We start from the raw sequence: 57,671 nt of genomic DNA, 5'->3' as shown, positions 1-57,671 counted from the left end.
GCATATGCTCCCTTCGGGAAGCAAACGCAACATACAAGAGACGTTAGGGCACATTGAAATAATGAAATCAACACAAGAAATATTATCCGAAATAGAATCTTTTAAACCAGTTGATGGGAATTGGCTGAGATTGGACGAACTTGTGAACAAACTCTGGGAAAGTGGAAAAGCAGAACTCGGAATCAATACGCTTTTTAGAGTTTTTGAACGATACCCAAATGATGATGGAGCTGGTGTTTTCTGGACTATCTTATACGGACTCGAAACTCTAAATTATGAAGAATCTTTATATAGCTCCTTAATGGACAAACCATCTCATATGGGAATTAATATGCTAAAACGAATTGAAAATACTAATTCTGAATTAGTAGCTGGAAAACCAATTAAGGAATTAAAAGAATTTATTAAAAATAACCCTAAAGTTGATTCAGAATTATTATCAGAATTGTAAATAAAAACGTGCTACAACAACATATATGTGATCATAGCAACTTAGTGATCAATCGAAAGGTAGTTGTATTTTTGGTAAGGCGCAATGCTTGCAGAAAGTAAAAATTAGCAATCAATGCGCAGAAAAATCAAAAAGCAAGGTAACATTTTGCTCTGCTACGACACATATATTAAACGTTGTGCATAATTATGAAAACAGTACTTAAAACAATCTTTCTGCTAACTATTAGCTTCTCGTGTTTTAGCCAAAACAACGGAAAGAAAAACTTGAACTTAACTTTCATAAATCAATGCACTAACGAAAAGATAAGTCCTGAATTCGAAATTTTAATGCCTGAATTATCATCTGAACTGAATTATGAATACATAACTGTTTATAGAGAAATTGACGATTGGATTGCCCAACACACTGCAGTAGTAAAAACAAAAATTGACACTATTTATATTCCAAAAATACTTTTTGCTGGAGGAAATGAATTGCATTCTCAAAGATGGACTTATCTGAATTGTGAAAAGGTTTGTAATGGAATAGAAACTGATTTTTACTCAAATGGGAATAAAAGACTTGAGGGAAAATTTGAGAATGGAAAACCAAAGTATATCAAATACTTCAGAAAAGATGGAATTATAGAAAATGAGGAACTTTATAAAACTGGAGAATTTGAACCTTACAGAGAAAATGACTTTGACGAAAATGGAAACTTATCAGAATACATAACAAGAGAAAAATTTAAGACAAAAATTGTAATCAAGACTTTTGACAAAAACGACAACCTGATTAATAAGGAAATACAACCATTTTAAAAACAACTATGCACAACAACGTGTATAATTAATTGCTTTGGCAAGTGCCTATTTGGAAAATTCCTGCGGAATTTTCTCGCGTCCGTTTTTGTTTACTAAATTAGTTGCTGAAACACGCAACTAACCATACACAAACACGTTACCAGTAATATGGAAAATCACGAAGAGCACGATAAAAAAGCGAAAGAAAGGATAGTGAGCGACATTAAGGAATACGATTGTCATTTAGCTTTACTAGAAAGTGATGGTTATTCACCTGCATTTGTTTATACAATTGGTCTTTATGAAAAATTCCAACATCCTGAAATAATAATTTTCGGTCTTAAAACTGATGTTATGGGACATCTTTTAAATGGATTAAGAGACGAAATAAGAAAAGGAAAAAAATATAAACCTAATAAGACATACTCTGGATTATTAGAAGGTTATGAAATTCAATTCTTACAAGTTAAAGAGGAGAATTATTCTGACTATCTAGGTTATGCTGGATGGTACTATGAAAAGACGTTTGATTTTCCTGTTTTACAAATGATTTGGCCTGATAAAGAAAATAAGTGGCCTTGGGAAAGTGGGTTTAATGAAAATTGGAAATTCAAACAGCCTTTACTTGATAGGAATACTGATTTTAAATATCAAGAAGAGAAAAATTTAGGAGTTTATACAACTCATCAGACTTTTGAAGGTAAACCCATTTTGTATGTTCATCATAATGAAGATGGTGATTGGCAATTCCATACAGAATATGAACCTAAAATCGAAGATTCTAAATTGGTTTGTTTAGAAGAAATTATAAAACTTGACCCGACTCTTAATGATGTTTATTATCTGAATTACGGACAAACGGCTTATCGAAATGGGATTGGAGAGGATTGGACTATTGAAGAATATGAATCTGAACAAGAAAATGAAGAAAAACTACTGGTAACAAAGGCTATAGTTAATACGGGGTTTTGGCATAAAATCAAAAGTCTATTTAAATAACCAAGTCCGCCAAATCTTTTGATTTGGCTTTAAACAAAAAAGATAAAACAAAATAAAAAGTTTTGGCTAAGTGCTTAACTGGAAATTAAACGCCAATTTAATCCCGCACTAACCATAGCCGAGACGTTAGCGCCAATTTGAACAAAAATGAGTAGATTTTTAGCAACATTGATTTTATTGACCTTTTATGGAATTGGTAATGCTCAAGAATTTGAGCCTTTAGAGCTTGTTCAAAAAGTTTTTAAAGACAAAAAATTTGCTAGAAAGACAAATAGATATTCTACTAGAGAATATAAAGGACATCCAAACGCAAATGACTTACCAACTAATACAAAATTAAAATTCCAACTTCTTGACAAATCTGAAAATACTGCTGTTATAAACATTACGATATTGGACACTTTAGGAAAAGGTATTGACACATATGCTCATCTAGAAAAAGGTAAAAAATGGAAAATAAATGCCCTCAGAGCATTGGCTATGACCGGATTTATGGAACAAGCAATGCTGGAAATGGAAAAAATGACAGAAGAGCAAATCGACACTCTAATTCAGAAAGATGACGGAACTTTTAAATCAAAGGAAGACTTTTATAGGAAATTAGAGAATATCAAATTGACTTTAGCATTGGATCATACAATTATTGAACACTTTGAAAAAAGGAGAGAAAAATTTGAAGAGTTAAGGAATGAGCTTCAAAACACTGAATTTAACAAAGAAGAACAGTCGTACCGCAAAATTAACTTAGGAGACCAAATCAAAACCGATTATAAAAGACTATTAATTAATTCTATTTCAACAAGTATTAGTTGTGAAAATTGTTTTGAATTTATAATCGGAGGAATGATTGATAATACTGTTGGCTTTTTCTACATTCCGAATAAACAAGATGTACCAAAAATGAACCCCAGTAGAATAATTATGATAAAAGAAATTGGGAATGGATGGTATTTATTTAAAACAACATAAAAAAGGCGCTAACATTTTGTATAGTTCATTTGCTCCCTTCGGGAAGCAAACGCAACATACAAGAGACGTTGCCAGTAATTTAAGAAACATTGAGAAACTTAATAATCATTCTTACTATATTTTGCTTTCTGTCTTGTAATAGAAAGGGGGAAATCCCAAAAGAATTGAATTACGCTTTTGAGTATTTAAATGAGATCTTGACTGCGGAGGATATCGAAACCTTTAAGAATATAAAGGAAAATGATACAACACCGAATAATTTACATTTTGGAATCGGATTACACTTGAGAAATAATTTATTAAGACATCACTCTAAATCGGACTCTATTGTGGCATATTTTAATTCGTTAGGAATAACTCACTATGATTATATGTCTGGATTAATATTATATTCTTATCATCAACATTTGAATGGTGAAAAAGTTTACATTCAAGATAAAGTCAACGAAATAATTGAAAGTGAAAAGCCTTATGTTGAGTGTGCGAAAGAACAGAAAATTATAGGTTATGAAAAATATAAAAAGTATCAAATAAATGACACTATAAATATTAAGATGCCAGTTAGTGAATATAATAGTGTTTTTGACCGTAACTGTCCAAATTTAGATTGGGACTTTCGTAAATCTTTTGATTTATCTGTTAACGGAATTGTAACTAATAAGTATTATTCGAATGATTCTCTTTTTGCAAATTTAAAAGTAAAAATTCTGACTAAAAATCATCCAAAGACGGAAATTATGATGCAAGAAGTTAACGTTGGAGATGAATTCGAAGTTCCATTAATTGATAGTGCGTGGAAAATAAAAACTACTAGCAACAATGGCTATAATTAATGCGGGGTTTAGGCTTTGAGCTTAAGGTCTGTGTATATCTAGAGAGTCCGCCAAATCATTTTGATTTGGCTTTAAAATGAAAAAATAAAACAAAATAAAAAGTTTTGGCTAAGTGCTTAATCTAAAGGACAGTTCCTTATAATCCCGCACTAACCATAGCCGAGACGTTGTAGAGCATTTAAGAAAATGAAGAACATAACCAGAATCATACTTCTGACTTTAACTTTGAGTTGCTTTTCTCAAGCGAAACAATCTGAATTAGTTCTTTTAGCAGAAGCTTATCATAATTACCATCATACGAACAGTATAGACAATTCGATTTTCGAAAAAATTTATAAAATTAGTTCACCTGAACTTGAAAAAGAAAAAGAATTCATTGCGGAATCAATTAAACCAAATAATGATATTCTGAATATCAAATTCTTAACTAAACCTGACATAAGCACTTTAGAAAACATATTTATGATTAGAGCTTTGAACTACAATATGTTCAAAGACAATCCAATAAAAAACAAGGAAGTAATTAAGCAAGTGAAATCTGACCAAATCAGTTATCAAGAAATGTTAACTGCTTATTACAATATGATTTTCGGAATTTTAGTAAATAAACATGAGGATTTGAATTTAAAGCAAATGAGTTTTGACTTAAATAATCTGAATTTATCAACGAAACAAGAAAAGGGAATTTTCTTCTTAACAAGTATGGAACGATTTGGTTCTGACATTTGGGGATATATGAACATTCAACCTACCGACTACGATAGCGCATTAGAAGTTATTAATCGATATCCAAAATACAATGGAGAAGAATATTACAAATACAATGATTTTGATTTTAGTGACTTCCTTATAACTGTGGATATTCGAAAACCAAAAGTTAATTACAAAGACTATTATTTGAAAAAATATTTTAACACATTAGGTTATCATATGGAAATTTTAGAATTTAATAAACAGAAACAACCTATTGAAAAGCAATAAAAAACGCTCTACAACACGGTGTATAAAACATAGCTAATTAAGTGTTCAATCGAAAGGTTTGTGTTTGTTTGCAAAGACCGCCAAATTTTTAATTTGGCTTTAAGAATAGAAAAATTAAATCAAAATATAAAAAATTGGCTCTGTGTTAATCTGAAAAGCTAGTGTCTTTTAATGCACTACGTTTCATACACAAGACCGTTATACACAAGCAAAACATACTTTTAGAATTGGGAATATTTGATTGGATAAAAAATAAAGAAACAAAAACTGAGTTTGAAAAAACATTTGCTGATTTAAGTCGGATGAGTTCTATTGTTCCAAGTGCTGGAAAAACATTTGACCTACTAAAAAACCTGAATTCTGAAACGACCGAATCCCAAACTGACTATCTAATTTCTGAATTCAATAAAATACAGTACGCTTCAAAAACGAACAGCACCTTTTATTTTTATTTTCCTATAGTAACTCATATCCTCTATTTCAAGCCTGAATATGAAAAAGATATTTTAAGATATTTAATCGGACCTAATTTTGCAAATGGAACAACGAATACTGAAGAAATGATTTCGCTTATTCAAGGAGCAATGAAATATAAGCTTTCTGAAAAAAAAGAATATCTGACAAAAGAAAGTCAAAATTGGATAATGAATATATTACCTAAACTGGAAAATGAAGTTGAGCATGAAATACAGAAATGCTGGAAAGAACTGAATGAATAAAAACCAGTGTGTATAACATCATATATGAAATCAGTGCAAAATTTAGTGTTAGATCGAAAGGTAATTTCCTTTTTGCAATGGCGTTAGATTTTTATAAATTAAACAAGAAATAAAAATGCGCAGATAAATCGAATGGTTCAGGCTTTCTTGCCTTGCTCCGATTCATATATTTAGCGTTACCAAACATACGAATGACCATCTTCGGATTTAAGAAAAAACAGGAATATTCAGCAAAGGAAATACTAAAGCAACTTGACAAGTGTGCTGAAGATTTCACGTTTCCAATGTTGGACAATGGATACGTTTATCCTATTCACTCAAAAATGAGTGCTTACCGTGATGAAAAACGTTGGGCTTTAATTATCGAAGTAATCGGATTTAATTATCGTGGCGGAGGACACGATGAAATTTCCAATTGTCTGCACATTTTTGGCAACTGCATAGATACAAAGCCTGGAACTGACAACGAAAACTTTTTATACATAACGGATAATAATACTGAAAACTCAACTTTTGACGAAGAATATTTGGAAAGTCTAAACCCACAGGCAAAAACGATGCTTTTGCGTGGAAAAGAATTGATTATTAATCACAATAGAGAATTTTACCTGAATAAAGGGATTGAACTCGAGGAGAAAGACAAAATTTTCGTTTGGGAATTTATGAGAGGTTTAGAGCCTGAATACAACAATGAATTAGAAGCAACCGAACAAGAAATAAGTGAACGAATTCCATCGGATTTACCAAAAATTATGGAACTGACTGAATGGAAAACGGAGTATTAAGTTCCTTGCACCAACAGATTATAGACTGATCTATAAATCCATAGTTTTGGGTAGCTCCGAAAAAGTTGGGAGTTTTTTTGCCTACCAAAATAGAACAACTGAGATTTTTATTTTTTAATTTTACATTACATTAATCAAAAAAGAAAAGCACATAACACTCCTTAAACTCCATTGATCAAATAGTTTATCTTCGTTATCGCTGCGTAAACGATTTAATCAACGACGCCAAAACAAAGTTTTGACGTTTAACAAAAAGAAAATTAAAAGCAAAAACGTTTGTTTTGGCTTAGTGGTAAACCGAAAGTGAATTTCTTCGAATCTACCCTACTGTCCATACACAAACCGTTGTAGCACATTTAAGATAACCAATGAATAAAACCTTAACCTTACTTCTAATATTAATCTTTACCATTCCATTATTTGGACAAACTGACACGACTAAAATTGCTTTTATTGCATATTGGTCGAAAGGTGATAATTACGACTTCAAAGTAACTAAAATAAAAAGGCGATGGACAAACGATAAATTGACGAAAAATGATTCTACACAATACATTGCGAATTTTAAAGTAATAGACTCAACTGAAAAATCATATACTTTACAATGGTCATTCAAAAATTTTCTTGCTAATAGCTATAGAGAAAATTTAAACAAACTTTATGAAAATAAACAGGCTGTGAATGAAATTGTAAAAAAATACGATGTTACTAAAGTAATATACAAAACAGATGAGTATGGTGAATTTTTGGAAATAATAAACTGGAAAGATATAAGCACCTTAATGAGTAATATGCTTGTCGAATTAGAAAAAAGCATAAAGCTTCGTAAGCCAGACAAAATTGACGAAGTCAATCAAGCAATGGCACCCCTTGCAGAAATTTACAGCTCGAAAGAAGGAATTGAACAGTTGATTGTTTACGAATTACAATATTTTCATTTTCCTTTCGGGACTGAATACGACACCAATGAGCCTTTTGAATATGAACAAGAATTACCAAATATGGTTGGTGTAGAACCTATTAAGGTAGATGCAAAACTTTCAATCATAGAAACTGATTTTGAAAACTTTTACTGTGTTCTTAAAGAAGAAGCTACAATAAATCCAGACGACACCAAACGACAAGTCACTTTGTTGTTTAAAAAAATGGGCATAGAAGGTAAAAAAGCAGAAGAAATGATGAAAACTGCTGTTTTTGACATCTCTGACCTGAATTATTACCAATACTATTTTGCCCCAGGTGTTCCGCATAGAATATATGGGAGCCGAAAGACTCTTTTGAATATGGATAAAACCAAAGTTAAAAATATTGAGGAATTGGAAATTGAACTAATTTATGAGGAATAAAAAACGTGCTACAACACCGTGTATAGCTCATTACGGCTGAAAATCATAGCTGATTTTCCGCAACGAGCCATACACCAAACCGTTGTAGCCAATTTAGACGCAACCTATTGAAGAAAAAAGCATCTATAAATAAAAAGTATGAAAAATGAAAAACAAAACCTTTTTAATTGTTCTAATATTAATCGGAAGTTTATTCAATTCTTGTGATTCAGATGATTTGGAATACCAAGACAAGTTTGAAACCAGTCAAAAAACTTGGTTGGATTTTAAAGAAACTTCCAACGACTCATACAAATACACTGTAATATTTGGTTCGTGGGCAGGATTCGGTTGGGAAACTACTATAATAGTTGAAAATGGAATTGTAATTCAAAGAGATTTTGAATACACTTTTACAGAAGGTATATCAACTGACATTAATCAAGATGAACTTCAATGGACGGAAACAGGTTCTGAAATAGGTTCTCATGAAAACGGAGCCGAACCAATTACGTTAAACGAAATTTATGATAAAGCACAAAATGATTGGCTAATTGATAGAAATAATACAACAACTTACTTTGAGACCGAAAATTATGGAATGATTTCGACTTGTGGTTATGTTGAAAATGGTTGTGCGGATGATTGTTTTATTGGAATTCATATAAACAGTATTGAAGAACTTTATTAAAAAAACTGGTTACAACACCGTATAAACTTTATTACTGTTTTTAGCTCACTTGGGAAATTCCTTTGGAATTTCGCCGCTCGTGATTAATCTAGTAAATTAGTTACTTAACTCACGCAACAAAGCTTATACAACAACGTTACCTGCAAGCAAAAAATGACATTACTTTGATTAACACAATATCTTCTATAACAATATTTGTCTCATTATTTATAGCGTTCTACTTATTAACGGTTCGAACGAAAACTAAAGTTAGCAATTATCTTTTTTCAATATTTTTAATTCTGATTGCCATAGATACCAGTGGAATTATCTTTGAAAAGATAAATTCAAAATCATACAACCTTATAATTTTTAGAAGTACATTTTCTTTTCTACAAATACCTGTTTTATACTTATATATAAAATCTGTTAGCTATTCTGACTTTAAATTAAAACCAAAACACCTAATACATTTCGCTCCTTTTGTATTGGGAAACTTATTGTTTTTTCCAAGGTTTTACCTTGTTGATACTGTAGATAAAATAAACTTCTTACAACAATATAAACACATGTTTGAAATACAACTCAATCATGTAATTTTTCATTTACAGTTTATATACTATATTATTATTTTCTTAACCCTAAGAAAAGTCAAAAAAATCTATTTAGAAAATTACTCTGGAGTTAGTATTAAAACATACGATTGGTTGTTTAAATTTACCGCAACCCTATCTTTTATATATATAATAGCACTATTAAAAAACATTATTAAATTCTCTCAATTTGATATTGTTTCTACTTACTTTAAAATAGGAATACATTTATTAATATTTCTTCTAATTTGTTGGTATTTATACAAGGCTTTAAATAACCCAGAACTTTTTAAACAAATAGACTCTACTTTAAAACTTATAAAAAATAGTATTCCTCAACAACAACCAAACAAAGAAGTACTAATACATGAACAAGAAAATATTGAAAAACTAAGAAATTATATGAAAGAGCAACAATCTTTTCTTAATCCTTCTTTAACAATTCAAAATGTTTCCGATGAAATTGAAATTCCGGTTAAAGAACTTTCGCTATTAATCAACCATAAACTAAATCAACATTTTTATGATTTTGTAAATTCTTATAGAATAAATTATGCTAAGAATTTATTAAGTGACTCAACTCAAAATAAGAGAACAGTTCTGGAAATTTTGTATGATTCTGGTTTTAATTCTAAATCTTCTTTCAATACTGCTTTCAAAAAAGAAACTGGAACAACGCCAACCTCGTATCGTAAAAATCTTATAATCAACACCTAGTAAATATTCGGTCTTTTATTACAAAAGATTCGAACGATTATAACAAAAAAAATGCGTTCGAATAGTTTTAATCGGTCGCATAGGTTTAAATACTTCATCAAATTTGTCTCATAATTTAAAAATCAAGAGACATGAAAAAACATTTGATCATTTTATTAGCTGCATTAGTAATTAGTAATTTTTCTTTTGGACAAAACTTAGTAACAAAGATAGATTCAATCGTAAAAGATAATTACAAAAAACACCCAGAAGTAAGCATTAGTGTAGGTTATATTCATAATAACAAAGAACAGTATATTAATTACGGAAAAATTAGCAAAGAAAGTTCAATGAACGTTAATGAATATACCGTTTTTGAAATTGCATCAATAACTAAAGCCATAACCGGTAATTTAATAGCTCAGGCAGTAAATGAAGGTAAAATTAAATTAAACGGTTATATAGAAAACTATTTACCAAAAGATTTTATTATACAAAAACAACTTAGACGCAAGATAACAATATCTGATTTAGCTTCTCATCAATCAGGGTTAGCTGATCTTGATTGGAAAAAGCTTATCTCTAAAAACCCTCAAGACCCATTAAAAAATGTTAATCGTAAAACTTTTATTGATATTATTAATAATTGTAGTGAGTTACCTGATTACGGTACTTATAGATACCATACCACTGGTTTTATGCTTTTAGGGGAAATATTAGAAGAGGCCTACGGAAAAAGTTATGATGAAATTGTACGAGAGAAATTAATTAATCCAATAAAAATGAAAAACACTTTAACAAAAGAGTTTAACATCAAAAATATTGCAACGGGTTATAATCGTAATGGAATTAAGCAAAATCTTATGCTTTGGAATTCTGGTGCGCCTTCAGGTTTAATTAAGTCCTCTTCTAAGGATATGATTAAGTATTTAAAAGAAATATTGAATGACAGTTCTGAAATTTCTAAAGCAGGTATAATGACAGAAAAAATATTTTACAAAGCAAAAAAAGGACCTAGAAAAATAGGTTTAGGAATTAATATTTATAATAATGAGACTAACACCTTCTTCCAGAAGACAGGAGATACTATGGGGCAATCTTCTATTCTCTGTTATAATAGAAAGGATAATTGGGGTATAATTATTTTAATCAATCAACAAAACCCAAAAATGAGAAAAGAATTGTGGAATAAAATTTATGAGACTACCTTAAAATAACTTATGGATAAAACCAGCAGGTAACAATGTATAAAAAACATAGGGCGGTTTAGGTTAAATTTAAAAATATCTTTTTATGTACCAAAATCGCCAAATATAAAATTTAGCATTTTCAACATAAAAGATAAAAGATAAAAGATAAAAGATAAAAGCAAAATATTATATTTGGCTTAGTACCAAACCGAAACGTATCGCTTATCACCTGCCCAACGTTTCTTATACTGAACGTTGTGCTTAATTAAACAAACCATTACATAAGATGATTGAAAAGCTCCAGAATAGTGAAAGAGAAGTATCTAAAAAAATACGTTCTGTTTTTCAATTATCATATAAGATAGAAGCAGAATTATTAAATGCAACTGATTTTCCTCCTTTGAAAAGACCCCTTAAAAAATATGTTAACAGTAACACAGAGTTTTTCGGATACATAAAAGATAAAGAACTTGCTGGAGTAATTGAAATCCAGCATAACAGTAGATTTACAGACATTCATAGTTTAGTTGTTAATCCATCCTTTTTTAGACAAGGAATTGCGAGAAAGTTAATGGAATTCGTTTTTGATACATTTGATTCAAATCTTTTTGTTGTCGAAACTGGACTGGAAAATGGGCCTTCAACTGAATTGTTTAAAAAATTTGATTTCAAAGAAGTTAAACAATGGAATACAGACAACGGGATTAGAAAAATAAAATTTGAGCGTAGAATAAATAACGATGACTAACACTATATAAGCGCAATGCTTTTTTAGTGTTTTGAGCAAAGGTTATTTTGTACTTGTAGTATTGGCACCACAAATTTTATTATTTTTAAACTGACACAATTTAAAACACTAAAAAGTGTAACGCCTTGTGCTAATATAAAGGTCTATAACCTTCTGCATTACACAGTCATTTACATTTAACGCTAGTGAAAATAGAAGATATAATATGGAGTACGAATTCGAAACAGTTAATTGTAATTTATGTAATGCTGATAATTATCAGAAAATTTCGAATAAAGGTAAATTTGGGCTACCAACGAATGTAGTTATATGTAAGGTATGTGGGTTAAGCTACTTAAACCCAAGATGGGACAAGAATTCGTACTTACAATTCTATCAAAATGAATATGACAAATATTACAGACCTAAAATTCAACTAGATTCTTCTTTAAATAAAGAAGCGGTTAATCCTATAGAGGTTAGACTTAAAAGATTAGATCTATTTCCAAAAAATGTAGAGCGAATACTCGATATTGGAAGTGGTGAAGGAAATAATTTGATTCACTTTAAATCAATATTTCAAGAAAGCAAATTGTATGCTATTGAACCTTCTTTGGCATCTCAAATTATCTTGAAAAACAATGATGTAACTATTCTTGGAAGTGATGTTGATGCCGAATGGAACGATAACATAAATTATAAATTTGATCTGATTATTATGAGGCACGTATTGGAACATTTTACAGACCCCATAAAAATAATGAAGAAAGTTAGAAGCGTATTAAAACCGAATGGTATAGTTTATATTGCAGTTCCTAATAACTTAAAACCTACTCAAAACCTTAACAAATCTTGGTTTAGAAATGTACATACATATTATTTCAATAAATATACTCTAGATAATTTAAACAAACTTGTCGGACTAGAAATTTTAAAAATGCAAGAAGGGGATGAATTTAATATGGGTGAAGTTTATTTAATTGCTCGAAAAAATGATTCTCAATTATCACCTGTATTTTCTGAAAAACATTACCAAGAACAGTTAACAATATTAAACCAAAAATTGAAACTTGAAAATAGTATTCCATATAAATTAACTTATCTAAGCAAAAGGGTTATAAGAAAGGTACTTTCTCTAACAAAAAATAAATCACATTAAAACGAGGGGTTATTTAAACGTTGACAACAGTTAAAAAAACTAATAAATCATGTTCGGAATAATAAACTTTGAGGCTTTTTTAATAGCTGGATTGATTATGAATTTAACACCAGGTGCTGATACAATGTATATTCTTGGAAGAAGTATTGCGCAAGGAAAAAAAGCTGGTATTTTATCTGTATTAGGAATATCGACGGGCGCAATTTTTCATATTATTTTTGCAACGTTAGGGTTATCAATCATACTTGCCAAATCTGCAGCAGCTTTTGAAATAATCAAATATTTAGGAGCAGCATACTTGATATTTTTAGGATTAAAAGCAATATTCAAAAAAACAGATGAAAAATTTGAATTAAGGAATCAAAATGAGATTGTGAATTACAAAAAGATTTATTTTTCCGGAGTTCTAACTAATATCCTAAATCCGAAAGTAGCTTTATTCTTTCTAGCTTTTTTACCGCAATTTATTGACCCGAATTATGTACAAAGCTCTCTTCCATTTTTAATTCTTGGAATTACCTTTTTACTAACGGGAACAATTTGGTGTTTAATCTTAGCACTATTTGCATCAAAACTTTCTGACCGGATTAGAAAAAATTACAAAATAAAAATATGGTTGGACAAAATAACTGGTGGAATTTTTGTCGCACTTGGAATAAAATTAGCATTAATGAAAAAATAACTGTTGCCAATACGGTGTATAAAACATAACTGTAAATAGTAAATTTAAAAACCTGTATACATTTTACTAAGGCCCTTCAATTTGGATTCTATAATAGAAAAATCGCTGATGACAAATGCTCAAGTTGTTTAAGTAAGGTTGAATTAATAGGTATTTAATTAGAAAATTGTGAGTTAACATTTGAATAAAAAACAATACAAGACTGAAATAATGACACTGATAAAAAAACTCTTGTTTCTAATCTTCATACTATCCTATTTAAACGGATATACTCAAAAAACCTTGATTGAATTTGAATCTAATGGTAGGACTCAAAAAGAAACAAAACGAAATCCATTTAAAAAATTTATTGGGGAATGGACGCTCAAAAATGATGATTGGACTCATAATTGGGGTGACGGAACTGAGACTATAAAAATCCCAAATCATCACACAATCTCAAAAGAAATCAACACTGACAATAGTTTATTATCAATTATCGATGGCCCTGAACCCAATGGACATATCTTTTGGTCTTATAACCCAAATACAAAAGAAATTTATCATCTATCTAGTTTTGGAACTACAAGAGCCGGAAATGGAAGAGGAATAATTAATGGAAATGGGGATATCAAATTAAAACTGTTTTTTGAAGGAGAACCAAAAGGAACTTATCGGATTTATAATTATAAATGGATAAATGAAGATGAATACCATATGAAATCTGTTCAATTCTCAGAAAAAGATATTGAAACTGGCTTATTTTATGAAGGAGTTTTTAGGCGAGTAAAAAAATAATACTCTGTAATATTATGTATGTAATCATAGAGATTAAGTAATCAATAGATTGGTATATATTTACTTGTTCTGATTCATATATTTAGCGTTAACTACAATTTTTACATATTTTTTAAAAAAAATATACTAATACATTCACCTTTATGAAACCAGAAAAAGATAGTATAGGCTTTCTCATTATTAAATATGGAATTTACATCATTTTAGGAGGCTTAATTTTAATGAAACTATGCGGCTATTCTTTTCAAGAAATAATTTATAACTACAAAGCTAAGAGAGAAATGGAAACAATTCATTACGGAGGATCCGTTTCTGAAGTAAATAAACATATAATAGCAAGAAATAAGAAGGTTGAAGAACTTACTAATTTAACCAATAACATTGCAAAAGAAATTAATACAATTCTTTATTATACCAATGACACAACTACAATAAGTTCCGCATTAATACAAGCAAATAGACAATATCGAAGTAACTATGTTAATCCCTATCAAATTGGCAGAAATTATATTGCAGAATCAGAAGAAACGATTAAATACATAAACGAATTTGAAGAAAAGGTAGATAGTTTAGGTTATAATATTTTTATTGATAGAGGAAAAGGAAATGAATTTCTTAGTAATATTTTTGAAAAAAATTTAAGAAGTGAAATATGCATTAAGAATGTCAATAAGGAAGATGACGAAAATAAATATATAATTATTCAGCTTCGTTATTATTCCGATAACACGAAACAACTTTTAACAAAAAAAATAGAAGACAGAAAACCAACATGGTTTGTAGCAGTTGGATCAACACCCGAAAAAGAAATAGCATTATTAAATGAAATACAATATTCCACCGCTATTTTTACGGAAAAAGAACTTCAAGCACAAAAACTAGATTTTAACGGACTTAAATCACTTTTCGCCCCAAGACTAGACGTATCTAAAAATAGTACATTCTACTTTAGTTGCTATAACAAAAAAATGGACAGCCTTACTTTTTTAAAGAAAATAGAACTTTTTAAAAATATGTTCTTAAAAAAACAACCAAATATAAAAGGTCGAATTAAATCTACTAAGGTTATATTAAATCAAAATGAAGACCAATAACAACTGTGATTAACAAATAGTAATACAAATTTAGGTCCTTAATCGAAAACTCATTACTCTTAATTCCTGTAAGAATCATAACCGAAATGTTAGTTTTAATGCGACAAAAAAATTGTAATATTTAAGAAACTTCCCTCCTATTAAATTTAAACTCAGTTAAAAAATAAGAAACCTAAAAACCAAGATAAAAAATCATCGGATTATTATTAAATCTCGTTTTCTTTAAACTATATCTCTCAGGCTTATAAGTTACCATCTATAAATAAAAGCTTATTCGAGTAACTACCAAAATAGATTTATTTATTGACTTAGGTCAAATAGTTTGACTTGAAACAACATTAGTTTTGTAACAAGAAAAACAAATAAAATAATTTAAAATGGTAATTGCAGAGTTAGATAAATTAAAACTATTTGGTAACGATAGTCAGGAACGGATAGAAAAAGCATTAACAAATCTTCAAAATGGAAATGGAATTATCTTAATTGATGATATAGACAGAGAAAATGAAGGTGATTTAATATTTTCTGCTCATAATATGACTATTGATCAAATGGCTTTAATGATTAGAAAATGTAGTGGTATTGTCTGTTTATGCTTGACGAATGAAAAAGCTGACCTACTTAATTTACCATATATGATAAAGGAAAACACTAGTAGTTTTCAAACACCTTTTACGATTACTATAGAAGCAAAAGAAGGTGTTACCACAGGAGTTTCTGCTACAGATAGGTTGAAAACTATCCAAGTTGCTTGCAATGAAAATACCAAAAGTAGTGATTTAGCTAAACCCGGGCACATCTTTCCTTTAAGAGCCAACGATGATGGAGTGTTAGAGAGAAAAGGTCACACCGAAGGAAGCATCGATTTAATGAAACTAGCCGGTTTAAAACCTGAAGCTGTTTTGTGTGAACTAATGAATGATGATGGAACAATGGCAAAAAATGATTCGATTATACAGTTTGCGAAAGAACATGATTTGATTGTCCTATCAATTCAAGATATTATTCAATATCGTAAATTTGTAAGAGACTATAAGTAAATGATAAAATATAATGAACTCACAAATTTCATAAAAAAGAACATCGATATTGATGATCATGATTTAAAAATTGTATTGTCTTATTTTAAAACAATAAAAAAAAGCAAAAATCAAACTTTACTTCCAAGTGGAAAAAATAGTCAAGTAAGTTATTTTGTAATAAAAGGTTGCTTAAGACTGTTCTATATCGATGAGGAAGGGAAAGATATTACGCGTTACATTGCTTTTGAAAATCAATTTGCAACAGAGCTAGTTAGTTTTATAACAAATCAACCTGCTCAAGAATCTATTCAAGCCATTGAAAATAGCGAACTTTTATACATCACTCACCAAGACTTTAGATATTTAATGGAAATTATTCCTAAATGGAAAGATTTTTACAATATCTATTTAGAAAAAGCATATGTAAATAACGCTAAAAGATTAATTTCATTTACTACTCTAAATGCATCGGAACGATATAAACAATTATTTAAAATTAATCCAAATATTGTAAAACGCCTTCCTAATAAGGTTGTAGCATCTTATATCAATATATCACAAGAAACTTTAAGTAGAATCAAGTCCAAATTCCTATTAAAAACGAAATAAGTTAGAAAAGAATATACGAGTTTATATTAAAGTCTATTGTAATATAAAAAATGACCAAATGCTTAATCAAAAATTAAATGTTCATATATTCGGGTACTAACCATAGCCGAGATGTTAAATTTTATTAATAATAAACTGAATAAATATCTCTGGATTTCTATTTCATTATTACTAACTTGATAATAAACCATTCTTAAATATTGAATATAGCTACAAAAAAGTTGAAAATGATAAATCATTTTTGTTGATTAAATCTACTATCACGGTCAAAAGCTTTTCTAATAAACATTAATAGATATAAAAAATGAGAGTTTATAAATCTGTTTAAGTGTAGCTATATAAAATAATGATTATTCAGCTATTATTTTGATACCATTCAGTAAGAATGAGCTGTATATCACTGTTTCTCTTGTATTATCGTTTTTACTTTGCTTCAAATTAAAAAATGATAATACAATGAATAAAAATTCTTTAATTACAAAATTAACTCCAATAATAGCTGTCATTCTTTGTTGTTTGTTATATGCATCAGGATATTTTCAAATGATTATAGCCGCTTTAATATTTATAATAGCAAGTGCTATAGAATATAAAAAAGAACTTTTTAGCTCTTTAGGTTTTCACGGCAAAAGGACAAGTGCAAAAGATTTATTAATTCAGGCTCCACTATTAGGTATCGTTATCTTCTTTTTTAATGGATATGTATTGCTACCAAGTGTTACGTACTTTACAGGGCAACCTATAGACTATTCTGAATTTGAACAATTTGTTGGAAATCTACCAGCTATATTGGGGCTATTTGTTTATATGATTTTATCGGCAGCATTCGCCGAGGAAATTGTTTTTAGAGGATACCTTATGAAACAGTTTACTAAGTTTTTTGGTTCAAGCAAAATTAGCCTTGTCATTAACATTCTACTCTTTGGGTTTATTTTTGGGTCTTCTCATGCATATCAAGGAATAACAGGACAGATTGTAACAGGTACTATAGGTATGATCCTAGCCATCATTTTCCATATCCGAAAGAACAATTTATGGTTCAACATCGCGGTTCATGGTTTTATTGATACCGTTGCTTTAATTTTTATGTATTACGGATGGCTGTAAGGATCTAATACGCAAAACCTATATATTTATTCAAGATATAAGAAAACAAATGGCTTATCAGCTGCCCTTAATTTCTTATATGATACGTTCTGCGTAATTAAAACAAACCAAAAAGTATACAATATCTGAAAATCTGTATAAGAAGTTAAGATCACTTCACATATACCTTTGCCTTATTAATTTGAACCAAAAGAATAAGCAAAAATGAAGACAAATCAATTTGGTAAAAAAGGATGGACACCTGAGAGAATTGGGTCTCTTAAAGGTAAAACATTCGTTATAACAGGTACTACAAGCGGAACAGGATTTGAAGCAGCAAGAATATTGTTATCCAAAGAAGCAAAAGTGGTAATGCTTAATCGTAATCCAAAAAAATCAGAAGATACCATCACGGCTTTGAAACAAGAACTAGGTAATGTAGATGTATCTAATATACGTATGGACTTGGCAGAACAAGCTTCTGTAAAAAATGCTGCAGAAGAAGTTCTTAAGAAAGTTCTTCAGATAGATGCCTTGATGTGCAACGCGGCCATTGCCCAGGTACCAAAACAAACGTTAACGGTTGATGGCTTCGAAAGTCAGCTTGGTGTAAATCACTATGGCAACTTTTTACTTCAAGCTCTGCTATATCCACGAATAGAAGAATCGAAAGGGCGTATTGTAACTGTAGGAAGTATGGGGTATAATTTAGGGATTAAAACCATACAGTTTGATGATATGAACTGGGATGAAAATTATAGCCCTAATGGTGTGTATAGCCAAAGTAAACTAGCACAAATCATGTCTGTATATGAATTACAAGATAGGTTAAAAAAAGCTGGTAAAACTAACTTAAAAGTTTATGCTTGTCACCCAGGTGCTTCTTCAACCTCTCTAATCAAAACCAATGGTAGTTTAATAACTAGGTTCATATGGCAATTAATGAAATTATCTCCTATGGTACAATCGGCTGAAAAAGGTTCATATCCAGAATTGATGTGTGCTACAGAACCAAATCTTGATCAAAGAGGTTTTTATGGTCCCACAGGAAGAAATTATTGGACTGGTCCCGTTGGCGAGTGTAAATTAGAGCCACACGCAAAGGATAAACCTGTAATGGAGAAACTTTGGGATGTATCAGAAAAAGCAATAAATTTTAAATGGAATTTTTAATTAGTGTAATGAAACATTTTAAAACATTATCATCTTATTTAGATTATCTTGAACTTCCTCTTCCTGAACATCCTATGCTGAGTATATTTACTCCAAAAGTAAATGGTTACCTTCCTTGTCCAAGAAAAAGTTCACCACCTATAACTAACGAATGTTATTCTATTAGTTTAAAGAAGTTTGTGAAAGGAAACTTAAACTACGGACGAACAAAATATGATTTTACTAATGGTGCTTTAATTTTCATTTCGCCAAGACAAGTTTTACAATGGGATGATAACGTAGTCTTTGAGCAAAAAGGCTTTTCAATAAACTTCCATGAAGATTTTCTAAAAGGAACAGAACTAGTACAACAAATAAAGAAATATGGATTCTTCTCCTACTCAGCAAATGAGGCACTACATCTTTCGCCAAAAGAAGAAAGGCAGATAGAATCAATTGCGGAAAATATTGAAATAGAATATCAAAATAACCAAGATGAATTTAGTAAAGATATTATCCTTTCTCATTTAAGTACGCTCTTAAAATATGCCAATCGATTTTATGAAAGACAGTTTCTAAATCGAAAAGAATTATCAAATGATTTGTTAGTGCAATTTAATCAACAATTAGAAGATTATTTTGAATCAGGACAATTACATGAAAAAGGTATTCCAAGTTTAGAAAAAATGGCAAATAAAATGTCAGTTTCGCAGCGCTACCTGAGTGACACACTTAAAAGTGAAACTGGTAAAACTACAACCGAACACTTACAATTATACTTGATTGATGTAGCAAAAAACATTTTGTTGAAACCGAATAAAAGTATTTCGGAAGTTGCATATGAATTGGGGTTTGAGTATCCGCAATATTTTTCAAGATTATTTAAGAAGAAAGAAGGTATAAGTCCTACTGAGTACAGAAAACTATATAAAATGAATTAAAATTATGGATATATTAAAAACAGCAACTGATTGGGCAAAAGCAGAACTTTTTTCAACCCCATTTTTCATTCTCTTCGGGCTTGTATTTATGGCAGCAAGTTTAGGATTTTGGCAGTTGGGAAAAACTGAAATTTCCAAAGCTTACATCATACCTACCGTGGTAGCAGGTGTTTTACTTTTGACTATAGGACTCGGGTTATTTTTTACTAATAAATCAAGAATTAAAGAATTTGAAACTGCCTACAACAAAGATAAATCAGCATTTTTAGAATCAGAAATTGTACGCGCTGAAAGCACTTTGAAGGAATACAGAACAATAGTTTTCAAGGCTATTCCGATAATAATCATTGTAGCCGCCTTACTAATTATTTTTATAGACAGTCCAACTTGGCGAGCAATTAGTATCACAACGATTGCTATGATGATCGTTATTTTATTAGTGGACGGAACTGCCCACGCAAGAATTGAAACTTACAAAAAGCAATTGGAATTAGTTAATAAACAAGAAAACTTGAACTTAAAAAAATAACAACACACAAGGATACTAATAATTAATACGAGTTTTGGTACATAACCCAAAGTTTACTATATTTTTATATTGTCGATCAAATCTTTTGATTTAGCTTTAGGAAAAAGATAAAACAAAATTAAAGGTTTTGGCTAATGTATATCTAATCCCGAACTAACACAACTGGAGCGTTAACAACTAGAAAAAATATTAAACGCAAAAAAATACTATCCTGATATTTTTGATACTAAAGAAAATATTACTGAATTCAGGTTACAATAAAGTAAGATATTTATATTTGACCTAATACCAATTAGAAACGCATTACTATCACCTGCCTTTAATTTCTTATACGAAGAACGTTAGAGTTTTCTTTGGATTGATATTTAAATTTGAGAATGGTAAGGTAAAAATTATAAAAATGAATCTATCAAATAAGAAGGCTGTTATTTTTGATATGGATGGAGTAATAGTTGATTCTGAAAAACTTTGGAAAAAAGCTGAATATGAAACATTTACTTCGTTAGGTGTCAAAGTAACTGAAGAACATTCTGAAATCACAAAATCTATGACCACATATGAGGTTACTAAATTTTGGTATAATAAATTCCCTTGGAAAGGTAAAGACCTTAATACTGTGGAACAAATGGTTATTTCAAAAGTCATTAGTTTGATTGAAACAGAAAATTGTGAAATCTTTGGAGTAAAATCATTCATTGAAAAACTAAAAATCAAAAACTATAAAATTGGATTAGCCACTAATTCCCCAAATAAAATTATTCCTATAGTTTTAAATAAAATAAATATTTTACATCTATTCGATGCTATTTCATCTGCTGAATTCGAAGAAAAAGGTAAACCTGACCCTGGAGTTTATTTTACTACAGCAAAAAAGTTACATATAAAACCAGAAAATTGTTTAGTAGTTGAAGATTCTCATTCTGGTATGTTAGCAGGAAAAAAAGCAGGTATGACAGTCATTGCCTTCACTAATGGAAATAACAAGCTCAACTTTGAGTTAGCTGATTATAAAATCAACTGTTTTGAAAAAGAAGGAATGAAATTACTTAACTAAAACCTACTACTAACAATGGTAATAATCAAAACGAAATTTAGTGCTTAATCAAAAGTTCTCTACTTTTAATTCTGGAACTGATAATAACCTAAACATTGTCTATAAGCTGAAAAAATGAAATTGAATGGATAAAATCTATACTAAAAATGTATCTTGTTAGCTCAACATTTACTAAGTAACAACAGATATATTAAACATTAACTTGCATTCCAAACATAATTAAATTAATACTACATGGCAAAGAATAAAACAATTCAAACTAAAGTCAATGTAATCGATTTTATTAATTCTTACGTGGACAATGAGCAAAAGAAAATCGACAGTAATAATTTAATTGAATTAATGGAAAAATGGTCTGGATTTGAGCCTAAAATGTGGGGACCGACTATTATTGGTTTTGGTAGTTATCATTACAAATATGCTAGTGGACATGAAGGGGATGCTCCTTTGCTCGGTTTCTCACCACGAAAAGCACAATTTTCGCTTTATATATATTCGAAAACTGATAAAAGTGATGAATTATTAAAAGATTTCGGGAAATTTAAAATGGGGAAAGCCTGTATTTATGTAAAAAAACTTGCCGATATTGACATTTCTATTTTAGAGAAACTCTGTACAGAAACAATAGAATATCTCAACGAACATCATGAATGTGCATGTAGAAATTAACTTACCTAACAAGAAACGTTTACTAACTGCCATAATCTTCATATAGTACACAATTAGTATCAATTGATATAAAATTAAAATCCAGTTAAAAATGAAAGTTACAGCTGAAAAAAATGAAAAAGTCGCAAAAATGATTTTTGCATCCATTTACCCTCTTTACTGGAATAGATTGGAAAAGCATGGCAGAACAAAAGAAGAGTTCCATCAAGTAATAGAATGGTTAACTGGTTTCAATGAAGATAGATTACAAAAGCTTATTGAAGAGAAAGTAACATTTAGAACTTTTTTCGAAAAAGCAAAAATTCATCCCAATGCGCACATGATTAAAGGAGTTGTTTGCGGTTATCGAATTGAAGAAATAGAAGATGAATTTGAAGTGTATAAACAATGTAGGCGTTTGGAGAAGTTGATTGATGAATTAGCAAGAGGTCGTAAAATGGAGAAAATTCTTCGGAAAGATAAATAAAACACCTGATCATTATAAAATACTAACACCTACATTATCTATGATGTCCATTCTCAATAAAATGAAATTTCCATCTATTATTTCAAAAACATCATATAACCAATGAAAATAAATTTATTGACTATAATTCTTTTTTGTACGATTTTATTCGCTTGCAATACTGAAGATGATGATCGGTATATTTTCTTTCTTCATAATCGATTTTTAGAGGAACATGATTTAGACGAATTACACCCTGAATTCGGAAGAACTGAATACAATGAAATTATTGATGAATTTAAAAAAAATGGTTTAAAAGTTATTAGCGAAAAAAGAAATGGAAATGTTAACGCTAGAGAATACTCAGTTGGTATTGTAAATCAAATCGATAGCTTAATAAAAATAGGAGTTGGACCTAAAAGAATAACTGTAATTGGAACATCAAAAGGTGGATATATTGCCCAATATGTTTCGACTTTGTCAAATAATCAAGATTTAAACTTTGTATTCATTGCTAGTTTTAGGAATAGTGATATTGAAAATATACCTGAAATTAATTATTGCGGAAATGTATTAACGATTTATGAAAAATCTGATTCATTTGGAGTTTCCGCTTTAGAACGAAAGAAAACTTCACGTTGCGAAATAAAACACTTTAAAGAAATTGAATTAAATACAGGAATGGGTCACGGATTTTTATTTAAGCCTTTAAAAGAATGGATTAATCCGTCAGTAAAATGGGCATATGGAAATTACAATCTAGAATAACAGTAATGGATAACTGTACGTTAATCATTGCTGATAAATGCTAAATCTAAAAGCTCATATTTATTTACAAAGACGATTGATTTTTTAAACCTCCGAATTAAAAGACAAACAAAATGTAACAGATTTAGCTTGTGGCTAAACCTAAAATAATCGCTTGTTTTCTACCCTAATTGACATATATTTATCACTGTAGTTAATTAAGACAAGGAAATGAAAAAAATAACTTTACTAATCATATGCTCTCTAGGCTTTATTATAAATACATATTCTCAAAAAAAGACTAAAGAACTATGGGAACATACAGAAATAGGTTCAGTACTAATATATTATTCGCTAGAAGAAGCTCTAAAGGATCCAAAAAAAGTTAGAGGTCTACAAATAAGAGATGAAGGTCTTGAAAAGATCCCAAAGGATATTGCAAAATTAGTTAACCTTGAATACTTAAGACTACATCATAATAAATTCGAAGAAATCCCTGATTTTATCTTTAAAATGAAGAAAATTAGAGTTTTAGAAATTGGAGGGAATAGATTAGGAGTAATTCCTAAAGAAATTGGCGAAATGACACAGCTCGAATTTTTAGGATTAAAAGCTAATGGATTAACTAATCTTCCAGAATCAATAGGTAATTTAACCAATCTAAAAAAACTTGATTTAGATTTTAATCCACTAATAACACTTCCAGAGTCAATAAAAAATTTGACAAAACTAGAAACTCTTTATTTTTCTCACGCTAAATTTTCAGATGTAGAAATAGAAAGAATTAAAAAATTGCTACCTCACTATTTTGGTAATTAAAAGAGCAGTTATATCTCTTAATAAGAGACTATGTTGTACAACATAAACTAGATCTTTAGTAAAAAGATTGAACAAAATTTAAAATCTAATGAAAAGAATACTTTTATATCTTATGATATTTTCTGCTACTCAAGTTGCACTTGGACAGAATGCCTTTCAAAAAGCTTTCAATTCAGAAGTAAGATCTACTAAAGAAAATATTCGTGTCGAATTTTCTGATGCTAAAGGAAATTCTGGTCACTTACCAATATCAATAATAAAAGGTGAAATTGATGGACCAGTTTTCACTATAGTAGCAGGTGTTCACGGTTATGAATATCCACCAATTGTTGCTACGCAAAAATTATTAAAAGAAATAAAAGCGGAAAATCTTAAAGGAACACTTATTATCATCCCTATTGCTAATATCGCCTCTTTTTTAACACGAACTCCATTTATTAATCCACAGGATCAGAAAAATTTAAACAATGCCTTCCCTGGAAAAAAAGATGGTACCATCACCGAACAGATAGCATATTTTATCACTACAAATATTATTCCCGAAAGCGATGTTTTTTTAGATGTACATGGTGGAGATGCTTGCGAAGATTTGATCCCTTTCGTATGCTATTATAATAATACCAAAAAACCAAATCAGACTGCTTTAGCGAAGAAGTTATCTGAAAATAGTGGATTTGAATATGTTGTCTCCTACCCATATACTATTTCGGACGAGGAACCTGCAAAATATACATTTAAACAAGCAGTTCAAGATGGAAAAACAGCATTAAGTATTGAATGTGGTAAATTAGGAAATGTACAACATGAGAACGTCGACCTGATTAAAAAAGGTATCTACAATATGCTTCAGACTATGGATATGTACTTCAATGGAACGGGAGCTCATAAAAACATTATTCATTGTAATAATCAAACTTATATAAATGCCAATGTAAAAGGTATTTTTTATAGTAATTATAAAGCTGGAGATAAAGTAAGTAAAAATGATATTATTGGTTATACTACCGATGAGTTTGGTGTTCTCTTAGAAGAGTATAAAGCAACCAATGATGGTATTGTTTTGTATATGCTTGCTACACCACCGATAAATATTGATGATACAGTCATGTGTATTAGTACTTATGTGAAAAACTAGATGTTTTATGTTAGTGTATTAAATATCCAAATGGTTCTAGAAATTTTCCTATAAACTCATATGAGTCTGTTGATTTTAAACCGAATATAATATAAAAAAACACTCAAAATTAGATGTTTTTTTCACAGCTACATTAGATATATTAAACATCCTATGGAATTTCAAATAATATTATGGAGCATAAATTACCACTCCCTACTTTTAATTTAGAGGATATAATTGAAAAAATAAAAGAAATAATAAAGTAGTAAATAAGATATTTTCAAAATTACTATTTAGATACTTAGCCAAAAGTAAATTTTATATAAACTGGCTTCATTTTTGATGATATTTGAACAAACTAATTAACTGATTTTATTATTCCTTTACTATGTAAATTCAGATGATATTAAGAATTTTAAAATAATAAAGACGTAAATTTAAGTTTATAAGAATGATTATTATTATACAATAATTAATTAGGTTTTGGTTTAAGGTTTATATTAAAAATAACATAACTAGTATACATTAAGATGGAGTACAAAGAAACGCTACCTGATCATTTATTTTCGCATCATGTAGAAAGCTATTGGCATATTTTTTCAGATGAACAATTGACAGAAAATCCTTTAGAAATGTTTCTACCCACCTGTACATTTAATATTATATTTATTGATTCTCCCTGTATGGTAAGGAGTAATTCGCAAACCAAATGGATACATCTATATCCGGGAGCTTATTTTATTGGACAAACAAATACTTCTCTTAGTTTTAAATCTAAAAAAGCAATCAATATTACAGGCGTAAGGTTCAAGCCTTTTGCATTTGCAAATCTTATCAAAAATCCATTAATAAATTTTAATGACAGTATCATTGATATAGAAAAAGTTTTCCCTCTTGATAAAACATCTCATCTACTAATCAAACAAATTTCTTTAAAAAGTAAAGCTATTATACAAGAACAACTTATTAATGAATTTACAAATAGCTTATTGTCAAAAACTATGTCCGTCGACGAAAGTTTAAGAGCTCAATTAAACTTTATTATGTATAGACACGGAAGTATTAAGGTTAGTGAATTATTTGAAGAATTTAATGTAAGTAAAGTTACGCTGCACAAACATTTTATAAATAAAGTGGGACTTTCTCCTAAAAAGGTCTCACAAATTTGGAGAATGAATAGAATCCTACAACTTAGAGAAGAGTTTCCAGATATGAGCCTCACCTCTATTGGTTTAGAGGCTGGATTTTATGATCAAGCACATTTTATTAAAGACTTTAATACTATTTTTAAAATAACGCCTTTTAAGTTTTTTTCGCAAAAATCAAATCTGATTGAAATTGCCAATCGTAACATTTTAAAACGATTCACGAATCAATACGACCCAATCACGTCATAATACATTTGGGATTATTTTCTTCGCGGTTTACTTTTTTACAATTTTATAAAAGTTCCTTTTTTTAATTTCGTTTAAAAATTTAAAACAATGATAGTAATCCGTAAATATTTTTTCCTTCTTTCAACCCTATTACTATGTCACACAACTATCAATTCTCAAGATATTGAATTAAGTGAAAAGTATAAAAAAGAGGTTATTAGTACTTTGTCTAAATTGATGAATGACAGGTATGTTTTTCCTGATGTTGCAAAAAAAACTGAGGAACATTTAAAGAAACAATTTGACAAAAAACATTTTGATCAGTTTGTAACAAATGAAAGTTTTGCTGAAGCACTTACTAAATCTGTACAATCAATCAATAATGACAAACATATGAAAATCATGAGTCAGCCTCCATATGAACAACCCTCTATGACTCCTGAGCGTCTTATTGAAGAAAAAATTTATAACCTCAAAAGGAAAAAAGAATATAATGCTGGATTTAATAATGTAAAAGTACTGGAAGGAAATATAGGATATCTGGATTTAAGAGGGTTCACTTATTATAAAGAAGGAAAAATAATTGCAGACGCATACATGAAGCTTATCTCAAATACAGATGCAGTAATTATTGACCTAAGTAAAAATGGTGGTGGAGATCCTGATATGGTAAAGTATTTATGTAGTTATTTTTTTAAAGGAGGTGTTCATTTAAATAGCCTCTATTTTAGAGAAGGTAATAAAACAATTGATTTTTATACACTTGATAAAGTGGATGGTACAAAAATGATTGATGTTCCATTATTTGTTATAACTAGTAAAAGAACATTTTCGGGTGCTGAAGAATTTTCATATAATATGCAAACACAAAAACGTGCAACCCTAGTAGGACAAACCACAGGTGGAGGAGCGAATCCTGGTGGCACTAACCCTATTAATGAATTCTTAAGTGTTTTCATACCAACCGGAAAAGCAATTAATCCCATCACAAAAACAAATTGGGAAGGTGTAGGTGTCGTTCCGGAAATCAAAGTATCTAGTGATGAATCACTTAATAAAACCCACGAATTAGCAAAAACAGCTGCTGATCAATACAGAAAAAAGTTAAAGGAATTCTATACCAATACTTTTATTAATCTTCTATCAAAATTAGAGAATTATGACGAAGTAAATTCTGAAAAAAACATTCTGACTACTCTAAAGGATTGTAAAGAAAAAGGAATTATAGAAGAATGGGAAATCAACGCGTTAGGATATCAATATCTTATGGAACATAAAAAGTCAAAAATTGCAATGTGCATATTTAAGGCAAATACCATTTTACACCCAGAATCCGCAAATGGTTTTGATAGTTATGCTGAAGCATTAATGGAGCTTGGTAACTACGATAAATCGATAAAAAATTATAAAAAAGCTGTAGAACTTGCAACTGCAGACAACTCACCTGATCTATCTGTATATCAAGAAAATCTAAAAAAAGCATTGCAGAAAAAATAACAACAAACCTTGTTTAATCTTCAAGAAATTAAAGAAGTCTATTTCTTAGTATGTATATCTTTTCACTATATTCTTTAAAAGAATTGTGAACATCAATATGCATATGACTATAGTCAATCAGTTCTTGTATATTTATGATAATATTGAAATTTAAAAATTAAAAACACTTAAATTCTGAACAAGAGTACCTAGAATTAAATAACAAATTACTCGACTACAGCATATATCAAACATTGGCGATAACTAAAACTAAATGGAAAAATTAAAAAACTGTATTTTAAGTCAAGTATCTATTGATAAAAACGCTTTGAATAATATTCTTTCAGTTTTTAATCCTTTAGAAATAACTAAGGGGGAGTTTTTTCTCGAATCCGGGAAAATCTGTCGACAAATGGCATTTATCGAATCTGGTTTCATGAGAATGTATGACATCGCAGATGGAAAAGAAATCACATTATGGATTGGTAGTGAAGGCAAGTTCATAACCTCTCTTTCTAGTTTTATTTTTGAAACCAACAATAATTGGAATATCCAAGCTATTACTGATTGTAAGCTTTACACGATTAACAGAAAAAATCATTTTGAACTGAATAAAACAGAACCTAAATGGTTAGAGTTTGATAATCTCTTATTAGCTAATTCTTTTGCTTTATTAGAAAAAAATATGTTTTCTCAATTGCATACTACTGCTAAGCAAAGATTTAACAGCTTACTTAATGAAGAACCAGAACTTTTTAAAAATGTTCCATTACAATATATCGCATCTATGTTAGGAATTACGCCAGAGTCTTTAAGCAGGCTAAGAAAAGGGAATTAACTATCATTTGTCAAGAGAGATTAGACACCATTTATAGAAATTTGTGAAAACAAAATTTTTATAAAATGAACAAATTACAAGAAGCTTTAAGAATCAATGCTATATTCTCCAGTCTGTCAGGTTTAATTATGATCTTATTAAATCAAAAAATAGCAAAATTGTTTGGAACTAGTAATAATACCATTTTTTGGATTATTGGATTAATACTAATCTATTTTGGATCAACTATCTGGTATGAAATAAAAAAACAGAGAAAACCTGCTGTTATATGGATCATTATTCAAGATTATACTTGGGTTTTAGGTAGTATAATACTTATCATAATTGATCCTTTCAAAATTACGGAAGCAGGAAACTTAATAATTGGAATTATAGCGCTCATAGTTCTGTATATGGGGATAAATCAAATGATTAATTTGAATAAAACTGCCTCTAATAACACCTATAATTAATACAGATTTTAGTACACAGGCTTAGCGCTAATCTTTAAACAAAATCTGTTTTTGAGTACATTTCATAATCAAAAATAAAATACCCTTAGCCCCTCATTACTGTTAAAATAATTAATACTGTTTTTTTATTTGCTACACATTATGTAGCTTTGCTACCAATTATGTAGCAAATAAAAAATATGTCATTACCAACACCAGGAAAACCAGTTAGAGGATCTAAATCAGGAAATCATTTAATGGCCTTGTTCGATCTATTAGGAAGAAGTTGGTCCATGGGAATCATCTGGAGGTTACAAGAAGGCTCTTGTACATTTCGCGTACTTCAAGAAAGATGTGAATCCATTTCGCCAACAACACTAAATAGAAGATTAAAAGAATTAACTCAATCTTTTTTAATTGAGAGAACAGTTGACGGATATGCCCTAACCAATAAAGGAAAAGAAATTTTCCTATTACTTAAACCTTTAGAATCTTGGGCAAAAGATTGGGCAAAAAACTTCGACACTAATGAGTAGAGAGCAGTCTTATAGTAATTATGATTTTGACAGAGGCGTTGAGTTACGTGAAATTGAAACAAAATCTCACGAAATTTCCTATATCCCAATTTTTAAAAATGATTTCTTTATAACCACATCAGTAGGAAAAGATAATATCCTGATGCATGTTCCATTAGAATTAATCGCTCTTACAGATAAAAAATACTTTCTCGGGGTAGTAAATAAAAAAGAGATTTGGTGTATTGACTTATCAGACATTGAACTCACAATTATCTCCGATTTTTTATCTTATTCTGAATTAAGATGTGTACGAGATTGTTTTCATATAATTAATGAAAAAGAAGCATCATTACTAGCATATGCTAAAGGGATTTCAAATTGGAATAATACACATCAATTTTGTAATAATTGCGGTTCAAAAACAATTAAAGAAGAAAAAGGACATCGAAGAAAATGTGTAAATAACCTTTGCAATTCACTTCATTTTCCAAGAATCAATCCTGCAGTTATTGTATTAATTGAATATAAACCAAAAAAATCCCCTCCTCTATGCTTGTTAAATATGCAGGAAAAAGAATATGGTTATATGTGTTCTCTCTTTTCTGGATTCTCAGAAATTGGAGAAAGCCTAGAAGACACCGTTAAAAGAGAAATGAAAGAAGAAGTTGATTTAATGGTAGATGATATTGAATATATCGCATCACAACCTTGGTCATTTCCATCATCTCTGATGCTAGGTTTTTCTGCTAGAACAAAGAACAAAAAATTTAAAGTTGATAATAAAGAAATAAAAAAAGCACAATGGTTTTCTGCCAATCAAATCAATAAAATGGTACAGGAAAATAAACTTATAGTTTCAAAAAATGATTCTATATCTAATTACCTCATAGAGTTATGGGTAAAACAAAATAGTTAAAGACAATTAAATAAAAATTATGGAAAAAGTAAATGTAACAATCGTAGCAACAATAAACCAAAATGGTAAAGAAGAGTTATCTCACTATCTTGAAAAAGTAGGGGTTCTTTATAAAAAAGTAGATGCAAAACCAATTAATAAATTCAAAATAACAAAACCACTAATAGGTGATTATAGCCCAAGCTTAGTTTCTATAATGGAGTTTCCTAATATGAAATCATTAAATGACGTATTTAATAGCGATGAATATAAAGAATTATTACCTTACCGTGATAAAGCTTTTTCTAAATTAGAAGCCTATATAAGTGAATAAAAAGTAATAAATTATAGATGGTTTCGTAGTGTTTCACTCTACTGTGATGCATATTATAATATTGTAAGTCATTAGAAACAGAATATAAAATGAAGATGAAATTTCCAATTTTAGAGTCTGAAAGAGTAACTTTAAGACAATTTGTTAATTCAGATTTAGAAAATGTTTTTAAAGGACTTTCTCATCCCGATATTATAAAATATTATGGAGTAAGTTATGATAGTCTAGAGGCTACAAAAGAACAATTGATTTGGTTTTCTGATCTTGAGAAAAATCAAAATGGAATTTGGTGGGCAGTGTGTTCTAAAGATGATGGAAGTTTTCTTGGAGCTGGCGGATTAAATAACTTAAGTAAAGAAAATAAAAAAGCAGAAATTGGTTTTTGGTTATTATCCGAAAATTGGGGAAAAGGATTTATGACCGAAACAATGCCGCTTATTTTTAATTATGCTTTTGATAGTCTTGGATTACATAGAATTGAAGGCTTTGTAGAAACAAAGAATATGAATTGCAAAAATGCTCTTGCAAAACTTAAATTCAATTTAGAAGGAACTATGAGAGATTGCGAAGTGAAAAATGGCAAGTTTATTAGTTTAGATATCTACTCAAAAATAGCTGATAAATAAAATATATTATCTAGTAATAGTTGAAGCTTTATAGATTAATAAAAAACAGCATTAACTAAATTAAACAAGCAACTAATAAATGAAGAATGTATTTTTATTATTTATAGTTTTCTCAATCATATTCTCTTGTAAACAAAAGAATATGATTGAGAAAAGTCCTGAAAAAGATTATTCTTTTATAGGTGATACTCTAACTACAAACTTACAATCAGCCTTTAATAAAAAAGCTATCATTGGATTCTCTGTATCTGTGGTTGATGATAAAGGATTGATTTACGAAAATGGATTTGGACATACTGACATAGATAAAAAAAATAAGTATACCATAAATACAGTACAGAACATTGCGTCTATATCAAAAACGCTAATTGGTATTGCTCTTTTAAAAGCGCAAGAACTAGGAAAATTAAATATTAATGATCCTATTAATAACTATCTCCCTTTTAAAATTATTAATCCCAATTATCCTGAAACACCAATTTTAATTAAACACCTTGCCTATCATAGTTCTTCTATAGTTGATCTAGATGAAGTATATGCAAAATCTTATGTTCTAAAAAAGTCAAAGCATAATGACAATGAAGGTGTTTATGGTTGGTTTAGTAAGCCTGAAGCCAAAATTTCTTTACTTGATTTTATCAAAAATAGTTTGACGGAAAATGGGAAATGGTACAAAAAAGAAACCTTCTCAAACAATGAACCTGGAAAAGCAAGAGAATATTCCAATATTGCTGCGGCTCTTTGTGCACAGATAATAGAGTTTGCAACAGAACAGGACTATCAATCTTTTACAAAAGATCACATATTAAAACCATTAAAAATGTCATCATCTGGTTGGTCATCAAAAGATATAGACACCACAAAGCGATCCAGGTTATTTGCAAATGAAAAAATGATGATAGCAGAGTATTCTCTAATCACTTATGCAGATGGTGGTTTTATCACTTCTAATAATGATTTAGGGTTGTTCTTAACTGAACTAATTAAAGGCTATAAAGGAACTGGTACACTTTTAAGTAAAGATGGCTATAAAAAATTATTTGAACCTCATAAATTTCTTAATATAAAAGAGGATATAGAATTTGGGGTTTTTATAGAATTTAGTAATGAATTTGCTAAAGTTAAAGGGAGTTTAATTGGCCATAATGGTTCTGATCCTGGAGTAACTACCGCCATGTATTTTAACCCAAAAACTGAAACCGGAAAAATATTACTAACCAATACTGATTCCGATTTTGATGAGAACTACTGGCCAGAAATTCAATCAATTTGGAAGTCCTTAATTAAATATGAAATAGAGCTCTATAGCGAAAAAACAGGAAAGTAATAAACTAAAAAATAATAAGCACATTATATCATAGATTCTGGATAACATAAAAATGCAAGAAAAAATAATACAATAACTCTTGATTTTTTAGATCACGTAACCATTAGAGTGAAAGATTTGAAAATTTCTAGATTAATGTACTTTTATTTGTTTTCTCAAATAGTACACGTAATTGGTAAATCAACCACAAAATGAAAATTCAAAAATTAAAGTTATATACAAATAAACTAGATTTAGAAAAACAATTCTATTCTGAAGTTTTAGGATTTGAAATAATTGAAAGTAGTCTAAACTTTTTTACATTAAAAATAGGTTGGAGCGAACTAACTTTTGAGAGATCTAAAAAAGATTATAAGTATCATTATTGTTTTTTAATACCATCTAATAAATTGATTGAAGCAATGGAATGGATGGAAAAAAGAGTTCCCATTTTAGACTTAGAAAATGGAAGAAAAACCCAAAGGTTTGAAAGTTGGAATGCTGACTCTTTTTACTTCTATGATGCTAGTGGAAATATTGCCGAGTTTATTGTAAGACATGAACTGAAAAATACTACTAATACAGATTTTAAAATTTCAGATGTATTATGCGTAAATGAAATAGGAATGCCTACAGATAATGTAGAAAAAATTAATAATCAGCTTCAAGAAAATTTTGGAACCAAATTTTGGAAAGGTGATCCCCTAAGATTTGGAACAAATGGATCACAAGAAGGGTTATTTTTACTACCAAACTATAACTTAAAAGATTTTTGGTTTCCTACTTCAATTAAAATAAAACCTGAACCATTTAATATTCTTATAAATAATCATGGACGACAGTATAATCTGGAATATAAAAATGGTGAAATAAAAGCGTCTATAAAAAACGAATATAGTTAATACAGAGTTTATTAACTGATCCTAGATTCGTGGTTATTAACTTCGTTTTGTTTGAATATTTATACAAAAAAATTGTATTTTTAATTACTTATTATTAGGTCACAATAAGAGTATTGTGAGTAATTAAACTACAATTCATGAATAGAGCATTAAACTTTCATAGAAGTCTAATTATTTTTGGAATTCCTCTATTGATTATTGGTGTTATGATACTCATAACAAAATCCCCAATATTTATCATTAACCAAAAAAGCTTATCAATAGGAATTACATTTGATTTATTATTAACGGTTCCTTTTGTATATTTTTTATTAATTAGAAAAACCAAAGTCCCTAAGATTAGTATTATTTCTTTTTTGATTATTGGAATGGTAGTTTGTTATGTAATAATTCCACCTAAAAACCAATATTATTTAAACCTTTTTAAGACTTGGATATTTCCTGTTTTAGAACTTTCTATACTGTCGTATGTAATTTACAATTTAACCAAGGCAATAAAACGTTACAAATCAAACAGAAATAAATCCGTCGATTTTTTTACCGCCTTAAAGAATACTTGCCTAGAAATACTTCCTAAAGGCGCAGTAAACCCTGTAGTCATGGAAATTGCCGTTTTATATTATGGGTTTATTTATTGGAAAAAAAGAAAACTCAATGAAAATGAATTTTCGTATCATAAAAATAGCGGGACAATATCTTTATTAACCGCTATTATATGTATCATCGCTATAGAAACTGTCGTATTTCATATTCTTCTTTCTAAATGGAATACTCCTACCGCTTGGATTTTAACATTTTTGAGTATTTATTCTGGTATTCAGATTTTTGGTTTTATAAAGTCAATGTTTAAAAGACCAATATCAATCGAAAACAACAAATTATTCCTTCGTTATGGAATTATGAATGAAACTATCATTAATTTAACAGATATCGATAGTATAGAGGTCTCATCAAAAGATATTGAATTAGACAAAGTCACTAGAAAACTATCATTTTTAGGGGAATTGGAAAGTCATAATATCGTTATCAGGCTAAAAGAAGAAAACACGTTGATTGGGCTTTATGGAATTAAACGCACTTACAAAAACTTAGTACTACATATCGATAATAAAATTGAATTCAAAAACCAAATAATGTATGCTTTAGAAAACAGGACATAACAATTGTTTTTTTGTCTTCACTCTTATTCATAAAAACACACTGGTATCCGAAAAATAAATTGATAGGTTCCTGTATATTTATAGATGTTATACTAAAAGAAAGTATAAACTTTTTGATCACAGAATATTTATTTAATTTTATATTAAACCTTTTATAATCAGGTCAGTCAAATAAGCTAACTATATCGATCAAAATGAAAAACATACTTTTTATCATCTTGACTTTTGTTCTCTTAATTTCCTGTAAATCGAATCAAGAACAAAATGAACAAGACCCCAACCAAAAACTATCATCTAATCAATTAATTACGGATTTAGATACGGATAAAGATGGTAAATTGTCTAAAAATGAAGTTAAGGGGCCGCTAATCGATAACTTTTCTACTATTGATATAAATACTGATGGTTTTCTGACAGCAGCGGAACTTAAAAAAACACCAAAAAATCCAAATAATAGACCTCCTAATCAAACCAATAGAAAAAGTGATTTATCTAATGAAATCAACAATTCTGTAAAAGTTACTCCAGTAAATCCAGATTACTTTATTTTGGAAAACATTATTGGAAAAATTCAAAAAGAAACAATAGATCTGAATGGAATTGAGACGCTATGCTATATTATCAAAACAAATTCTCAAGCGAGCGAACATCAAATGGGACCTTGGTGTCCAAGACATATTGACGATGGAATGGAAAAAGCAGGGATTTGGTTTGAGAATGGAAAAGTTTATGATGTTTCTGGCCACTTTATAGCTAACTTAGATACATTTTATAGTGATGATAAATGGAAATTATATCGAGAAAATGGAACTATAAAGGTTACTGATACTGAAGAAGGTTGTCTGGCAGCAGCGAAACCAAATGTAGAAGAAAAATATCATAACTATTGTGTAGAATGCTTGCCTGAATACTTTAAAGATCAAATAACCACTTTTGTAATCCCGGTAACACCGAAATATCTGAATTCTTCCCAAAACTTAGGAAGAGATGGAATTGGACTTGCATTTAATGGTGTAAAGTTTGACCCTCCAGCACCAACACATGCAATTTTAGCAGCTCACACAATTGCTCCTTTAGATGATCATGGAGGACATGTAAATCCTCATGGCGGTTATCATTATCATGCCGCAACTGGATCAACAAAACAAATCGAACAAAATGATTTACATTCACCAATTATTGGTTATGCCATTGATGGATTTGGTATTTACTCCTTATCAAATAAAAAAGAAAGTAAACCTACTGATTTAGATGAATGTGGAGGACATTTTGATGATACTAGAGGATACCATTATCACGCAGGTGCGCCAGGTGATAACCAAATTATAAAATGTTTACACGGATTACCTGGCTATACAGAAGTAAAAGAATAGAAAATTATATCTAGTTTAAAAAACCTTATATAACGTTGTTACAATACATCCTTTACCATTATCTAAGCCAATAGATAATAGTTGTTTTTCCTCTTTTACTTTAAGATTAAATGGTGGTTTTAATAAATTTATACCACTTTGTTTCTTTAACCTGATTCCTTGCCCTGAAATAATATCTCTATTAGGAATAAAATCTCCTTCAGGGATATGTTCTGTTAAAATCACGTATTTAAAAGCATTTAATTTACCTACTATTTCTTGTACTTCGATATTTGATAAATGTTGTAGTACCTGTCTCAATATTATACAATCTCCCAAAGGCAAATCATTAACTGCTGCGTCCAAACAATGAAATTCTAAATTTGGTAGCTTAAATTTTTCTTTATTATGCACTATTAGATCCGCTACAATATCTAACGCAATGTATTTCTTACTATACCGAACCAGTTGGTTTCCTATATTAAAGTCCCCACAACCGATATCACATACTATCAATGGGTTTTTAAACGAATTTAAGAATGATGTAACGACATCTATATAAGGAAGTACTATTTTAGGATCATGAGATCCAACACCTGAATAAAAATCAGAACCTACATCACCCCAAAGTTTCTTTTCATAAATCTGTTCCATAGCATCTTTTGTTGGCCATGGGATTTTCTTTTTATTCATATCCATCCTTCCTAAAACACTATATATCTAAGCAAACATACGAATTACAGAATAGATAGATCGTCATAAAAACAGCATTAAATAATTTTATCATCATCCAAATAGAGGTTTCAAAAAGTACAATTAACAGTCTTTTTTTTGTAGCATTAAAACCTTCATTCTGCTTCATCTTTGCACTGTATTAATCATTAAATAAACAAAAAAATGAATATTAAAGACCAAGTACAAAAAATGGATGCAATTGTAGCACAAGGTGCTATTGTTGAAGCAGTAAAAGGATTTTTCGCTGATAATGCCGTAACATCTGATTATGGTAATAGTGGAACAAATGGAAAACCACAAATGGTTGAAAAAATGGAAGGTTTTGCTGGAGCAATTGCTAAAGTAAATGGAATTACACATCATCATACAATTGTAGATAAGAATGTCTCTGCTTCTGAATTTACTTTTGATTTTGATATGAAAGATGGTAGTAAGATATACTGGCACGAAATCATCCGCCGAATTTGGAATGACGAAGGAAAGGTAATTAAAGAAACATATTTCAACGCAGAATAACTAAAAATAAAATAATAACAATTTAAATAAAAAAACATGAAACTTATAAAATCATCATTATTAATAATTGCACTTATTTTAACAGCAAATTTATCAGCGCAGGACAAAAAAGCCAATAACGTTGATAACAGTAATATTGCTTTGCAAGGATACAGTCCGGTATCTTACCTAGACCTGGGTTTAGCGCAGAGAGGAAATAAACAATACAAATCGGAACATCAAAAAGTTATTTATTACTTCACATCATCAGATCAAAAACAAATATTTGATAATAACCCCGCTAAATATTTACCACAATATGGAGGTTTTTGTGCATTTGGCACGTATGCAGGAGCAAAATTTAGAATTGACCCTACAAAATTTATTGTTAAAGATGGTAAATACTATCTATTCTTAAACAATGTAGAATTAGATGCTAAACAATTATGGTTAGCTGAAAAAAGCCATAATAAACTAAAAAATACAGCTGATAAAAATTGGAACAAACTGAGTAAAATTCACAATTGATTTATCCCTCACATTAAATTTAAAAATCATGAAATTTGTAACTAAAAGAATACACGCATTTTTAGATTATCCTGTTGCCGTTATATTAATTATTCTTCCATATATTCTAGGTTTAGGAAGTTCTAATCCGTTAGCACTATATATTTCCGTAGTAACTGGAGTTGCAGCATTTATATTAACCTTATTAACAGATCATAATTTAGGAGTATATCGAGTTGTACCGTATAAAGTTCATTTAATTGTAGATTTTTTAGTAGCAATAGTATTTATTTTAGTTCCTTTTGTTTTATCATTCGAAGGAATAGATGCTTACTACTATTGGATAAATGGTGCAATAGTACTTATTGTGGTTAGCTTACATAAACCAGAAGTGGCTATTTGATTTATAGATATTTGATCAAATAAATTATAACAATACCTTCTTGAATTAAAATTCAGGAAGGTATTGTTGTTTTATATAATATAATTAGAAAATTATGATTGTCGATATACCAAATGATTCATTCTAAAACTTCTTACACTTTCACTATCTTGCTTTTAAATAAAAATAGATTATTGATCCTGTGAGATCAACTAAGAAAGATCGTATAAGTGTATATTATAAATTAAATGCATAAAGTTGAAAAAATTTCACCAGAACTGAATAAGGTATATTTTATAGAAAAGCATACATTAATTCATATTTTATCAGGCAATGGAAGTATTCAGGTAGATTTCAAAAATTATTTTGACTGGCAAGAAAAAGCTATTTTTTTAGAAAAAGGACAATACATTAAATTTCTATCTGACAATTTTACTATCAGAAGAATTGAATTCACAAACAAGGATAAGTTCTATAATACAGAAGTAAGAGTATTATTTAAACACTTAATTTCATTAGGATACATTGATTTATTAGAGTGTGATGAATGTAATAACTTTTTATCTGAATCAACCTTAACTGATAATTCTTCTAATATTATAGATATCTCTTCAAAACAATGGTACTGGCAAAACCCTTTTAAAGCAAACAAAGAAGAATATCAGATTATTTTTGATATTAAAGATATTATTGATGAAGAATATTCCAATAACTTAACCAGTAACGATCTAGCAAATCTTATTAATGATAATGGATATAATGCCCAGGCACTTATTAAAAATAAAGTAGGATTGTCAATTAAAAATTTAGTAAGCTCTAAAAGATTACAGGAAAGCCAAAAACAAATTGCTTTTACCGATAAGAATATTCAGGAAATCTCTTATGATTTAGGGTTTAAAGATGATGCTTATTTTAATCGTGTTTTTAAAAATTCAACTGGACAAACGCCTAAACAGTTTCGAGAAAACTTCGATTTCGAAAAACGAGATGCATTTACTCAAAACATCCTAGAACTACTTCAAAAATACCATACTCAGGAAAGAGCTCTAGAATTTTATGCAGATAAAATGAACCTATCCATTAAAGCACTTTCAACTAAAGTTAAATCTAAGATGAACATAACTCTAGGTCAATTAATAAGGCTAGAGCTTATCAATACCGCAAAATTTATGCTTATTGAAGGGGAATCTATTTCTGCAATATCTAGAACTTTAGGTTTTGAAGAACCTAACCATTTTACTCGGTTTTTTAAACATTATTTAGGTATAACACCAACAGATTTTAAATCAGGTATTTAAATAAAAAAAACTAGCTAATACTCTGTTTACAAAATGTACCTGATTTGTAACAATTGAGTTAGAACATATAACAATTCGGTAATTATAATTACGTTCATACTGTGTATCGTAGTAGCTTTCGCATAAATTAATATATTATGTTTTTAAGCGCTATAGGTATTGTTCATTTCGCCTCATCAATAATTTCATTATTATTTGGAACTCTAGCTTTAATCAAACCTAAAGGCACCAAAAATCATAAGAGAATTGGTTACGTCTATACAATTGCTATGGGTGTTCTACTCGCCACTTCATTTATGATATATCGATTACATGGAACGTTTGGTGTGTTGCATTGGTTTGCAGTAATTAGTGGCATTACCTTGTTATTAGGAATTATACCGATGCTCATAAAAAAACCAATAAAATATTTGCAACTACATCTTAGTTTTATGTATTGGAGTGTGATTGGATTATATTGTGCTTTTTTTGCCGAAGTACTTACCAGAATACCATTTATACTAAAAGTTGATAGTAACATAATTCCTGTTTTTTATTCATTAGTCGGAATTGCAACAGCAATAGTTAGCATTATAGGTTCTATTTATTTCAGAAAATATAAGGATTCTTGGATTAGTCTTATAGAAGATTACAAAACAAAGAAATAAGCGCTGTAAGAATACAGCGCTTATGAATGATATAATGAATCTTATTTTGGCATTACAACATCACCGATTACATGAATCACTCCATTAGAAGCCATTACATCAGTTTTTACAATTTGGCTATAATTTCCATTTTGATCTTTTAACCATATTTTCCCATCCTTTTTCAGAACTTTTAGTTTGGCCCCGTTCAACGTTGTTAATTCCGCTTTGCCTCCTCCACTTTTTAATGCTTTTACTACAGCTCCAGCATCAATTTTTCCTGATACCACGTGATATGTCAGAATTGAAGCTAACTTTGTTTTGTTAGCAGGTTCTAATAAAGAATTTAAAGTTTTCGAATCAATCTTCGCAAAAGCATCATTCGTAGGAGCAAACACGGTAAATGGTCCATCACCTTTTAGGGCATCTACTAAATCAGCAGCTTTTACAGCTGTTACTAATGTAGAGAAGTCATTTACAGAAGCTGCAACATCTACAATGTCTTTTTTTGATTGTGCAAACATCGATTGAGATACTACGAATAAGAAAAGAGTTGAGGTAATAAAAATTAGTTTTTTCATGATTTTATTTTTTAATTATTAAACAATATTAAACGCGCTTTTCAATATCATATACACAAGTTTGTTTCGTTTGGATGAGATTGGATGAGATTTTTTTTAAATTTGAAGAAGCCAATAATTAAATGAAAGACGATTTAGAGCTCATAAAGAGGTTACAGAACCAAGACACAAAAGCGCTGTCTAAGGTCTATGATCTATACTCTGGGGCACTTTATGGTGTGATCTTGAGAATGTGTAAAAATGAACCTTTAGCACAAGAATTATTACAAGAAACATTTATGAAAATTTGGCAAAAAGCAACTACTTATAATTCGGATAAAGGCAAGTTTTTCACCTGGTCCTATCGAATAGCAAGGAACATTACGTTAAATTCTTTAAGAAAAAAAGAAAACCTCATCCAAAATGAGGATTTAAGTGTATATAAAGATAGAAGTTCTTCTGAAGAAAAAATAGATACCAAAGGAATAGTAGGCTCTTTACAAAAATTAGAACCTCATCATCAAAAAGCTTTAGAACTTGTATATTTTAATGGACTCACTCATAGAGAAGCTCATGAAGAAATGGATGTGCCATTGGGGACATTCAAATCGTATATAAAACAGGCTCTTAAAAAATTGCGTGAATCTTACAAAGAAGAACTTGTTATCGTATGGATTATTATTGAAATGATGAGATGATGGATAGGAATACAATAAAAAATACAGGAATACTAGAACAATATCTATTAGGTGAACTTTCGGAGAAGGAATCTACGGATGTTGAAAATATCCTAAAAGAAGATGATGAGTTGCGCGAATATTTTAGTAAAATGGAAGATGATATGGAGCAAATAGCTTTAGAAAATGCCATCTCCCCTCCTACTCATTTAAAAACAGCGATATTTAATAATATAGAAAAAGACACCACACATTCTGATGAAAAAGTAATTCCATTAGAAAAAACAAAAAGAAAATCTTATAATTTTGCTATTGCGGCAAGTTTAGCTACACTATTTTTATTGAGTTCTGGTTGGTTATATAATCAATGGAAAGAGACAGAACAGACTATAGTTAATTTACAACAAGAAACAGATAATTTACGAACCAAATTGGTAAATATAGAAGGAGATTTAAAGGAAACGAATGATTGGTATCGAGCGATTAATAAACCCGATGTAGTTCAATTGGTTTTAAAAGGAAATGAAAAATCACCTAATTCTGCTGCCGTTGCTTACGTTAATCATCAAAACAAAGAAGTTATATTAAACCCTCAAGGGCTTTCTAAGCTAAAGAACAATAATACTTATCAAATGTGGGCGGATGTAGAGGGAGAAATGATAGATATGGGGGTTATTTCTTCTGATGTTGAAATGATAAAAATGAAATACATAGAAAATGCTGAATCATTAAACATCACTATTGAACCAGCTGGTGGAAACGATCATCCTACGGTAGAGCAGCTTATTTCTAATGTGATTTTATGATAAACCATTTTTGAAACTTTAGTATCCTATGGACAAAGCGCTACAAACCATGATAAGTAATATGCCTGAAAAAACAGGCAAGTCATTAGATGAATGGAAAATGATTCTAAAAGAAAAATCTTTTGCAAAACATGGAGAAGCCATGAAATTTTTAAAGGGTGAGCATGGAGTCACACACGGTTTTGCTAATACAATTATTGCATTATCTAAAGAATCAAAAGATACTCCGGATGACTTAGTTACTGGTCAGTATAAAGGCAAGGAAAACTTGTTCCCTATCTATAAAAAACTGTTAACTGTAGTTAACTCTTTTGGAGCAGATGTCATAAATACTCCTAAAAAAACAAGTGTAAGTATTATCAAAAAAAAACAATTCGCTCTTATCAAGCCTGCTACAAAAACAAGAATAGATCTTGGTTTAAAATTAAAAGACGTGCCAACAACGGATCGATTACTGGATTCTGGTCCTTTCGGAACTATGTGTACACATAGAATTCAATTAACATCTATAGATCAAATAGACTCAGAACTTACAGAATGGCTAAAAGAAGCTTATAAAAAGGCCGAATAATAATTCGGTATCTAATGTAATTTGATATAAGCTACTATCTATCATTCTATTACCATTTTACATACAATGATCAATAAAACTTTATATTTTATTTATGAGGTAATTTACATTTTCAGTACAGTTTTATGAAGATATTGCTATCAAATTAGAATACTCATAAAATAAAATTTAAATGAACATTACATTAGATCAAGCAGAAAAAATAATTATAGCTGCAAAAGAAAAATCAATTGCATTAAATACTAAAATGAATATTTCTGTTGTTGATGCTGGAGCTAACTTAGTTGCTTTCGCGCGTATGGATGGCGCTTGGTTAGGATCTCTAGATATATCATTAAAGAAAGCAAAAACAGCTCGATTTTTTGATATGAATACAGGAGTCATTGGAGAGTTATCACAACCAGGAGGTGCTTTATATAATATAGAACATTCTAATGGAGGTTTAATAACATTTCCAGGAGGAGTACCAATAAAGAATGAAAAAGATGAAATTATTGGTGCAATTGGAGTAAGCGGTAGTACCGTAGAAAATGATCATGCCGTAGCAGAAGCTGGAGCCGCAGCTTTATAATCTTTTTTATAAAAATGTACAGATTATCTAAATTCTATTTTTGGGTAATCTGCATATTTTTATTGTAATTTCATTCTTAACTATTATCAATAGTAGAAATATGAAAAAAATAGTTAGTTATATCTGGCCACTTACCAAAAAAATCAAATCCAAAATCAACGGAACATTAGAAATTACTTGGTTAAATGGTAAAAAGGTTTTGGATAGTGAAATGGCTAATTATTCTTATGGTTCGCTACAGCGAATTTTAGATTATGGGTTATCTAAAATATATTTTGACAGCAAAGCTAATATTCTTTTACTAGGAATGGGTGGAGGAAGTGTTATAGAGACATTAAGAAAACGATATAATCATAGTGGACATATAACAGCTGTAGAAATCGATCCAGTTATAATCAAATTGGCAGAAGATGAATTCGATATTATTCAAGGTAATAATTTATCTATTATACCTGACGATGCATCTAATTTTATTGACAATTGTAATAACTCTTTTGACCTTATCATTATAGATATTTTTATTGATTTAAAAGTACCCGACAAATTCTATACAATTGAATTCTGGGATTCTCTTACAAAACGGCTGAAATCAAAGGGAAATATCCTTTTTAATGCCGGAATTCAGTTAGAAAATGATACAGACATACAGTCAATATTAAGAACATACTCTAAAGAGATTGAATTTCAGTTACACGATAATGTTCATGGAACTAATACGCTTCTAATCGGCAGGAAAAAATAGTATCTTCGTTTGCGATATTTATTTCTTCCAACATGAACGCAAAAAACCTTACTGATACTGCACAAACGATAGCATCATATATCCATAGAACTCCCGTATTAACATCCAGACTTATTAATGAAGTATCTGGAGCAGATCTTTATTTTAAGTGTGAAAACTTTCAGAGAATGGGAGCTTTTAAAATGCGAGGTGCTACTCACGCTATTCTTCAATTATCAGAGGAACAAAAATCAAAAGGTGTTGTTACTCATTCTTCTGGCAATTTTGCACAAGCACTATCTCTTTCTGCTCAAAGCTTAGGTGTTAAAGCCTATATCGTAATGCCATCTAATGCACCACAAGTAAAAAAAGATGCAGTTAAAGATTATGGAGGAGAAATAATAGAATGCCCGCCTACTCATAAAGATCGAGAAGAAACTGCAAATAGAATACAGACAGAAAAAGGAGCTACATTTTTACATCCTTATAATGATCATAATGTTATATTAGGACAAGGGACTGCTGCATTAGAATTACTGGAGGATCACCCAGACTTAACATATATATTCGCTCCTGTTGGTGGTGGTGGATTAATTGCAGGGACATCGTTAGCAGCTCACTTTTTTGGAAAAAATTGCACTGTAATTGGGGGAGAGCCTTTCGAAGTTGATGATGCATACCGAGCATTACAAAGTGGTACTTTAGAAATTAATGAAACGACTAATACTTCTGCTGATGGACTTAAGATGCCTTTAGGTGATCTTACTTTTCCTATTATACAACAATACGTTTCAGAAATTATTCGAGTAGATGAGGAAGAAATTATAACAGCAATGCGCTTGATTTGGGAACGTATGAAAATCATTATTGAACCTTCTTGTGCTGTTCCTTTAGCTGCTTTACTTAAAGAAAAAGAACGTTTCCAGAACGAAAAAATAGGGATTATTTTATCCGGTGGAAACGTAGATTTAAGTAATCTCCCATTCTAAAAACATTTTAGCACATATTTAACAACACATCGAAAACTTCGATAAACAAAGGGGTTCTTAATAAAACTCCTAATAAATTAGTTACACTCCTAATAAATTAGTTGTGTAACTAATTTATTAGGAGTATGTTTGTTATATCAAATTTAAGATTATGCAAAAGTTAGCCAAACGAGAAGAACAAATAATGCAGAGTTTATGGAAGCTCCAAAAAGCTTTTATCAAGGAGATCATTGAAGAATTACCAGATCCTAAACCTCATTACAATACAACTGCAACTATTGTAAAAATTTTAGAAGAAAAAGGTTTTATTAGTCATAAAGCATTTGGTAATAGTTTTCAATACTATCCTTTAATCTCCAAAAATGATTATCAAAAGGATGTTTTAGGGGAAGTCGTTAATAATTACTTTGATAATTCACCGCTAGCTTTGGTTAAGTTCTTTGCTAAGGAAGAAAAAATAAACACCGAAGAATTAGAAGAGATTATTAAACTCATTAAAAATAATAAGTAATGGCTTACATCATCTACAGTGCAGCACTTATAGGTTTATCATACTTGATTTATACAGTATTCCTAGCTAAAGAGACTTTTTATCATCTTAATAGAGGAATATTACTAGGTTTAATAGTTGTCTCTTTTTCTTTACCTTTTATTTCAGTTCCGGAGAATATATCATTTAGAACTACAATATTTCAAAAACAAACTACTGAGCTCAAAACATCTCAATTAACAGAAATAGATGCTTATAACAATGAGGTGACAATAAGCATTCCGGAAAGTACTGTTTCAGAAAATTTTACCGATTCAATAAAGCCTTCTATCATTTCTTTAGATTGGAAATCGATCATTTTATATATCTATATTTTAGGGGTTATGGCATTTGGAATTAACTTCCTAATCCAGTTGACTGTGTTATTATATAGAATGATGAAATTTCCTACCATTGAAGTAGATGCCTACAAAATAGTAGAAACAGATACCAATCATGCTCCCTACTCTTTTTGGAATAAAATATTTATAAATCCTAATCAATATAATCCTGACACCTATCTACAAATACTAAAACATGAACAGATGCATATTTCTGGTAAGCATAGTTTAGATATGTTATTAGTAGAATTATTGGTTACAATACAGTGGTTCAATCCATTTGCCTGGCTATATAGAAAAGCTATTGACAATAATCTAGAATACCTTACGGATAATGGTATGCTTATCAAAGGAGAAGATAAAGAAGTATATCAAATGAATTTATTAAAAGTATCAACCCCAGATATGCCTACAGGTTTGGCAACAAGTTACAATCAATCATTTCTCAAAAAACGAATAATTATGATGAATTCTAAAAAATCAACTGCAAAATCAGGATGGAAATACCTAATCATTATTCCATTACTGGCTGTGACCGTATTATCTTTTAATCCGGTTAGTATTAATCCATCCATTGATGAATCTATTTCTAATGAATTAGAAACTCCTGATGATGATCATTTCAAAGAATCTAAGTTTAAAAATGATTTTACTAAAGGAGCCTGGGATGCAGAAGAAGGTGGCGGCAAGCTATGTATTATGTATCGAAATGCAGAACCTCTTAAAAGAAGTTATTGGTCTATAACTCGTTGTTATGAACCTTCTTTCTTCGCTGGTTTTCCTTCTGGTGATAAACAAAATTTCGAAATTACGCGTGATGCAGGAACTATGGTATTTAATGGTCAATTCGAAAATGGACTTGGAGATGGCAGATACACTTTTACTCCTAACTCAGGTTTTAGTAATGCACTAAAACAACAAGGGTTTACTGTAGACAATGAAGAATTAGTACATTGTTTTCTTACAGATTTTGATAATTCTTATTTAGCCTATTTAAAACAAGAAAAACTTTCATTGGATCAGGATGATTTTGAAGATATTATTCATAAAGGACTTTCTCTTGAGAAATTAAAAATGTATAGAAAAGAATTATCAAAATTAGGATATACTAATTACACAATGAATGAAGTAAGTAAATTAAACCTATTTGATGTAGACGTATCATATATAAAATTTATTAATAAAGTAAATGGAGAACAAGCTACTTTAAAGGAAATTACCAAAGCTAAAATTCATAACTTATCTCCCGATTTTATTAAATCTTACAATGATAATGGATATAAAAGAATGTCTTTAGGGGATTATATGAGACTAAAAATACATAATGTATCTCCTGATTTTATAGCAAAATTTAAGAAAGAAGGATATACCAATATCTCTGCAAAGGAAGCACAGAATCTTAAGATTCATAATGTAACTCCAAAATATGTACAGGCTTATAAAAATGCAGGATATCAAAACATCACATTAAAGGAAGCTAAAAACTTAAAAATACATAATGTAACACCAGCATTTATAACTAGCTTTAAAACAGCAGGATATCCTAATATTACATTAAAGGAAGCTAGAAATCTAAAAATACATAATGTAACTCCTAATTTCATTGAGTCCTATAAAAAAACAGGACAAACTAATATTTCTTTAAAAGAAGCAATTAAATTAAAAATTCATAACATTTCTCCTGAACAGGTAAAATCTGCTAAACAAAACGGGAAATCCAGTTCTTCTACGAGCAGCTCTGGAAAAGGATATCAAGAAGTTCAGCAAAATCCGAATGATTTCATAAAACAATTTAAAGCTCTTGGTTATGAAAATGCTTCTGTAGATGATATCATATCACTAAAAATTCATAATGTAACGCCAGATTTTATAAAAAAATATAACGATGCGGGGTATAAAAAGATTCCTTTAGATAAAGTTACAGGATTAAAAATTCATAATGTGACTCCAGAGTTCATTAATACTTTTAAGAAAGCTGGATATAAAAATATTTCCTTAGAAGAAGCAATGTCCTTAAAAATACATAATGTATCTCCTGATGTCGCTAAAGAGTATAAAAACATTGGATATAGTAATCTTGATATTGATGATTTGATGTCTCTTAAGATCCATAATATTTCTCCAGAATACATCAAAGAATTTAAAAAGACCAAGTTTGGTAATCTTCCATTAGACGATATTATGTCTTTCAAAATACATAATGTAACTCCAGAGTTTATAAAAACATTCGAAGATCTTGGGTATAAGAATATCTCGGCTGAACAAGCGCAAAGCTTAAAAATTCATGGAGTAACTCCTGAGTTTGTAAAATCATTAAAAGAACAAGATAATGATCTCTCTCTTGATCAAGCAATCAGGATAAAAATTCATTTTTAAATGAATATTGTCAAGAACTAATCTATCATTTATACATTCATCAATCATAGAAAATGCTGTTACTTAAAATTAGTAGCGGCATTTTTCATTTGTTCTAAATTGCAAAGGAATTATTATGCAGAAAGGCTGCTAATAAATTAGTTAGCAGCCTTTATTAACACTAATATTAAATATTAGATTCTAAAAAACTAAATTCTTGGTAAATCTCCATCTCCTTTAAGGGGTAAGTTAGAACTCCCCATAAGATATTTATCTATATGATATGCAGCTTGTCTACCTTCTGCGATTGCCCAAACAATTAATGATTGTCCTCGTCGTGTATCACCTGCAGCAAAAACACCCTTTACATTAGTTGCATAGTTCTCCTCGGTAGCCTTGATATTTGTTCTAGCATCCATATCAATACCTAATTGTTCTGCAATTGTAGGTTCCGATCCAGTAAATCCTAATGCTAATAAAGCTAATTCACATTTCCATTCTTTATCGGTGTCTGGAACTTCTTGTAGCCTAAAACGACCATTTTCTTTTACCCATTCAACTTCAAAAGTTATTAAACCTCTTAGGTTACCTTTTTCATCTCCCAAAAATTCCTTGGTAGAAATACTCCAATTACGTTCTACTCCTTCTTTATGAGAAGAACTCGTTCTTAATCTCATTGGCCAAAACGGCCAAGGTTGGTTCGAAGGACGCTCTATAGTTCCTTTACCCATAATCTCGAAATTCGTCACTGAAGTCGCCCCATGTCGCACAGAAGTTCCAATACAATCTGATCCTGTATCTCCTCCTCCTATCACAATTACATCTTTATCAGTTGCTAAAATTTCCTCTCCTAAATCTTTAATCCCATCTACTCTACGATTATTCTGAGGAAGAAAATCCATTGCCTGAACTACACCTTTTAAGTCTATACCTTTTACCGGTAAATTACGTCTTACTGTAGCTCCTGTACATAATACTACTGCATCAAAATCAGCTTTCAGTTCATCTGCTTTAATATCTTTTCCTATATGTGTGTTCGTTTTAAAAACTATACCTTCTTCTTCTAAAACAATAATTCTACGATCAATTACATTTTTTTCCATCTTAAAATCAGGAATTCCATAACGTAATAACCCTCCTACCTTTTCATCTCTTTCAAAAACAGTCACTAAATGTCCCGCTCGATTCAATTGTTGGGCAGTGGCAAGTCCCGCAGGTCCAGATCCAATTACCGCAACAGTCTTACCCGTTCTTTCTTTTGGAGGGTTTGCTTTTATCCATCCATTTTTAAAGGCTTCTTCAACTATATTCTTTTCTATATTTTCTATAGTAACAGGATCTTCATTAATCCCAAGAACACACGCTTCTTCACAAGGTGCTGGACATAATCTACCTGTAAATTCAGGAAAATTATTAGTAGAATGTAATATTCTCGTTGCTTTCTCCCATTTACCACGATACACAGCATCATTAAAATCAGGAATTAAATTTCCTAATGGACAACCACTATGACAAAATGGAATTCCACAATCCATACATCTTGCTCCTTGATTTTTAAGTTTACTTTCCTCCATAGGAACGGTAAACTCTTTATATCCTTTTATACGATCTTTAACAGGCTGGTACTGTTCGATCTCTCTCTCAAATTCTAAAAATCCAGTTATCTTTCCCATGTCTATTATCGTTTATGCTTGTGCTAGTTTTTCTTCTTCTAATCTTTTTAAAGCTTGTTTATACTCCTCTGGGAAAATCTTAATGAATTTTGGTAATTCACTCTCCCAATTTTCCAGAATTCTTTGTGCCAAAGGGCTTAAGGTTGCGTTGTAATGTGATTCTATTAAGTCTTTTAATTCCAATACATCTTCTGATATTTCTACAGGATCTAAGTTTAATGCGTCTTTATTACAATGTGCCTCGAATGTCTTTTTATCATCATATATATATGCAATACCACCAGACATTCCTGCTCCAAAGTTTCTTCCTACTTCTCCTAAAATAACAGCAACTCCTCCTGTCATATATTCACAACCATGATCTCCTATACCTTCTACCACAGCTTTGGCACCAGAATTACGAACACAGAAACGTTCTCCAGCCTTACCGTTTATAAATACTTCTCCATCTGTTGCTCCATATAAAGTAACATTACCTGTAATTACATTGTTTTCTGGTACAAGTGTTGCTTCATCAGGTACTTTGATAATTAATTTAGCTCCAGAAAGTCCTTTTCCTAAATAATCATTAGTATTCCCATTCACAATCATTGTTAATCCTTTGGTTGCAAAAGCACCAAAACTTTGTCCTGCTGCACCCGTGAAATTTAACTTCAGTGTACTTTCGGGTAACCCTTGTGCTCCATATATTTTAGAAATCTCATTACTAAGAATAGCACCAACCGCTCTATCTGTATTCGTAATATCAAAATCTAAGGTTGTCTTTTCTTTTCTAAACAATGCTTGATGCGCTTGTTCTATTATTTCGAAATCTATAGATTTTCCTAAACCATGATCTTGTATTTCTGAATTGTATATCCCTACTCCTTCTGAAGCTTCCACCTGATGTAATATTGGCGAGAGATCAACCCCAGCAGTCTTATAATGTTCAATTGCTTGTTTTCGATCTAGTTTATGGACTTGTCCAACCATTTCATTAATTGTACGGAAACCAAGTTGTGCCATAATCTCTCTTAGCTCTTGAGCTACGAAATACATATAGTTTACTACATGCTCTGGTTTTCCTTTAAATTTCTTACGCAATTCTGGATTTTGAGTTGCAATACCTACTGGACACGTATTTAAGTGACATACACGCATCATAATACATCCAGATGCTACTAAAGGTGCAGTTGCAAAACCAAATTCTTCTGCTCCTAAAAGACAGGCCACGGCTACATCTCGTCCTGTTTTCAATTGTCCATCACACTCTAATACGATACGGCTCCTTAAATTATTACCCACTAAGGTTTGTTGCGCCTCAGCAATTCCTAATTCCCAAGGCAAACCTGCATGTTTTAATGATGTTAACGGTGATGCTCCTGTTCCTCCATCAAATCCAGATATTAATACAACATCTGCTTTCGCTTTTGCTACTCCTGCAGCTACAGTCCCTACTCCTACTTCTGATACCAATTTTACATTAATTCGGGCATCTCTGTTAGCAGATTTCAAATCATATATTAACTGAGATAGATCTTCAATCGAATAAATATCATGATGTGGTGGTGGTGAAATCAATCCAACATATGGAGTAGAGTTACGAGTTTTAGCTATCTCCGGATTTACTTTTGCACCAGGTAGTTGACCACCTTCTCCTGGTTTAGCTCCTTGAGCCATTTTAATCTGTATCTCAGCGGCATTTGTCAGATAGTTTGATGAAACACCAAACCTACCTGAAGCAACTTGCTTAATCGCACTATTTTTCCAATCACCATTTACATCTTTATAAAAACGTAATGGATTTTCTCCTCCTTCTCCAGAGTTACTCTTTCCGCCAATACGGTTCATAGCAACTGCAAGGTTCTCATGTGCTTCCTGGCTTATAGACCCATATGACATTGCTCCCGTTTTAAAACGTTTTACAATTTCTGTCCAAGGCTCTACCTCATCTAATGGAATTGGATCATAATTAGAAAACTCTAATAATCCTCGAATAGTCATTAAGCTTTTTGACTGCTCATTGATTAAACTGGCATATTCCTTATAAGTCTTAGGATCGTTATCTCTAACAGATTTCTGAAGTTTAGCTACAGAAAGTGGATTAAATTGATGTTTTTCTCCATTTCGTCTCCATCTATATTGCCCTCCTATTTCTAAATCTAAATCTGCATCTACTTCTCTTTCGATATAAGCTCTTTTATGACGCTTAGCAATTTCCTTTTCGATTTCGTACAATCCAATTCCTTGAATTCTAGTAGCTGTATTCGGGAAATATTTATCGACTACTTTAGTATTGATACCAATACACTCGAAAAGTTGAGAACTGCGATAGGAATTCAAAGTAGAGATACCAATTTTGTTCATCACCTTCAATACTCCTTTACCTACTGCTTTATTGTAATTATTAACAGCTTCTTCTGCTGCTAATTCAGTAATATTATTATCTTCAATTTGTTCTTTTATAATTTCATTTACCATATAAGGATTTATAGCACTAGCACCATATCCAAATAATAAAGCAAAATGATGTACTTCTCTCGGTTCAGCAGATTCTACAATTATACTTACCTGAGATCGTTTTCCTAATTTCTGTAAACCACTATTAACAAAAGAACAAGCTAATAATGCTGGAATCGGAGCTCGGTGTTTACTTATATTTCTATCAGAAAGTATGATAATATTACTTCCATCATCTATTGCTTCTGATACTTTTTCTAAAGTAGATTCTAATGCATCTTCTAAACCATTAAGTCCTCTATTAATATTATATAACATAGAAACAGAAGTTGCCTTAAAGCCTTTATCTGAATATGTTTTTATCTTATCTAAATCTTCTTTAGAAATAACAGGGTTCTGGATCTTTAATTTATTACAATGCTTTTCGTCAATATTAAAAATATTGTGATCTGCTCCTAGTGTTAAACTAATATCCGTAATTAGTTCTTCACGAATTCCATCTAAAGGAGGATTTGTTACCTGCGCAAATAACTGCTTAAAATAGTTGTAAATCAGTTGAGATCTTTGTGAGAGTACTGCAATTGGAGTATCTGATCCCATGGAACCTATTGGCTCTTTTGCTAACTGACTCATTGGAACTATAATGGTATCTATATCTTCCTGAGTATATCCAAATACTTCTTTACGCTTATCAATAGTTTCTTCTCCTAAAAACAAAGGACAATCATTATAACCAATATCTTTTAGGTGCACTAAATTATTGTTTAACCATTCTCTATAAGGATGTTTTGATGCAATCTCTTCCTTTATTTCCTCATCATTAACAATTCTACCTTCATCCATATTTACCAAGAACATCTTACCTGGTTCTAGTCTACCGTGAAATTCTAGGTTGCTTGGCGCTATATCTACCACACCAGTTTCAGAAGACATAATTACATATCCATCTTTTGTAACTGTATAACGAGAAGGTCTTAATCCGTTCCTATCCAACACTGCTCCAATATAATTTCCATCTGTAAATGGAATAGATGCTGGACCATCCCACGGTTCCATTGCGCACGAATTGTATTCGTAAAATGCTTTTTTAGCTTCAGACATTTCTGAGTTCTTCTCCCAAGCTTCTGGAACCATCATCATCATAACTTCTGGAAGTGATCTTCCTGTCATTAACAATAATTCTACAACCATATCCATAGATGCAGAATCCGATTTTCCTTTAAGAACTACTGGTAATATTTTTTTTATATCATCTCCAAACCACTCACTTTCTAATAATTCTTCTCTAGAACGCATTCTGGTAACATTCCCTCTTAATGTATTAATCTCACCATTATGACACATATATCGGAATGGTTGAGCTAAATCCCAAGTAGGAAAGGTATTTGTCGAAAAACGTTGGTGTACCAAAGCTAATCTTGTTACCACTTTCGGATCCATAAGATCTGTATAATACAATTTAATATCTTCTGGCATTAACAGCCCCTTGAATATCAATGTTTTGGTAGATAAACTAGGTAGATAGAAAAACTTATTCTCAGATAATTTAGAACTATATATTTCATGTTCTGTAACCTTACGAGCTGTGAATAATTTTAGGTTAAAATCAAAATAACTTTGATCCTTGTCACTTTTACCAATAAAAATCTGCTTAATCGATGGTTCAGTTATAGCTGCTATTTCTCCTAAATGTACAGTATCAACAGGTACATCCCTCCAACCTAAAAGAACAAGACCTTGACCAGTAATATTCTTTTCAAAAGTATCAACACAAAATTGTCTTTGATTTTCTTTTTTAGGTAAAAACACATTACTTACAGCATATTCTCCTGCTTTTGGTAACTCAAACGGACAGTTTTCTACAAAGAAATCATGAGGGATATCTATTAGTATTCCGGCTCCATCTCCTGTTTTTCCATCTGAACTTACAGCTCCACGATGTTCTAATTTTTCCAGAATTTCAAGTGCCTTATGAATAATATCATTAGACTTCTTCCCTTCTAAACTACAAATAAATCCGGCACCACATGCGTCGTGTTCGAATTCTGGTAGATACATTCCTTGTTTCTTCATATTATTTCCGCTCTAAAGTGTTTCAAGTTGTTGAAATTAACAAAACCTTAAGGAAGGAAAAAGAAAAAGGGCTTATCGAACATCACTTTTTAGAGCTCAACAAAAAAAGTACTATTTAACTAATAGAATCCTAAAATAAAGACTTCAAATTACGAATTTAATAACGCGGTTTTTGGTTAAAAACACCAAATAACATAAGGGTTTACAGCAATTTAGAATCAAAAAAAGGGTATGAAAACGTTTTCGTAAAAAAGTAGAAACACCTTACTGCGAAATCCTCATTTATTTCTTCAAAAAATACACACCCCTAATTTTTTAGGGGGTAAATATTTCAAAATGATAAAAATACTATGATTACCCTTCAAAATTTTGAGGCTAAAAAGTAATTCACATATTTTTGACACAGATTTAACATTAATTTTAACTTTTTAGTCTTTATGAAGAAAATAGAAGCAATCATCAGAAGATCAAAATACCGTGTTGTAAAAGAAGCTTTACATGAAAAAGGTATCACATTCTTTTCTTATTGGGATGTTACTGGTGTAGGTAATGAAAAACAAGGTCACGTATATCGTGGAATCTCATATAGCACAACAGATATCCAGAGACGTTTTTTATCAATCGTAGTAAACGATGAGTTTGAAGAAGCTGCTGTATCAGCAATTCTTGAAGCTGGTAAAACAGGAGAAGTCGGAGACGGAAAAGTATTTGTGTCTGATATAAAAGAAGCATATCGAATTCGTACTTCTGAAAAAGGTGGCTCCACACTATCCTAACCACCACACAAAAAATTACCAACTGAAAACAAAAAATAACTTTTAATAGTCAATTATATAATGGAAATGTTAACTATAAACAACGTATGGATGATGGTGTGTACAGCACTGGTCTTTTTCATGCATTTGGGTTTCTCTTTTTTAGAAATTGGATTAACTCGTCAAAAAAACACAATTAATATTCTTTTCAAAAACGTATTCATCATCTGTGTAGGTTTATTACTATACTGTTTAGTAGGATTCAATTTAATGTATCCTGGTTTTGAAAAAGATGCAGCAGGATTTATTGGATTTGCAGGTTTTGGATTGAGTTCTCCAGTCGTAGAAGGAGCCTTAGATTTAACATATAATGAAGGATATACATATTGGACAGATTTTCTTTTTCAAGGAATGTTTGCTGCTACAGCTGCTACAATAGTTTCTGGTGCTGTTGCAGAACGTATTAAGCTTGGAGCTTTTATGATTTTCACCATAGTATATGTAGGATTAGTATACCCAATTGTGGGATCTTGGCAATGGGGAGGCGGGTTCTTATCATCTTTCCAGATTGGTGAAGCTGAAGGATTTTATGACTTTGCTGGTTCTACATTAGTTCACTCTGTAGGAGGATGGGCAGCTTTAGTAGCTGTATGGTTATTAGGATCTAGAATTGGTAAATTCGGTTCTGATGGTAAACCACAAGCGATACCGGGTCATAACATTCCCTTAGCTGCGGCTGGTGTATTAATTCTTTGGTTAGGATGGTTTGGGTTTAATGGTGGTTCTGTACTTTCTGCTGATGCGGCTGGAACATCTCTTACATTAGTAACTACATCTCTTGCTGCCGCTGCAGGTGGAGTTGTTGCATTTTTAGTTTCTACACTATTATACAAGAACTATGACTTAACAATGTTCCTAAATGGTATTTTAGGTGGATTAGTAGGTATTACTGCTGGGGCCGATCAGATGACACCAACAGATGCGGTGTTAATTGGCGCAATTGCTGGTGCAATCATTGTATTTGGTGTAGCATTAATCGATAAATTAAGATTAGATGATCCAGTAGGGGCTATTGCGGTTCACTTAATCTGTGGTATTTGGGGAACATTAGCTGTTGGGATCTTCGGAGCGAAAGCTGGTTTTGATCAATTCTTAGTACAAGGAGTTGGTGTATTAGCTGCTGGTGGATTTTGTGTAGCAACCTCATTTATTATCATATTTGCATTAAAGAAAACTATCGGTATTAGAGTTTCTGAAAAAGAAGAAATTGATGGTCTTGACGGTCATGAACATGGAATGGATGCTTATCCAGATTTTAGATTAAATCAACACTAGAATTTAATTCAACTTATATATTTATAGAAAGGGCCGATTTATAATCGGCCCTTTTTCTTATTCATTATTTTATAATTTCCATGGATAACGGATATGATGGTTCTTCTCCGTTACTAGCTTTAATTGCATTTATTATAGGGAATACTAAGCATAAAATACCTATAACAATTAATCCTAAAATTCCTACTCCAAATAATAGTATTAATGGTATACAAACAATTGCATAAATAAACATACTTATCTGAAAATTCATAATTGATTTTCCGTGATTATCCATTGCTAATACTTGTTCTCTTTGTGTAAGCCATAATATTAATGGTACTACAAACCCTCCGAACCCGGTTACAAGGTCTAATAATTGTGATAAATGGGTAATAACTAGTAATGATCTGTC

The 57,671-nt window shown here is 30.3% G+C and carries 61 protein-coding genes (1 of these 61 cut by a window edge); 56 read left to right on the top strand and 5 right to left on the bottom strand.

Annotation, left to right across the window (positions count from 1 at the left end; genetic code table 11):
* The first annotated feature begins 61 nt into the window (after nucleotides 1-61).
* The 41 genes from BMY33_RS13490 to BMY33_RS23800 all read left to right on the top strand — a co-directional run bounded on the left by BMY33_RS13490 (nucleotide 62) and on the right by BMY33_RS23800 (nucleotide 36,860).
* Nucleotides 62-451 carry a hypothetical protein gene (locus BMY33_RS13490; RefSeq protein WP_139195655.1) on the top strand — a complete coding sequence of 130 codons (390 nt, stop codon included), beginning with the start codon at nucleotides 62-64 and terminating at the stop codon, nucleotides 449-451.
* A gap of 188 nt (nucleotides 452-639) precedes the next feature.
* Nucleotides 640-1,254, top strand: a complete 615-nt coding sequence (locus BMY33_RS13485) for a toxin-antitoxin system YwqK family antitoxin (RefSeq protein ID WP_091409400.1) — start codon at nucleotides 640-642, stop codon at nucleotides 1,252-1,254.
* Nucleotides 1,255-1,404: 150 nt separating this feature from the next.
* Nucleotides 1,405-2,235 carry a DUF4262 domain-containing protein gene (locus BMY33_RS13480; RefSeq protein WP_091409397.1) on the top strand — a complete coding sequence of 277 codons (831 nt, stop codon included), beginning with the start codon at nucleotides 1,405-1,407 and terminating at the stop codon, nucleotides 2,233-2,235.
* Between the two features lie 147 nt (nucleotides 2,236-2,382).
* Complete coding sequence (locus BMY33_RS13475) at nucleotides 2,383-3,204, top strand: hypothetical protein (protein WP_091409395.1); 822 nt, start codon at nucleotides 2,383-2,385, stop codon at nucleotides 3,202-3,204.
* A gap of 164 nt (nucleotides 3,205-3,368) precedes the next feature.
* Nucleotides 3,369-4,037, top strand: a complete 669-nt coding sequence (locus tag BMY33_RS13470) for a DUF6794 domain-containing protein (RefSeq protein ID WP_091409393.1) — start codon at nucleotides 3,369-3,371, stop codon at nucleotides 4,035-4,037.
* A 186-nt stretch (nucleotides 4,038-4,223) separates the two neighbouring features.
* Nucleotides 4,224-5,018: a hypothetical protein gene (locus tag BMY33_RS13465; protein WP_139195654.1), complete on the top strand. Its 795-nt coding sequence runs from the start codon at nucleotides 4,224-4,226 to the stop codon at nucleotides 5,016-5,018.
* Between the two features lie 227 nt (nucleotides 5,019-5,245).
* Complete coding sequence (locus tag BMY33_RS13460) at nucleotides 5,246-5,737, top strand: hypothetical protein (protein WP_091409389.1); 492 nt, start codon at nucleotides 5,246-5,248, stop codon at nucleotides 5,735-5,737.
* A 191-nt stretch (nucleotides 5,738-5,928) separates the two neighbouring features.
* On the top strand, nucleotides 5,929-6,522 hold the full coding sequence (locus BMY33_RS13455; RefSeq protein ID WP_091409387.1) for a DUF7003 family protein: 594 nt from the start codon (nucleotides 5,929-5,931) through the stop codon (nucleotides 6,520-6,522).
* A 368-nt stretch (nucleotides 6,523-6,890) separates the two neighbouring features.
* On the top strand, nucleotides 6,891-7,868 hold the full coding sequence (locus tag BMY33_RS13450; RefSeq protein WP_091409385.1) for a hypothetical protein: 978 nt from the start codon (nucleotides 6,891-6,893) through the stop codon (nucleotides 7,866-7,868).
* Nucleotides 7,869-8,013: 145 nt separating this feature from the next.
* Nucleotides 8,014-8,538 carry a hypothetical protein gene (locus BMY33_RS13445; RefSeq protein WP_091409382.1) on the top strand — a complete coding sequence of 175 codons (525 nt, stop codon included), beginning with the start codon at nucleotides 8,014-8,016 and terminating at the stop codon, nucleotides 8,536-8,538.
* Nucleotides 8,539-9,086: 548 nt separating this feature from the next.
* A complete protein-coding gene (locus tag BMY33_RS13440; protein ID WP_244543018.1) occupies nucleotides 9,087-9,827 on the top strand; it encodes a helix-turn-helix domain-containing protein in 741 nt (246 codons plus the stop codon).
* Nucleotides 9,828-9,958: 131 nt separating this feature from the next.
* Entirely contained in the window at nucleotides 9,959-11,023 is a 1,065-nt protein-coding gene (locus tag BMY33_RS13435; protein ID WP_091409380.1) for a serine hydrolase domain-containing protein, read from the top strand.
* A gap of 259 nt (nucleotides 11,024-11,282) precedes the next feature.
* Nucleotides 11,283-11,744, top strand: a complete 462-nt coding sequence (locus BMY33_RS13430; protein WP_091409378.1) for a GNAT family N-acetyltransferase — start codon at nucleotides 11,283-11,285, stop codon at nucleotides 11,742-11,744.
* A gap of 205 nt (nucleotides 11,745-11,949) precedes the next feature.
* On the top strand, nucleotides 11,950-12,882 hold the full coding sequence (locus BMY33_RS13425; protein WP_091409375.1) for a class I SAM-dependent methyltransferase: 933 nt from the start codon (nucleotides 11,950-11,952) through the stop codon (nucleotides 12,880-12,882).
* A gap of 97 nt (nucleotides 12,883-12,979) precedes the next feature.
* The gene (locus BMY33_RS13420) at nucleotides 12,980-13,564 is read left to right on the top strand and encodes a LysE family translocator (RefSeq protein WP_244543017.1); all 585 of its coding nucleotides are present in this window, start codon (nucleotides 12,980-12,982) and stop codon (nucleotides 13,562-13,564) included.
* Nucleotides 13,565-13,774: 210 nt separating this feature from the next.
* On the top strand, nucleotides 13,775-14,341 hold the full coding sequence (locus tag BMY33_RS13415) for a hypothetical protein (RefSeq protein WP_091409370.1): 567 nt from the start codon (nucleotides 13,775-13,777) through the stop codon (nucleotides 14,339-14,341).
* Nucleotides 14,342-14,484: 143 nt separating this feature from the next.
* Nucleotides 14,485-15,435: a hypothetical protein gene (locus BMY33_RS13410; RefSeq protein ID WP_091409367.1), complete on the top strand. Its 951-nt coding sequence runs from the start codon at nucleotides 14,485-14,487 to the stop codon at nucleotides 15,433-15,435.
* A 377-nt stretch (nucleotides 15,436-15,812) separates the two neighbouring features.
* The gene (gene ribB, locus BMY33_RS13405; RefSeq protein WP_091409364.1) at nucleotides 15,813-16,475 is read left to right on the top strand and encodes a 3,4-dihydroxy-2-butanone-4-phosphate synthase; all 663 of its coding nucleotides are present in this window, start codon (nucleotides 15,813-15,815) and stop codon (nucleotides 16,473-16,475) included.
* Nucleotides 16,476-17,066 carry a Crp/Fnr family transcriptional regulator gene (locus BMY33_RS13400; protein WP_091409362.1) on the top strand — a complete coding sequence of 197 codons (591 nt, stop codon included), beginning with the start codon at nucleotides 16,476-16,478 and terminating at the stop codon, nucleotides 17,064-17,066.
* A 456-nt stretch (nucleotides 17,067-17,522) separates the two neighbouring features.
* Entirely contained in the window at nucleotides 17,523-18,173 is a 651-nt protein-coding gene (locus BMY33_RS13395) for a CPBP family intramembrane glutamic endopeptidase (RefSeq protein WP_091409360.1), read from the top strand.
* 204 nt (nucleotides 18,174-18,377) lie between these two features.
* Nucleotides 18,378-19,325 carry an SDR family oxidoreductase gene (locus tag BMY33_RS13390; protein ID WP_091409358.1) on the top strand — a complete coding sequence of 316 codons (948 nt, stop codon included), beginning with the start codon at nucleotides 18,378-18,380 and terminating at the stop codon, nucleotides 19,323-19,325.
* An 8-nt stretch (nucleotides 19,326-19,333) separates the two neighbouring features.
* The gene (locus BMY33_RS13385) at nucleotides 19,334-20,245 is read left to right on the top strand and encodes a helix-turn-helix domain-containing protein (RefSeq protein ID WP_091409479.1); all 912 of its coding nucleotides are present in this window, start codon (nucleotides 19,334-19,336) and stop codon (nucleotides 20,243-20,245) included.
* Between the two features lie 4 nt (nucleotides 20,246-20,249).
* On the top strand, nucleotides 20,250-20,774 hold the full coding sequence (locus BMY33_RS13380) for a hypothetical protein (RefSeq protein ID WP_091409356.1): 525 nt from the start codon (nucleotides 20,250-20,252) through the stop codon (nucleotides 20,772-20,774).
* Nucleotides 20,775-21,174: 400 nt separating this feature from the next.
* Nucleotides 21,175-21,828 carry a hexitol phosphatase HxpB gene (gene hxpB / locus BMY33_RS13375; protein ID WP_091409353.1) on the top strand — a complete coding sequence of 218 codons (654 nt, stop codon included), beginning with the start codon at nucleotides 21,175-21,177 and terminating at the stop codon, nucleotides 21,826-21,828.
* Between the two features lie 234 nt (nucleotides 21,829-22,062).
* Nucleotides 22,063-22,497, top strand: coding sequence for a DUF1801 domain-containing protein (locus BMY33_RS13370; protein ID WP_091409350.1), 435 nt, complete (start codon nucleotides 22,063-22,065; stop codon nucleotides 22,495-22,497).
* A 91-nt stretch (nucleotides 22,498-22,588) separates the two neighbouring features.
* Nucleotides 22,589-22,963 carry a DUF2200 domain-containing protein gene (locus BMY33_RS13365; protein WP_091409348.1) on the top strand — a complete coding sequence of 125 codons (375 nt, stop codon included), beginning with the start codon at nucleotides 22,589-22,591 and terminating at the stop codon, nucleotides 22,961-22,963.
* 102 nt (nucleotides 22,964-23,065) lie between these two features.
* The gene (locus tag BMY33_RS13360) at nucleotides 23,066-23,710 is read left to right on the top strand and encodes an alpha/beta hydrolase (protein WP_091409345.1); all 645 of its coding nucleotides are present in this window, start codon (nucleotides 23,066-23,068) and stop codon (nucleotides 23,708-23,710) included.
* Between the two features lie 210 nt (nucleotides 23,711-23,920).
* Nucleotides 23,921-24,508: a leucine-rich repeat domain-containing protein gene (locus BMY33_RS13355; protein WP_091409343.1), complete on the top strand. Its 588-nt coding sequence runs from the start codon at nucleotides 23,921-23,923 to the stop codon at nucleotides 24,506-24,508.
* 88 nt (nucleotides 24,509-24,596) lie between these two features.
* On the top strand, nucleotides 24,597-25,643 hold the full coding sequence (locus BMY33_RS13350; protein ID WP_091409340.1) for a M14 family metallopeptidase: 1,047 nt from the start codon (nucleotides 24,597-24,599) through the stop codon (nucleotides 25,641-25,643).
* 512 nt (nucleotides 25,644-26,155) lie between these two features.
* Nucleotides 26,156-27,022, top strand: a complete 867-nt coding sequence (locus BMY33_RS13345) for an AraC family transcriptional regulator (protein ID WP_091409337.1) — start codon at nucleotides 26,156-26,158, stop codon at nucleotides 27,020-27,022.
* Nucleotides 27,023-27,109: 87 nt separating this feature from the next.
* Entirely contained in the window at nucleotides 27,110-28,498 is a 1,389-nt protein-coding gene (locus BMY33_RS13340) for a S41 family peptidase (protein ID WP_091409334.1), read from the top strand.
* Between the two features lie 253 nt (nucleotides 28,499-28,751).
* A complete protein-coding gene (locus BMY33_RS13335; protein ID WP_091409332.1) occupies nucleotides 28,752-29,315 on the top strand; it encodes a Crp/Fnr family transcriptional regulator in 564 nt (187 codons plus the stop codon).
* Nucleotides 29,316-29,380: 65 nt separating this feature from the next.
* Nucleotides 29,381-29,767 carry a hypothetical protein gene (locus tag BMY33_RS13330; RefSeq protein ID WP_091409329.1) on the top strand — a complete coding sequence of 129 codons (387 nt, stop codon included), beginning with the start codon at nucleotides 29,381-29,383 and terminating at the stop codon, nucleotides 29,765-29,767.
* 179 nt (nucleotides 29,768-29,946) lie between these two features.
* Nucleotides 29,947-30,282: a winged helix-turn-helix transcriptional regulator gene (locus tag BMY33_RS13325; RefSeq protein WP_091409326.1), complete on the top strand. Its 336-nt coding sequence runs from the start codon at nucleotides 29,947-29,949 to the stop codon at nucleotides 30,280-30,282.
* Entirely contained in the window at nucleotides 30,275-31,180 is a 906-nt protein-coding gene (gene nudC, locus BMY33_RS13320) for an NAD(+) diphosphatase (RefSeq protein WP_091409324.1), read from the top strand. The genes BMY33_RS13325 and nudC overlap by 8 nt, the downstream gene beginning before the upstream one ends.
* Nucleotides 31,181-31,199: 19 nt before the next feature.
* Entirely contained in the window at nucleotides 31,200-31,493 is a 294-nt protein-coding gene (locus tag BMY33_RS13315) for a DUF1330 domain-containing protein (protein WP_091409321.1), read from the top strand.
* Nucleotides 31,494-31,582: 89 nt separating this feature from the next.
* The gene (locus tag BMY33_RS13310) at nucleotides 31,583-32,119 is read left to right on the top strand and encodes a GNAT family N-acetyltransferase (protein WP_091409319.1); all 537 of its coding nucleotides are present in this window, start codon (nucleotides 31,583-31,585) and stop codon (nucleotides 32,117-32,119) included.
* 142 nt (nucleotides 32,120-32,261) lie between these two features.
* Nucleotides 32,262-33,446 carry a serine hydrolase domain-containing protein gene (locus BMY33_RS13305; RefSeq protein WP_244543016.1) on the top strand — a complete coding sequence of 395 codons (1,185 nt, stop codon included), beginning with the start codon at nucleotides 32,262-32,264 and terminating at the stop codon, nucleotides 33,444-33,446.
* A gap of 191 nt (nucleotides 33,447-33,637) precedes the next feature.
* Complete coding sequence (locus BMY33_RS13300; protein ID WP_091409314.1) at nucleotides 33,638-34,327, top strand: VOC family protein; 690 nt, start codon at nucleotides 33,638-33,640, stop codon at nucleotides 34,325-34,327.
* Between the two features lie 137 nt (nucleotides 34,328-34,464).
* Nucleotides 34,465-35,487, top strand: coding sequence for a hypothetical protein (locus BMY33_RS13295; RefSeq protein WP_091409311.1), 1,023 nt, complete (start codon nucleotides 34,465-34,467; stop codon nucleotides 35,485-35,487).
* 194 nt (nucleotides 35,488-35,681) lie between these two features.
* On the top strand, nucleotides 35,682-36,860 hold the full coding sequence (locus BMY33_RS23800) for a YHYH protein (RefSeq protein ID WP_091409308.1): 1,179 nt from the start codon (nucleotides 35,682-35,684) through the stop codon (nucleotides 36,858-36,860).
* A gap of 15 nt (nucleotides 36,861-36,875) precedes the next feature.
* On the opposite strand, the gene BMY33_RS13285 is transcribed toward BMY33_RS23800, so the two are convergent.
* On the bottom strand, nucleotides 36,876-37,532 hold the full coding sequence (locus tag BMY33_RS13285) for a class I SAM-dependent methyltransferase (RefSeq protein ID WP_091409476.1): 657 nt from the start codon (nucleotides 37,530-37,532) through the stop codon (nucleotides 36,876-36,878).
* Between the two features lie 204 nt (nucleotides 37,533-37,736).
* On the opposite strand from BMY33_RS13285, the gene BMY33_RS13280 reads away from it, so the two are divergent.
* The 5 genes from BMY33_RS13280 (at nucleotide 37,737) to BMY33_RS13260 (ending at nucleotide 40,903) form a co-directional block, all read left to right on the top strand.
* Nucleotides 37,737-38,090, top strand: coding sequence for a hypothetical protein (locus tag BMY33_RS13280; RefSeq protein ID WP_091409306.1), 354 nt, complete (start codon nucleotides 37,737-37,739; stop codon nucleotides 38,088-38,090).
* A gap of 36 nt (nucleotides 38,091-38,126) precedes the next feature.
* The gene (locus tag BMY33_RS13275) at nucleotides 38,127-38,597 is read left to right on the top strand and encodes a YHS domain-containing (seleno)protein (protein ID WP_091409304.1); all 471 of its coding nucleotides are present in this window, start codon (nucleotides 38,127-38,129) and stop codon (nucleotides 38,595-38,597) included.
* 28 nt (nucleotides 38,598-38,625) lie between these two features.
* Nucleotides 38,626-38,979: an SPW repeat domain-containing protein gene (locus tag BMY33_RS13270; RefSeq protein WP_091409301.1), complete on the top strand. Its 354-nt coding sequence runs from the start codon at nucleotides 38,626-38,628 to the stop codon at nucleotides 38,977-38,979.
* Nucleotides 38,980-39,206: 227 nt separating this feature from the next.
* Nucleotides 39,207-40,256, top strand: coding sequence for a helix-turn-helix transcriptional regulator (locus BMY33_RS13265; RefSeq protein WP_091409299.1), 1,050 nt, complete (start codon nucleotides 39,207-39,209; stop codon nucleotides 40,254-40,256).
* Between the two features lie 137 nt (nucleotides 40,257-40,393).
* Nucleotides 40,394-40,903, top strand: a complete 510-nt coding sequence (locus BMY33_RS13260) for a DUF2306 domain-containing protein (protein ID WP_091409297.1) — start codon at nucleotides 40,394-40,396, stop codon at nucleotides 40,901-40,903.
* Between the two features lie 41 nt (nucleotides 40,904-40,944).
* On the opposite strand, the gene BMY33_RS13255 is transcribed toward BMY33_RS13260, so the two are convergent.
* On the bottom strand, nucleotides 40,945-41,463 hold the full coding sequence (locus BMY33_RS13255; protein ID WP_091409295.1) for a fasciclin domain-containing protein: 519 nt from the start codon (nucleotides 41,461-41,463) through the stop codon (nucleotides 40,945-40,947).
* Between the two features lie 122 nt (nucleotides 41,464-41,585).
* On the opposite strand from BMY33_RS13255, the gene BMY33_RS13250 reads away from it, so the two are divergent.
* The 8 genes from BMY33_RS13250 to BMY33_RS13215 all read left to right on the top strand — a co-directional run bounded on the left by BMY33_RS13250 (nucleotide 41,586) and on the right by BMY33_RS13215 (nucleotide 49,023).
* A complete protein-coding gene (locus BMY33_RS13250) occupies nucleotides 41,586-42,140 on the top strand; it encodes an RNA polymerase sigma factor (RefSeq protein WP_091409293.1) in 555 nt (184 codons plus the stop codon).
* Nucleotides 42,140-42,925, top strand: a complete 786-nt coding sequence (locus BMY33_RS13245) for an anti-sigma factor (protein WP_170837075.1) — start codon at nucleotides 42,140-42,142, stop codon at nucleotides 42,923-42,925. Before BMY33_RS13250 ends, BMY33_RS13245 begins: the two co-directional genes overlap by 1 nt.
* 28 nt (nucleotides 42,926-42,953) lie before the next feature.
* Nucleotides 42,954-43,496 (top strand): DUF4287 domain-containing protein, encoded by a 543-nt coding sequence (locus BMY33_RS13240; protein ID WP_091409288.1) that lies wholly within the window; start codon nucleotides 42,954-42,956, stop codon nucleotides 43,494-43,496.
* 172 nt (nucleotides 43,497-43,668) lie between these two features.
* Nucleotides 43,669-44,067, top strand: coding sequence for a GlcG/HbpS family heme-binding protein (locus BMY33_RS13235; RefSeq protein ID WP_091409286.1), 399 nt, complete (start codon nucleotides 43,669-43,671; stop codon nucleotides 44,065-44,067).
* Between the two features lie 100 nt (nucleotides 44,068-44,167).
* The gene (locus tag BMY33_RS13230; protein ID WP_091409283.1) at nucleotides 44,168-44,809 is read left to right on the top strand and encodes a fused MFS/spermidine synthase; all 642 of its coding nucleotides are present in this window, start codon (nucleotides 44,168-44,170) and stop codon (nucleotides 44,807-44,809) included.
* Nucleotides 44,810-44,841: 32 nt separating this feature from the next.
* Nucleotides 44,842-45,777 carry a threonine ammonia-lyase gene (locus BMY33_RS13225; protein ID WP_091409281.1) on the top strand — a complete coding sequence of 312 codons (936 nt, stop codon included), beginning with the start codon at nucleotides 44,842-44,844 and terminating at the stop codon, nucleotides 45,775-45,777.
* A gap of 151 nt (nucleotides 45,778-45,928) precedes the next feature.
* Nucleotides 45,929-46,288 (top strand): BlaI/MecI/CopY family transcriptional regulator, encoded by a 360-nt coding sequence (locus BMY33_RS13220; RefSeq protein WP_091409279.1) that lies wholly within the window; start codon nucleotides 45,929-45,931, stop codon nucleotides 46,286-46,288.
* Nucleotides 46,288-49,023, top strand: a complete 2,736-nt coding sequence (locus tag BMY33_RS13215; protein ID WP_091409276.1) for a M56 family metallopeptidase — start codon at nucleotides 46,288-46,290, stop codon at nucleotides 49,021-49,023. The genes BMY33_RS13220 and BMY33_RS13215 overlap by 1 nt, the downstream gene beginning before the upstream one ends.
* A gap of 188 nt (nucleotides 49,024-49,211) precedes the next feature.
* Here the strand turns inward: BMY33_RS13215 and BMY33_RS13210 are convergent, their stop codons facing one another.
* Nucleotides 49,212-50,675: a glutamate synthase subunit beta gene (locus BMY33_RS13210; protein WP_091409274.1), complete on the bottom strand. Its 1,464-nt coding sequence runs from the start codon at nucleotides 50,673-50,675 to the stop codon at nucleotides 49,212-49,214.
* Nucleotides 50,676-50,687: 12 nt separating this feature from the next.
* Entirely contained in the window at nucleotides 50,688-55,187 is a 4,500-nt protein-coding gene (gene gltB / locus BMY33_RS13205) for a glutamate synthase large subunit (RefSeq protein ID WP_091409271.1), read from the bottom strand.
* A 437-nt stretch (nucleotides 55,188-55,624) separates the two neighbouring features.
* On the opposite strand from gltB, the gene BMY33_RS13200 reads away from it, so the two are divergent.
* On the top strand, nucleotides 55,625-55,963 hold the full coding sequence (locus BMY33_RS13200; protein WP_027391878.1) for a P-II family nitrogen regulator: 339 nt from the start codon (nucleotides 55,625-55,627) through the stop codon (nucleotides 55,961-55,963).
* A 60-nt stretch (nucleotides 55,964-56,023) separates the two neighbouring features.
* Entirely contained in the window at nucleotides 56,024-57,277 is a 1,254-nt protein-coding gene (locus tag BMY33_RS13195; RefSeq protein WP_091409268.1) for an ammonium transporter, read from the top strand.
* Nucleotides 57,278-57,341: 64 nt separating this feature from the next.
* Here BMY33_RS13195 and BMY33_RS13190 read toward each other — a convergent pair whose 3' ends face one another.
* On the bottom strand, nucleotides 57,342-57,671 hold the 3' portion of the coding sequence (locus BMY33_RS13190; protein WP_091409266.1) for a DUF4870 domain-containing protein. Its footprint extends 9 nt past the window's final position; the window shows 330 of its 339 coding nt (coding positions 10-339); its start codon lies beyond the right edge, outside the window; it ends in the stop codon at nucleotides 57,342-57,344.

Origin of the sequence: Aquimarina amphilecti (assembly GCF_900109375.1) — a bacterium.
Lineage (GTDB): Bacteria > Bacteroidota > Bacteroidia > Flavobacteriales > Flavobacteriaceae > Aquimarina > Aquimarina amphilecti.
Note: the sequence above shows the minus strand (reverse complement) of the source record. Positions and strands in the feature narration are given on the sequence as shown.

Coding starts and splice junctions, on each gene's coding strand:
- BMY33_RS13490 (WP_139195655.1), top strand. CDS start 62: ATGAAATCAACACAAGAAATATTATCCGAAATAGAATCTTTTAAACCA.
- BMY33_RS13485 (WP_091409400.1), top strand. CDS start 640: ATGAAAACAGTACTTAAAACAATCTTTCTGCTAACTATTAGCTTCTCG.
- BMY33_RS13480 (WP_091409397.1), top strand. CDS start 1,405: ATGGAAAATCACGAAGAGCACGATAAAAAAGCGAAAGAAAGGATAGTG.
- BMY33_RS13475 (WP_091409395.1), top strand. CDS start 2,383: ATGAGTAGATTTTTAGCAACATTGATTTTATTGACCTTTTATGGAATT.
- BMY33_RS13465 (WP_139195654.1), top strand. CDS start 4,224: ATGAAGAACATAACCAGAATCATACTTCTGACTTTAACTTTGAGTTGC.
- BMY33_RS13455 (WP_091409387.1), top strand. CDS start 5,929: ATGACCATCTTCGGATTTAAGAAAAAACAGGAATATTCAGCAAAGGAA.
- BMY33_RS13450 (WP_091409385.1), top strand. CDS start 6,891: ATGAATAAAACCTTAACCTTACTTCTAATATTAATCTTTACCATTCCA.
- BMY33_RS13445 (WP_091409382.1), top strand. CDS start 8,014: ATGAAAAACAAAACCTTTTTAATTGTTCTAATATTAATCGGAAGTTTA.
- BMY33_RS13440 (WP_244543018.1), top strand. CDS start 9,087: ATGTTTGAAATACAACTCAATCATGTAATTTTTCATTTACAGTTTATA.
- BMY33_RS13435 (WP_091409380.1), top strand. CDS start 9,959: ATGAAAAAACATTTGATCATTTTATTAGCTGCATTAGTAATTAGTAAT.
- BMY33_RS13430 (WP_091409378.1), top strand. CDS start 11,283: ATGATTGAAAAGCTCCAGAATAGTGAAAGAGAAGTATCTAAAAAAATA.
- BMY33_RS13425 (WP_091409375.1), top strand. CDS start 11,950: ATGGAGTACGAATTCGAAACAGTTAATTGTAATTTATGTAATGCTGAT.
- BMY33_RS13420 (WP_244543017.1), top strand. CDS start 12,980: ATGAATTTAACACCAGGTGCTGATACAATGTATATTCTTGGAAGAAGT.
- BMY33_RS13415 (WP_091409370.1), top strand. CDS start 13,775: ATGACACTGATAAAAAAACTCTTGTTTCTAATCTTCATACTATCCTAT.
- BMY33_RS13410 (WP_091409367.1), top strand. CDS start 14,485: ATGAAACCAGAAAAAGATAGTATAGGCTTTCTCATTATTAAATATGGA.
- ribB (WP_091409364.1), top strand. CDS start 15,813: ATGGTAATTGCAGAGTTAGATAAATTAAAACTATTTGGTAACGATAGT.
- BMY33_RS13400 (WP_091409362.1), top strand. CDS start 16,476: ATGATAAAATATAATGAACTCACAAATTTCATAAAAAAGAACATCGAT.
- BMY33_RS13395 (WP_091409360.1), top strand. CDS start 17,523: ATGAATAAAAATTCTTTAATTACAAAATTAACTCCAATAATAGCTGTC.
- BMY33_RS13390 (WP_091409358.1), top strand. CDS start 18,378: ATGAAGACAAATCAATTTGGTAAAAAAGGATGGACACCTGAGAGAATT.
- BMY33_RS13385 (WP_091409479.1), top strand. CDS start 19,334: ATGAAACATTTTAAAACATTATCATCTTATTTAGATTATCTTGAACTT.
- BMY33_RS13380 (WP_091409356.1), top strand. CDS start 20,250: ATGGATATATTAAAAACAGCAACTGATTGGGCAAAAGCAGAACTTTTT.
- hxpB (WP_091409353.1), top strand. CDS start 21,175: ATGAATCTATCAAATAAGAAGGCTGTTATTTTTGATATGGATGGAGTA.
- BMY33_RS13370 (WP_091409350.1), top strand. CDS start 22,063: ATGGCAAAGAATAAAACAATTCAAACTAAAGTCAATGTAATCGATTTT.
- BMY33_RS13365 (WP_091409348.1), top strand. CDS start 22,589: ATGAAAGTTACAGCTGAAAAAAATGAAAAAGTCGCAAAAATGATTTTT.
- BMY33_RS13360 (WP_091409345.1), top strand. CDS start 23,066: ATGAAAATAAATTTATTGACTATAATTCTTTTTTGTACGATTTTATTC.
- BMY33_RS13355 (WP_091409343.1), top strand. CDS start 23,921: ATGAAAAAAATAACTTTACTAATCATATGCTCTCTAGGCTTTATTATA.
- BMY33_RS13350 (WP_091409340.1), top strand. CDS start 24,597: ATGAAAAGAATACTTTTATATCTTATGATATTTTCTGCTACTCAAGTT.
- BMY33_RS13345 (WP_091409337.1), top strand. CDS start 26,156: ATGGAGTACAAAGAAACGCTACCTGATCATTTATTTTCGCATCATGTA.
- BMY33_RS13340 (WP_091409334.1), top strand. CDS start 27,110: ATGATAGTAATCCGTAAATATTTTTTCCTTCTTTCAACCCTATTACTA.
- BMY33_RS13335 (WP_091409332.1), top strand. CDS start 28,752: ATGGAAAAATTAAAAAACTGTATTTTAAGTCAAGTATCTATTGATAAA.
- BMY33_RS13330 (WP_091409329.1), top strand. CDS start 29,381: ATGAACAAATTACAAGAAGCTTTAAGAATCAATGCTATATTCTCCAGT.
- BMY33_RS13325 (WP_091409326.1), top strand. CDS start 29,947: ATGTCATTACCAACACCAGGAAAACCAGTTAGAGGATCTAAATCAGGA.
- nudC (WP_091409324.1), top strand. CDS start 30,275: ATGAGTAGAGAGCAGTCTTATAGTAATTATGATTTTGACAGAGGCGTT.
- BMY33_RS13315 (WP_091409321.1), top strand. CDS start 31,200: ATGGAAAAAGTAAATGTAACAATCGTAGCAACAATAAACCAAAATGGT.
- BMY33_RS13310 (WP_091409319.1), top strand. CDS start 31,583: ATGAAGATGAAATTTCCAATTTTAGAGTCTGAAAGAGTAACTTTAAGA.
- BMY33_RS13305 (WP_244543016.1), top strand. CDS start 32,262: ATGATTGAGAAAAGTCCTGAAAAAGATTATTCTTTTATAGGTGATACT.
- BMY33_RS13300 (WP_091409314.1), top strand. CDS start 33,638: ATGAAAATTCAAAAATTAAAGTTATATACAAATAAACTAGATTTAGAA.
- BMY33_RS13295 (WP_091409311.1), top strand. CDS start 34,465: ATGAATAGAGCATTAAACTTTCATAGAAGTCTAATTATTTTTGGAATT.
- BMY33_RS23800 (WP_091409308.1), top strand. CDS start 35,682: ATGAAAAACATACTTTTTATCATCTTGACTTTTGTTCTCTTAATTTCC.
- BMY33_RS13285 (WP_091409476.1), bottom strand. CDS start 37,532: ATGAATAAAAAGAAAATCCCATGGCCAACAAAAGATGCTATGGAACAG.
- BMY33_RS13280 (WP_091409306.1), top strand. CDS start 37,737: ATGAATATTAAAGACCAAGTACAAAAAATGGATGCAATTGTAGCACAA.
- BMY33_RS13275 (WP_091409304.1), top strand. CDS start 38,127: ATGAAACTTATAAAATCATCATTATTAATAATTGCACTTATTTTAACA.
- BMY33_RS13270 (WP_091409301.1), top strand. CDS start 38,626: ATGAAATTTGTAACTAAAAGAATACACGCATTTTTAGATTATCCTGTT.
- BMY33_RS13265 (WP_091409299.1), top strand. CDS start 39,207: ATGCATAAAGTTGAAAAAATTTCACCAGAACTGAATAAGGTATATTTT.
- BMY33_RS13260 (WP_091409297.1), top strand. CDS start 40,394: ATGTTTTTAAGCGCTATAGGTATTGTTCATTTCGCCTCATCAATAATT.
- BMY33_RS13255 (WP_091409295.1), bottom strand. CDS start 41,463: ATGAAAAAACTAATTTTTATTACCTCAACTCTTTTCTTATTCGTAGTA.
- BMY33_RS13250 (WP_091409293.1), top strand. CDS start 41,586: ATGAAAGACGATTTAGAGCTCATAAAGAGGTTACAGAACCAAGACACA.
- BMY33_RS13245 (WP_170837075.1), top strand. CDS start 42,140: ATGGATAGGAATACAATAAAAAATACAGGAATACTAGAACAATATCTA.
- BMY33_RS13240 (WP_091409288.1), top strand. CDS start 42,954: ATGGACAAAGCGCTACAAACCATGATAAGTAATATGCCTGAAAAAACA.
- BMY33_RS13235 (WP_091409286.1), top strand. CDS start 43,669: ATGAACATTACATTAGATCAAGCAGAAAAAATAATTATAGCTGCAAAA.
- BMY33_RS13230 (WP_091409283.1), top strand. CDS start 44,168: ATGAAAAAAATAGTTAGTTATATCTGGCCACTTACCAAAAAAATCAAA.
- BMY33_RS13225 (WP_091409281.1), top strand. CDS start 44,842: ATGAACGCAAAAAACCTTACTGATACTGCACAAACGATAGCATCATAT.
- BMY33_RS13220 (WP_091409279.1), top strand. CDS start 45,929: ATGCAAAAGTTAGCCAAACGAGAAGAACAAATAATGCAGAGTTTATGG.
- BMY33_RS13215 (WP_091409276.1), top strand. CDS start 46,288: ATGGCTTACATCATCTACAGTGCAGCACTTATAGGTTTATCATACTTG.
- BMY33_RS13210 (WP_091409274.1), bottom strand. CDS start 50,675: ATGGGAAAGATAACTGGATTTTTAGAATTTGAGAGAGAGATCGAACAG.
- gltB (WP_091409271.1), bottom strand. CDS start 55,187: ATGAAGAAACAAGGAATGTATCTACCAGAATTCGAACACGACGCATGT.
- BMY33_RS13200 (WP_027391878.1), top strand. CDS start 55,625: ATGAAGAAAATAGAAGCAATCATCAGAAGATCAAAATACCGTGTTGTA.
- BMY33_RS13195 (WP_091409268.1), top strand. CDS start 56,024: ATGGAAATGTTAACTATAAACAACGTATGGATGATGGTGTGTACAGCA.